Source organism: Allobosea sp. P4_C6 (assembly GCF_056402015.1).
This window is the reverse complement of record NZ_JBFUIF010000024.1, coordinates 1-54,756: the sequence shown is the minus strand read 5'-3', so window position 1 is coordinate 54,756 and position 54,756 is coordinate 1. Positions and strand designations below refer to the sequence as shown.

The following is a 54,756-nucleotide window of genomic DNA, read 5'->3' as shown; positions in this document are numbered from 1 at the left end:
CCGGCGCGAATCCGACGACATGTCGGCCGGCATCCGGGTCAGGTTACGCAACATGAAGGCCCCCACGGCAAAGCAGCGACGGCACCATGCCCGAACCAGCTTGATTTACTCTTAAGGCAACAGGCTCGTTTTCTGGACAGCGGGATGGTGATGCCCCGCCGTCCAGCCCGTGGTGTACGCGCCGGCTCCTGCCAGCCGGTCTTCCAGGTTACGCACCTATAGGTTGCGTATTTCGTGTCAGGAGGTGATCGATCAGGGCCATCGCGATCAGCGACGCTCCGACCAGCGGGAAGACGAGCCCCCCGACCGCGAGCAGGCCGACGACAATGCGCAGCGTCCCCCTCTCGGCCGGCAACGGCGGGACGCCTAGCGAGCCCTGGGGCCGCCGCTTCCACCACATCACCAGAGCCGAGACAGCCAGCAGGATGATCGCGAAGCAGACCGCGAGCATCAGAAGCTGGTTCGCCAGACCGAATTCCTGGCCCATATGGACGTTGACGCCCCATTCCAGCGCCTTGCCAAGCGGTCCGTAGTCGGAAAAGCTCATGTCGATCAGCGGCTTGCCGCTGTACTGATCCAGATGGATCACCCGCTGGAACGCCATGTCCTTCGGATAGACCGAGCCCGTATAGATGCCGGCCGGACCGCTCGGGAGATTGACCGCATAACCCCGCTTCAGGCCGAGGCGATCGAAGGTCGCGATGGCAGCATCGAGATCGATAGGCTTGCCTCCGGCGCCTGCCGATTCAGGCATCCTGGCCTGTTCCAGCGACCAAGAGGTCGGCCCGGCATGGTCGAGGTGCTCGTCGGACATCGGCACGGCGACGCGGACACCGGCCGGATAGCCGAAATTGTGGCCATTGGCCCATTGGTTGACCTTGGCTCCCCAGAGCACCGACCAGGGCATGCCGGTGATAGCGAGGAACAGGATGAAGCCGCCGGCGACGAGCCCTGTCACGGCATGGAGATCGCGCCAGAACACACGCTGGCGCGGCTTGCCGCGCACGGTGACGACACCGCCGCGCTGCTTGCGAGGCCACCACAGGTACAGGCCGGTGAGCACGAGCAATATCGCCCAGCCGCCGACGATCTCGATGATGCCGTTCGCGATCGGCCCGAAATAGGCGAGGCTGTGCAATTGACGGATCACCCACATCACCGTGCCGCGATCGGGGATCTGGCCGAGGACGCGGCCGTCATAGGGGTCGACATAGACCACCATCCGCGTCCCGGCAGCATCGCGCAGGGTGACCTCGGCCGAAGCGGTCGCGGTCTCCGGCGGCACGTATTTCACGGGCTTGCCGGGGAAGGCCTTCACGGCCTGCGCCACGATCTCGCTGGGCGGGAGCTCACCCGTCATGCGGGCCTCGACCTGCTTGACGTCGCGATGGATCAGGCCGTCGATCTCGGCCCGGAACAGGTAAAGCCCGCCCGTCACGGCCAGCAGGATGAGGAAGGGCAGGGTGATCAGCCCGGCATAGAAATGCCAGCGCCAGACGGCGCGATAGAGAGATGCGGCTTGCCGGCCCGCGCGCTCGGGCGCGGCCGTAGCCGTGGAAACGGTTGTCATGGAAAATTCCTGGTCTGAGCTGAAGAGGAAGGGCTTCAGGCCAGGGAAGGGGGAGCGCGGGCGCCGAGCGGATAGCCATGCGCTGCGGGAGCCGGGTCGGCGGCTGCCCGCGGAACGGAAACGATATGCGGCGCTGGCTCTCGCCGGGGGATCGCGAAGGGCACCGCGGGCGGTGGCAGCGCAGTCGCAGCCGACAGACAGAGACTCGCGCAGCAATCGGGCAGCCTGCCGCCGCTGCTATCCGGAGCAGGCTCCGCCGGGGCGGTTTGGCCGGGCGCGCAAAGCGGATGCAGCAGAGTGGGCGAAGGCTGCGCCGATATCCCGGCGGCGAGCGCCGCGAGCGTCGTCTGCAGAACGAGGACATAGACGGCCAGCAGCGCGATGGCACTCCTGTGCCAGTTCGTCCGTCCTGTCGTCCCCTTCATGCAGAAGCGCTTAGCCGATCCGTCGGGCCGGCGGAAGCGCGCAGCGTGACGCTGCCTTCTGTTCAGGCGGCCGGCAGGCAGGCCGGACCGAGCGGCTCGAAGCTCTTATAGGTCAGGATGAATTCCTGATGTCCGAGTTCTTCGGACTTGGTCTTGCCGCCCTGGCCGAGCGAGACGACGAGGTCGCGAATCTCGGTGCCGACTTCGTCGAGGCCGGCACGGCCTTCGAGGATGCGCCCGGCATCGATGTCCATATCCTCCGACATCCGGCGATAGGTCTCGGGATTGGCGCAGATCTTCACCACCGGCGAGATCGCCGATCCCACGACCGAGCCACGGCCGGTGACGAACAGCACGCAATGCGCCCCGCAGGCGATCAGCTCCGCGATCTCGGCATTGTCGTTGATGTTGGGGAAGCCGAAGCGGACCTCGCCATCCGGCACGACGTCGAGCAGGTAGAGCCCGCCATGCGGCGGCACGTCGCCGGGCTTGATCAGGCCGGAGATCGGCGATGCCCCCGATTTGGCGTAGGCGCCCATCGATTTCTCTTCGATGGTCGAGAGCCCGCCCTCGGCATTGCCGGCCGCGAAGGAGCCGTAGCCCAGCGTCGCATAGTAGCGCGCCGCCTTGGCGACCGACTTCTCAAGCTCGATGCCGAGCTCGGGCGTGACCGCGCGCGCCGCCATGATGTGCTCGCAGCCGATCAACTCGCCGGTTTCCTCGAAGATGCAGGCGGCGCCCTCCGAGATGAGCTGGTCGAAGGCGCGCCCGGCAGCAGGGTTGCCGGTGATGCCGGAGGTGCCGTCCGAGCCGCCGCAGACCGTGCCCACGACGAGCTCCGACACCGCCATCGGCACCGTCTCCTGCGTGTCGAGCGCGATGCGCTGCTCCTCGACCCAGGCGCGGCCTTCGCGGATCGAGGCGCGCGTGCCGCCTGTGCCCTGGATGATGATGGTCTTGACCGGCCGGCCGGTGGCGCGCACTGCCCGCTCCAGCGCGTATTTGTTGAAGCTCTCGCACCCCAGCGAGACCAGCAGCACGGCGCCGACATTCGGATGGGTGCAGAGTTGCTCCATCATCCGCTCCGCATAGGGGTTCGGATAGCACCCGGGGAAGCCGATGGCGTGGACGCCTTCCTCGCGCCAGGGCAGTGCGATCTCGCGCGCGACATGATGGGCGCACTCGACGAGATAGGCGACCGCGACGGTATTGCGGATGCCCTTGCGCCCGTCGGACCGGAGATAGCCGCGCATCTCGCTCATGCCGAAGCTCCCTTGCGCTCGTCTTCCAAATGATAGGTCGGCGTGTAGTCGCTTCGCATGTTGTGGACATGGACATGCGCGCCGGCGGCGATCGCCTCGGTCGCCACGCCGATCGGCGCGCCGTATTTCAGGATCTTCTCGCCGGCCGCGATGGCGCGGCGGGCGATCTTGTGAGCGAGCGCGATATCACGGTCGAGCGCTGCCGGGCCCGAGCCGGTCTCGACCGTCTCGCCGGCCTTGAATCGCACCCGCGCGACGAGGACATTGTCGCGCGGATCGAGCAGGATGAGGCGCGGATCGTGGGACATGGCGTCCTTTCCCTCTGGTCGTCATCCCGGACAAGCCGCCTTGGCGGCGCTGATCCGGGATCCAAGCCTGAACCTCTGCCAGCCGCGCTCCGGCATGGATCCCGGGCCTCCCTTCGGTCGCCCGGGATGACGGCGCGGTTGGATTGTCTTTCAGAACTTGCCGTACTGCAGATAGGCCTTTTGCGGATCGGTGCCGGCCAGGATCGCGGTGCGGACCTTGTTCTCGGCCGAGATCGCGGTCTCCGACTTCTCCAGAACCTCTTCGATGATCTCGGCGGGAATGCGGACGACACCGTCGCGGTCGGCCAGGATGTAGTCGCCGGGGCGGATCCAGACATCGCCGATCTTGATCGGCTCCTCGACCGCCTTCGGCAGCCAGGCACCGACGATGTCGCGCGGGGTATAGGCCTTGAAATAGGCCTGGAAGCCCATCTCGACCATGAACTCGGTATCGCGCGACAGGCCGTCGATGACGCAGCCGCGCACGCCCTTGTTCTTCAGCGTTTCCGCCGAAAGTTCGCCCATCAGCGCGATCTCGTTGGTGTTCGGCTGGCAGACCCAGACATGGCCGGCCTTGGCGGCCGACAGCAGGCCGGTCCAGCCCAGCAGCGTCTCATGCGCGTCGAATTCCCCGGTCTTGCCCTCCACCGTGAAGGCGGGGCCGGCAAGCTTCTGGCCCGGCAGGAGCGGGCGCAATTCCGGCGGCAGCACGAAATCCTTCAGCCCCATCGCCCGCATCGTGTCGTGGATGATGCCGGTGTAGCAACGCTCCAGCCGCTGCGTCAGGTCTTCGCTCATGTTTCCTCCGGCGGGCCTTATCGCGGCGGGTTTGCCGCGCTGGCCGTTGGCGGCACAGTGCCGGGAGGGAGGGGGCGTCGCAAGCGCGTTTTCCGCGCGTCGCTGATGCGTTTCAATCGGTTGAATCGGCGCGGTCGACGCGCTCCCAGCCCTGCGGCATCAAACGCTCCTGCGGCAGGAAGCGAGCCTTGTAGGCCATCTTGGGCGAGCCTTCGACCCAGTAGCCGAGATAGACATAGGGCAGGCCGAGCCGCCGGGCGCGGGCGATATGGTCGAGCACCATGAAGGTGCCGAGCGAGCGGGCCTCCAACCCGGGATCGTAGACCGAATAGACCATGGAGAGCCCGTCGCCGAGCGTATCGGTCAATGCCATGGCGAAGAGGTCACCTTCGCCCCGCCCGGTGAAACCGGAATCAGGACCGCGGCGGCGATACTCGATCAGCTGGGTCTCGACATGAGTGTCCTCGACCATCATCGCGAAGTCGAGCGCCGACATCGTCGCCATTCCGCCATCCGGGTGGCGCTCGTCGAGATAGGAGCGGAACAGCGAGTAGTGCTCGGAGCGCGGCTGCGGCGCCCGGGCCTCGCCGATCAGATCGCTGTTATGCGCCAGCGCCCGGCGGAAGCCGCGCGAATAGCGGAAATCGTCGACGCAGATCCGGACGGAGATGCAGGACCGGCAGATCTCGCAGGCCGGTCGATAGGCAATGCTCTGCGAACGGCGGAAGCCGCCCTGGGACAGCACGTCGTTGAGCTCGCGCGCCCGCGAGCCGACCAGATGCGTGAAAACCTTCCGCTCCTCGCGCCCGGGCAGATAAGGGCACGTGGTCGGGGAGGTCAGATAGAATTGCGGAGCATCCCGCAATGGGCGCGTCACGTCGGCTGGCTCCGGAATAGCTGCGCCGTTCAATGTAACATCGGCTGCGGCGGCAACAAGCTATGACGATGGGGTATGCTACGCTCTGGAGTGATCTTGCAGTCGACATCTTCGCGGCGGCGACTGTGCGGCGAACCGGCGACCCAGGAGTGCGAGATGCCCGGCGAGAAGGTGGCGCTCAGTGGCTCGAAGGAAACGCTCCTGATCACGCTCTGTGCGAAGGCGGGCGAAAGCCGGTTGCCTGATTCGCTGCTGGGGGACCACTTCGCCGCTCAGGCGATGGATCGGATCGACTATGATTTCTCCCGCCTGAAGGTCGACCGCGACCTGATGATCGGCGTCGCGCTGCGTGCCCATGTGATCGATGGCTGGACGCGGGACTTCATCGCTCGTCATCCCGAGGCGACCGTGCTGCATCTCGGTTGCGGGCTCGACAGCCGCATCTTCAGGATCGCGCCGCCCGCCGGCATCCGATGGTTCGACGTCGATTTTCCCGATGTCGTCGCCTTGCGGCAGCGCCTTTACCCGACCTGCGAGAACTACGAATTGGTGGGATCCTCGGTGACCGAGCCCAGCTGGATCGAGGCCGTCCCCCGGGATCGGCCGGCCCTGGTCATCGCCGAGGGGCTGCTGCCCTATCTGCAGGCGCAGGACGTGCTGGATCTGCTGGAGCGCGTGATAGGCCATTTTCCGGGCGGCGAGTTGGCTTTCGACGCCTATAGCCGCCTCGGGCTCTCCATGATCGCGTGGCAGCCCTCCGTGCGCTCGACCGGCGCGACACTGCACTGGGCACTCGACGACCCGCAGGAGCTGGTTCGGCAGTTGCCCAAGCTCGAACTCATCGAGGAACTGACGGGCTACGGTCCGGACGGACATGACCCGCGCCAGGTGGCGCGCATGTCGCTGCCGGCGCGGGTCACCGTCCAGTTGTTCGGATGGATTCCCGCGCTGGCGCGGGCCGGCCGTCTGCTGCGCTTTCGCTTCTAGGGTTCGTCACGCCCTGACGACGACGAACCCAGTCAGCAGATCGTGGCCCATGCGCCGGTCGGCGCGGGCGAAGCCGCAGGCGACGTCGAGAAGCCAGAGCACGAAGGTGCCGGCCGCGACGTAGAACAGCAGCGCATGCACGGCTGCCGCAAGGCCATCCGGCCGGCCGCCATCGGCAGTCTCGACCCTCAAGCCCGCGACGCGCATACCCCAGGTCGACTGGCGCCGCCCGCCGATCGTCAGCGCGGCATAGCCGAGCGCGGTCGCGACCGTCGCGATCGGGATGAGGAGCCAGGTCGCGCCGAAGGTGACCACGCCAAGGAGGACCAGCAGAAGGAAGACCAGCCAGCCGAGGAAGAACAGCACGACGATGTCGATGAACCAGGCGAACAGCCGTGAGCCGAGAACGCCGCTGACGTTCTGGTAGGGGCGTTGTTCGAGTGCCGTGACCGGCGGCTGGCCGTAGCGGGTGTCGCTCATCGAGACTTCGATCCTCCATCGGCGCGCGAAATGCGTCGCCCGGCGAATAATGTTTGTTCAGCGTGCCGGTTCCGCAAGGCCGCGCGGCAGGATGCGCCGTGGCGCGAAGCCGTTTTTTGCAAGAACGTCCTCGATCGCGCGCGAATGCGCCTCGCCGCGCGTCTCGACGGTGACGTCGAGCGAGACGCCCTTGGCGGGAACGTCGAGGAAGAGTCGGCCATGGCTGACCTCGAGGATGTTGGCACCTTCGCTGCCCAGCAGGCTCGCGATCTTGCCGAGCAGGCCCGGCCGGTCGTTGCTGGTCAGGCGGAAGGCGACGATGCGGTCCTCGCGCTCCAACTCGCGCACCATGATCGCGGCAAGCAGGCGGGTGTCGATGTTGCCGCCGCAGAGCACGAGCCCGACCTTGCGCCCGGCATAGCGCTGCGGCTCCTTCAGCATCGCGGCGAGCCCGGCCGCGCCGGCGCCTTCCGCCAGGCTGTGTTGAAGGCTCGCATAGGCGTTGACCGCGCGCTCGATCAGATCCTCCCCGACGAGGACGATATCGCTGACGAGGCTCGATATCACCGGCAGGGTGAGCTGGCCGACGGTCTTGACCGCGATGCCCTCGGCCAGCGTCGGGCCGCCGATCGGGCGGTCCTGCGCATGCACGGCGTTGAAGAAGGAGGGATAGAGATCGGCCTCGACGCCGATCAGCTCGATGCCGGGCTTGATCGCCTTTGCCGCGATGGCATTGCCGGCCATCAGCCCGCCGCCGCCGAGCGGGATGATCAGCACTTCGAGATCGTGCGCGTCGGCCAGCATCTCCTGCGCCACCGTGCCTTGTCCGGCCATGACCGCCGGATCGTCATAGGGGTGGACGAAGACGAGTTGCTCCGCGCCGGCGAGCTCGCGTGCCTTGTGGCCGGATTCGTAGAGCGTCTCGCCGTGGAGCACGACGCGGGCGCCATGGGCGCGGGTATTCTCGACCTTCACCAGCGGTGTCGTCTCGGGCATCACGATCGTCGCCGGGATGCCGAAGCGCTTGGCGTGATAGGCCACGGCTTGTGCATGGTTGCCGGCCGACATGGCGATGACGCCGCGCGCCCGCTCGCTCTCGCTCAGCGTCAGCAGCTTGTTGACCGCGCCGCGTTCCTTGAAGGAGGCGGTCGCCTGCATGTTCTCATGCTTCACCAGCACGGTCGCGCCCGTCAGCTCCGAAAGGCGCGGTGCCGGCACCAGCGGCGTGCGCAGCACATGCCCGGCGATGCGGTTCGCGGCCGCGTCGATATCCTCGGGGGTGATCGCGAAAGCTTCGCTCATGATACGCTCCATCCGGATGCGGTGTCGCTAGACCTGCCGCGGTGTCAGATCGCCATCGCCGAAAAACCCGCCTGGGCGCAAGATCAGGACGATGGCGAGCAGCGAATAGACGGCGAGGTCGCGCTGTTCGATCGGCAAGGTCGACGACCAGGCGGTTTCGAAGACGGCGATGAAGAGGCCGCCCAGCGCTGCGCCGCTGACCGAGCCGATCCCGCCGAGAATCGCGGCGACGAGGGCCTTGAGTCCGAGCGAGAAGCCGCCCGCAAAGCCCATGCCGCCATAGATCACGGTGACGATAACCCCGGCCATGCCGCAGACCGCGCAGGCGATGATGATGGCGACGTCGTGAACCGCGCGGGCATCGACGCCAAACAGCGCCGCAGTGTGCGCATCGTCCGACACAGCCCGCCAGGCCCGGCCATAGGCCGTGCGCCGGATCAGCGCGACGAGGCCAACCGCCGTGCCGAGCCCGATGACGGCGAGCGCCAGCGACAGCGGGTTCAAGGTGAGGATGAAATCGCCGGCATGCGCCAGGGGAATCGGCGTGTTGAAGACGGGCGGCAGCCAGCGCATTTCCGGCCCCTGCACCAGCCTGAGATACTCCGACATCGCGATGGCGAGCCCGATCGTGGCGATCAGCATCTGCTGGCCGCTGGCGCGTTCGAGATGGCGCAGCACGAAGCGGCCCATGGCGAAGCCGTGCAGGGCGCAGACGACGATCGCAACGGTGAAGGCGACGGCGAGTCCCGAGAGCGGTGTCGAGATCGCGAGCGAAAGCAGGAGCGCCACGCCGACGACGGAGGACAGCGCGCCCAGTGCCGCGAATTCGCCGAAGCTGAGGATGATCCGCCCGGTCAGCCCATAGACGAGAGCATAGGCCGCGGCGAGCAGGCTGTAGATCGCCGCCGAGGGCAGGGCGCTCAAGCCTTGCTGCAGGCCGTAGGCGAGACCGCCCGGAATCGCCGGCAAGTCTTCGGCCGAGGGCGCGGCTGGGTCCGGAGGCGGTTCGGCCCGATCCTCGAGATAGAAGCGCCGCAGCAGATAGAAGCTGGCATCGGCCATCGGGCGTCCGTCGGAGGCGATGCCGATCATGGCGCCGCGGCCGGGCCCGCTGCCTTCCCCGGCGAAAAGGCAATCGATGCTGCGATGGCGCGATATGCCGTCGCCGAGCTGGACCCGGTAGAGCAGCCTCAGCGCGCGGCTGACCGGCCCCTTGGTCGCACGTTCGATCTCGATGCGGGCATTCGGCGGATTGAGCGGCGGGATCGCCTGCCGGCAGAGCCGCATCTGGTCGGTGTCGAAATCCTCGCCGCACCCCGCGAGGGCGAGCAGGACAACAGCCAGAATCGGCAGGAGGAGCGGGCGCATGTGCCGAGACGGTAGCGCTTGCCCGTGCGCATTGGAACACGAGGCTCAGGCTGCCGGTGCTGTGCATAGGACGGACGATGCCGAAGAGCGTCGGGCTCCGCCTGTCAGCGTCGGAGCGGCAATCTCCGCAACACGCGCACGGGTGGCCAGGAAACGCACTCGACCGTCTCGAATGTCATGCTGAACGGCTCGAACGCTCGTTCGGCGAATTCAAGCGCCAGAGCGCGGCGCTCCGAGGGGATCGACATCGCAAGCGTGAGATGGGGCGTCCATTGCTTTGGTCGATAATATGGATCGCACAATGTCGAACCGGCTGCTTTGTGCAGCCTGTCATGCATGTCGAGTAGATGCCGATCCGGTCGCGGCGACAGCCAGAGAACAATTGGATCGGTATCGAAAATGCCAATGCGATCGAATGTCAGGGCGAGCCGCTGACCCTCGATAGCTGTGGCGGCCGCGAAAAGCAGGTCCGGCGAAATCTGCTGATATCGGGCGAGCGTGATATGCGGTGGGTATGCCAGCGCCCGGATCGAGGAAGTCGGCTCAAGCCGGGAGGCCTCGTCGACCAGCTCCCAAAATGGCAGCGCGTCGGACGTCGCGCTTATCGTGATGCCGAACATCGCCGGAGCGACTCGAAAAAGCCTCGACGATTATGGCGGTGCCACGTGCCTTGACGAGGCATAGCCGGAACGAGACGTGCAGGAAAACGAGACGTGTCCCGCTCAGACCGCCGCTTTCAGCTTCTTCGCCACGCGCGGCGCGAAATAGGTCAGCACACCGTCGGCACCGGCACGCTTGAAGGCCATCAGGCTCTCCAGCATCGCCTTTTCGCCGTCGAGCCAGCCATTATTCGCGGCCGCCATGATCATCGCGTACTCGCCGGAGACCTGATAGGCGAAGGTCGGCACCCGGAAGTGGTCCTTCACCCGCGCCACCACGTCGAGGTAGGGCAGGCCTGGCTTGATCATCACCATGTCGGCGCCTTCTTCGAGGTCGAGCATGACCTCGGCGATCGCCTCGTCGGAATTGGCCGGGTCCATCTGGTAGGTGCGCTTGTCGCCGATGAGCGTGGCATTGGTGCCGATCGCATCGCGGAACGGGCCGTAGAAGGCCGAGGCATATTTCGCCGCATAGGCCATGATCTGCACGTCCTCATGGCCGTCGCCATCGAGCGCGGCGCGGATCGCCGCGACACGCCCGTCCATCATGTCGGAGGGCGCGATGACGTCGGCGCCGGCATCGGCGAGCGCCTGTGACTGCTGGACGAGAATATGGACGCTGGCGTCGTTGAGGACACGCTCGCCATCCATGACGCCGTCATGGCCGTGCGAGGTGTAGGGGTCGAGCGCGGCGTCGCAGATGATGCCGATCTGCGGCACCTCGGCCTTGATGGCGCGCACCGCGCGGCACATCAGGTTGTTGATGTTGAGCGCTTCCGAGCCCGTCGGGTCGCGCAGCGCCTTGTCGACGAAGGGGAAGGGCGCGATGGCCGGGATGCCGAGCGCGGCGGCCTCGGCGGCCTGCCGCACGGCCTCCTGGATGTTGAGCCGGTCGACGCCGGGCATCCATTCCACCGGCGTGCGGGCGTCGGAGGAATCCATCAGGAAGATCGGCCAGATCAGGTCGTCCGTCGTCAGCACCGACTCCCGCACCAGCCGGCGCGACCATTCCGCCTTGCGGTTGCGGCGCATGCGGCGGGTGAGCCCGAGCGACGGCGCCGCGGACGCCTCGTCCTGGCGGGAACGGGGAAGGGGGAAAGGCCGCACGACCCGGGATTCCATGAAATCTGCCTCGAGCGATGAAAGGTAGGTGACCCGGCTTTCGTCATGCGGGCGAAGTCGGCGATGTCCTCCATACCACATCGGAATAATTCCAAAACAGGGCGCATGGTCGCAAGGCTGGGTCCAGCGCGACGCAACTCTTGCGGCATCTGCCGGTGCAGCGAGGCCAAGGCGGGCTGCCGTTCCGTCGCGTTGACAAGCCTGCCCCCGCCTTCCAGAACCGCAGCCATCGGAAGCGGGATCGGGCCATGACGCAGGACCAGGAGATCATTTGCGAGATCCGCGGCGCCGCCGGCGTGGTGGTGCTCAACCGGCCGAAGGCGCTGAACGCGCTGAGCCTTGGCATGGTCCGCGAGCTCGCCCGCGCGCTCGATGCCTGGGAAGATGATCCGAAGGTCACTCGCGTCGTCGTCATCAGCACCAGCGAGAAGGCCTTCTCCGCCGGGGGCGACATCCGCTGGCTGCATGATTGCGGCAAGGCCGGCCGCTACGACGAGATGCTCGCCTTCTGGGGCGAGGAATACATCCTCAACCACCGCATCAAGACTTACCCGAAGTCCTATGTCGCGTTGATCGACGGCATCGTCATGGGTGGCGGCGTCGGCATTTCCCTGCATGGCAGCCACCGTATCGCCGGTGACCGCTACCTCTTCGCGATGCCGGAGGTCGGCATCGGCTTCTTCCCCGATGTCGGCGCCAGCTATGCGCTGCCGCGCCTGGCTGACGGCTTCGGCAGTTTCCTCGCGCTGACGGGTGAGCGGATCGGCGCAGCCGACGCGCTCTCGGTCGGGCTCGCGACCCATGGGGTGCCGAGCGAGCGGATGGCGGAACTGGCCGATGCGCTGACGGGCCGTGGCGCGCTCGACGAGATTCTCGCGGCCTTCGCCATGCAGCGCGGACCGGGCCCCCTGCAAGCGGAGCGGGCCGTGATCGCCGATGCCTTCGGGGCCAAGGCCTTGCCGGCGGTGATGGAGCGCCTCGGCAAGTCGGCCACGGATGGCAGCGCCTTCGCCGGCAAGCTGTCGCAGACGATCGCCGCGAAGTCTCCGACGAGCGTCGCCATCGCCTTCGAGCAGATGCGGCGCGGCGCTGGGCTCGATTTCGCCGAGGCGATGCGCACGGAGTTTCGAATCGTCTCGCGGATCGCGCGCGGCCATGATTTCTACGAGGGCGTGCGCGCCGTGGTGATCGACAAGGACCAGGCGCCGCGCTGGCAGCCGGCGACGCTCGACGCGGTCAGGCAGGCGGATATCGACGCCTATTTCGCGCCGCTCGGCGCCGACGAACTCAAGCTGGAGGGCTGAGCTTGGGGCTAGGCGGTGATGGCGAGGCCCTGCGCGGGGCGCGGGCTGGCGAGGATGGCGCAAAGCGGCAGGGCCGCTGGCGGCTCCTGCTCGTCTGGTTCCTGCGCCTGCTTTCGGCGTTCTGGCTGGCGAAAGGCCTGACCGCCTGGGCGGTGATCTTCGGCCTGCCGGGCAATCCGCAGCCACCCTTCGAAAGCCGCCTGCTGAGCTATCAGGCCATCATCGTGTATTTCGCGGTGATCGATCTCGTCGCGGCCGTCGGGCTCTGGCTGACCTCGACCTGGGGCGGCGTGCTCTGGTTGCTGGCCGCGATCAGCCAGATGCTGCTGAGCTTCTTCTTCCCACGCTTCGTGCCGATGACCGTCTGGCTGATCGCCCTCTATATCGGGCTGATGGCGGTCTACTTCCTGGCGACCTGGGCGGCGGAGAACGAGGCCGAGTAAGTCGGCATGAGCGCGTGAACCGCTCCGTCATTCCGGGCACATCGCTGCGCGATGCCTCGCAATGACGTTCGGAGGCCCCTCGATTGCGCCGAGTCATGGTAAGAATCGCTTTAGCTTAAGCGTTTCTGGCTTCACCTACGATTCACCCAAAGCGGTAAATCCCTGATTCATCCTGATATTTAAACTCGTTTTCATCCGCGCCAGCTTATGGTCTTTTTCAGAAGCGGACCAGGAGACAAATCCTGGCCGACACACAACAGGCGGGATATACCATGAAAGCGAGCGTCAAGACTTCAGACGTTGCCAAGACTAGCGACGCCGAACTCAACGTGAAGCCTCTTTATCTTGAGTCTCTCACGCTGGTGGAGCGGCTGCATCGCCGCCTTCTCGATGTCATCAAGGATGAGTTCGAGCGCCGCGGTCGTGACGACGTCAACAGCGTGCAGGCTCTGCTGCTCTACAACATCGGCGACGCCGAGCTCTCCGCCAGCGAACTCAGGACGCGCGGCTACTATCTCGGCTCGAACGTCTCCTACAACGTCAAGAAGCTGGTCGAGCTGGGCTATCTCCACCATGCCCGCTCGCGCATCGACCGCCGCTCGGTCCGCATCAGCCTCACAGACAAGGGCACGGAAGTGCACGATATCGTGAAGGGCGTCTACGACAAGCACGTCCGCACGGTCGAGCAGATCGGCGGCATCGCGGCCGATGATTTCGAGCGGATGAACAACGCCCTGCTGCGCCTCGAGCGCTTCTGGACCGACCAGATCCGCTACAAGCTCTGAGAAAACCGCGGCTTTCCGCGGTTCTGAAGATCACCTGCCTGTTGCGCGGTCGGGGCACAGCCTCGGCCGCGCCGGCACGATTCCGGCGAGGCGTTCGCCCCAACTGTGGTTTTGTTGCCATGCATCGGGCAAAACCATGCCATGCCCTAAATTCGCCTCTGTCATCACGCCTCGTTAACCGTGCTAGGACACCGTCGTCGGTCATGAGGTTGTTGCGGCAGTCCGCCGCGAACGTCGCCTTTTTGGCGACGTTTTTATGCGGCCTGCCTGCATGCGTGTAGTCTTGAAGAGGCGCCTAGTCTTGAAGAGGGAAGAGATGTCGCAACTGAGCCTGACCCGCCGCGAAACCGTGCTGGCCCTTCTCTCGGGCGCCGCAACGGCCGCTGCAGCCCCGGCGCTCGCCCAGCAGGCCGAGTGGCGCCAGAGCTACGACGCGGGCATGCGCAATGCCGTGTTGCGCTCCTCGACGCCGATGCTGTCGTCCGAGTCGCTGCAGGCGACCGAGGAGGCGATCACGGCCTACCGCGATCTCGCCGCGCGCGGCGGCTGGCCGCAGGTTCAGCTTCCCGATCGCATGAGCGTCGGTGCCAAGGGGCCGGGCGTGGTCGCCCTGCGCCGCCGCCTGATCGTCACCGGCGACCTCGATGCCGCTGCCGGCGACAGCCCGATCTATGATTCCTACGTCGAGGCCGGTGTCCGCCGCTTCCAGTCCCGCGTCGGGCTTTCGACCACCGGTACGATCAACCGCGCGACGGTGGTTGCGCTCAACGTGCCGATCGACCGCCGCATCCGCCAGCTCGAGACCAATGTCGTCCGGCTGCGCAGCTGGTCCGGCAATCTCGGCGGCCGCTATGTCGTCGCCAACATCCCCGCCGCGATGGTGGAGACGGTCGAGAACGGCCATGTCGCGACACGCCACGCCGCCGGCGTCGGCAAGATCGACCGCCAGTCGCCGCTGCTGCAGACCAAGATTCCGGAAATCAATTTCAACCCGACCTGGACGGTTCCCGCCTCGATCATCCGCAAGGATCTGATCCCGAAGATGCGCAAGGAGCCGAGCTACCTCACCGAGAACAAGATCCGCATCATCTCGCCCAATGGCGGCGAGATTTCGCCCGCCAGCGTGAACTGGAATTCGGACGAAGCGACGCGCTACACCTTCCGGCAGGACCCGGGCGGCGACTTCAACTCGCTCGGCTTCGTACGCATCAACATCCCGAGCCCGCACGGCGTCTACATGCATGACACGCCGTCGAAGGGCATCTTCGGCGACGATTACCGCTTCGTCTCCTCGGGCTGCATGCGCGTGCAGAACGTGCGTGACTACGTCGCCTGGCTGCTGAAGAACACGGCCGGCTGGGATCGCGCCAGGATCGACGAGACCATCCAGTCCGGCCAGCGCGTCAATGCGCGTATTTCCGACCCCGTGTCCTGCTACTGGGTCTATGTCACCGCCTGGGCGACCGCCGATGGCGGCGTGCAGTTCCGCGACGACATCTACAACAAGGACGGCCTCGGCCCCGCGCCGGTCGCAGCCCTGCAGGGCGATCAGGATATCTGAGGCTTCGGCTTTCGCTGCTTCTGGAAAAACCCGCCGGTCTCCGGCGGGTTTTTTGTTGGCGCGGGATATCCGATCCTGACGTCGAGAATATCGCGGCAGGAAACGAGATCGCAGCTTGGATTTCTATGGTGATCTCACCAATCACTAGGGCGCTAGCCCTTCTTGCCCATTGATTTCACGCCCGCTGCCAGCCCCGCCGCGATCGCCATCGCAGCCAGAAGCAGAGCGGTGTTCCAGAACAACCCCCGATAGCCATGTGCGGCGATCAGCGGCGTGCTGATCAGCGGAGAGCAGAACTGGCCGATGAAGATCGAGGCGGTCAGGATGCCGCCGGCCAGCCCTCGCGAGGAGGGCGGTGCGAGGTTCAGCGCGATGGCGATAAAGCTCGGCGACACCAGCGCGTAGCCGGCGCCGATCAGCAATGCCGCCGTAAACAACGCCGGAGCCGCCGCTGCGAAGGGCAACAGCGCGAAGCCGATCGCCATCGCGGCATAACCCAGCGTGAAGATGCCGGGATAATCGATCGCCCGCTGGATTCGCCGATAGAGCAGCGCGAAGCAGCCGCCGGAGATCATGAGCATGCCCAGAACCATGCCGGTCATGACCGCACTCTCATAACCCTGCATCTCCAGGAAGAACGAGATCTGGGTGGGCATCAGGAAGAAGATCATGTTCGTCGCAGCCTGGAGCAGCACCAGCAGGGCGCGCCAGGACGGATGTCCATCGTGGCCATTCATCGGTCTGCCGCCAATCACCGGCGCGCTGCGGGGCGGATCGGTGATGACCAGCCACATCAAAGGCAGGAAGATCGCGGCGAGTCCGTAGATGGCGAAGGGCAGGCGAGGGGATATCGACGCCACCCAGCCCGCCAGCGAGATGAAGATGAGCCCGCCGAAGTTCCGGGCGGAGATCTGCAAACCCGTCAGCGCGTTGCGATCATCCCCGCTGAAATAGTCGCCGATGAGCGCGGTCTGTGCGGTCATGATGAAGGCGACCGTGACGCCGAGGACGAGGCGGCTTGCGAAGATCGACGGCAGGTCCGGCAGGACGAGGCCGGCGCATCCGGCGATGACGAACAGGATGACGCCGGCCAGAAGCATCGCGCGCCGTCCGAATCGGTCCGCCACGATCCCGGCGAAGGGCGCGCAGAGCGCGACGCTGAGCGAGGGCGCCGGCACCAGCAGACGCGTCAGCATCGCCGCGTTCGGGTCGCCGGCGAACAGGCGCTCCAGTCCAGGCAGCGCCGGGCTGATCGTCGCATTGGCCGTGGTGGTGAGCGAGGCCGCCATCAGCAAGGCGATGGCGCGCGGGTCTTGCCAGATCGGATTTTCTTTCGCTGTGACAACGCTTTCCATGATTTTTCCTCTTGCCGAAATCAACTGTCCGGCAGAGCCTACGAATTCAAGTCGACTTGAGGTCAAGCATGCTGTTGCTGGATATCGGTGAGGTCGCGGAACGCTCCGGCGTGCCGGCCTCGGCCTTGCGCTATTACGAGGAGATCGGCCTGATCCGCTCGGAGGGGCGGCGCGGGTTGCGGCGGCAGTACGATCCCGATGTGCTGCTCAGGCAGTCGTTGATCGGCCTCGGCAAGACCGCGGCCTTCTCGCTCGAGGAGATCGCCGCGATGTTCGGGGCGGACGGGCAGCCGAACATCCCGCGCGAGCAGCTGCGGGCCCGGGCCGACGAATTGCAACGGCAGATGGTCGGCCTTAGGACGTTGCGCGACGCTCTGCGCCATGTTGCCGACTGCCGCGCGCCGACTCACCTGGAATGCCCGACTTTCCGGGCGCTGTTGAAGACGGCCTCGCGCAGACCGCTCGTCTATCACCCGTCCCGACCGGATACGGAGAAGAAACTGCTGCCGAAGCGGCGAAAGCCGGTAGGTCGATGATGGCGACGGTGGCGTTGCCTGGTCGTGTCCATCTATCGCTTGGACAGCCTCACGGCACATGATAGGGAGCCCGCGACGGAGCCGGGCGCCCACCGGCCGTTGAACTTCAGGAGCCGGACATGACCGAAGCCGCGCTGGACAAGCACCTCTCGAACTCGTTTTTCGGGGCCTCGCTGGCCGATGCCGATCCCGAGATCGCTCGTTCCATCGAGCTGGAGCTCGGTCGTCAGCGCGACGAGATCGAGCTGATCGCCTCGGAGAACATCGTCTCCCGCGCCGTGCTCGAGGCGCAGGGCTCGGTGATGACCAATAAATACGCCGAGGGCTATCCGGGCCGGCGCTATTATGGCGGCTGYCAGTTCGTCGACATCGCCGAGAAGCTCGCCATCGAGCGCGCCTGCCGGCTGTTCGGCTGCAGCTTCGCCAACGTCCAGCCGAATTCGGGCTCCCAGGCCAACCAGGGCGTCTTCATGGCGCTGATGCAGCCGGGCGACACCTTCATGGGCCTCGATCTCGCCGCCGGCGGGCACCTGACCCATGGCGCACCGGTCAACCAGTCCGGCAAGTGGTTCAACGTCGTCTCCTACGGCGTCTGCGTCGTCGACCAGATCATCGACTATGACGCGATGGAGCGGCTCGCGGTCGAGCATAAGCCGAAGGTGATCGTCGCTGGCGGCTCCRCCTATGCCCGGCACTGGGACTTCGCCCGCTTCCGCGAGATCGCCGACAAGGTCGGCGCCTACTTCATGGTCGATATCGCGCATTTCGCCGGGCTCGTCGCGGGCGGCGCGCATCCCTCGCCGTTCCCGCACGCCCATGTCGTCACCACCACGACGCACAAGACCCTGCGCGGCCCGCGCGGCGGCATGATCCTGACCAATGACGAGGCGCTGGCCAAGAAGATCAACTCGGCGATCTTCCCCGGCATCCAGGGCGGCCCGCTGATGCATGTCATCGCCGCCAAGGCGGTCTCGTTCCTCGAGGCGCTGCAGCCCGAGTTCAAGACCTACGCCCATGCCGTCGTCGCCAACGCCAAGGCCCTGGCCGAGACGCTGAAGTCGAAGGGATTCGACCTCGTCACCGGCGGCACCGACAACCACCTGATGCTGGTCGACCTGCGCTCCAAGAAGCTGACCGGCAAGGCGGCGGAAGCGGCGCTCGGCCGCGCGCATATCACCTGCAACAAGAACGGCATCCCCTTCGATCCGGAGAAGCCGATGACGACCTCGGGCATTCGGCTTGGCACCCCGGCTGCGACCTCGCGCGGTTTCGGCATCGCCGAGTTCAAGCAGGTTGGCGAGCTGATCGCCGAGGTGCTGGACGGGCTCAGCCAGAACGGCGAGGAGGGCAATGCCGCCGTCGAGCAGGCCGTCACCGCCAAGGTCAAGGCGCTGACCGCGCGCTTCCCGATCTATTGACGTCGTTTCGAAGGGGCTCTGAGAAAGGTTAGCGGCTGGATGCGCTGTCCCTATTGCGGCTCCCTCGACACGCAGGTGAAGGACTCCCGTCCCACCGACGACCACGCCTCGATCCGCCGCCGCCGGGTCTGCCCCGATTGCGGCGGCCGCTTCACCACCTTCGAGCGCGTGCAGCTGCGCGAGCTCACTGTCGTGAAGCGCTCGGGCCGGCGCGCGCCCTTCGACCGCGACAAGCTGGAGACCTCGATTGCGCACGCGCTGCGCAAGCGCCCGGTCGCGCCGGAACGCATCGAGCGCATGGTCAACGGCATCGTGCGCCAGCTCGAAAGCTCCGGTGAGGCCGAGATCCAGAGCTCGGCCATCGGCGAGCTGGTAATGGAGGGGCTGAAAGGCCTCGACGACGTCGCCTATGTGCGCTTCGCCTCGGTCTACAAGAATTTCCGCGAGGCCAAGGACTTCGAGGAACTGCTCGGCCAGCTCGGCACGATCGAGGAGGAGGGCGTCTCGGCCCCGCCGCCCCGCGCCGATGACTGATCCCAAGGCGTTTTCGAGCGAAGCGGTGCCCGCTTCGCATCGGGAAAATGCGCCAGAACAAAAACAAGCCGTCGACCGCGCTTTCATGCGCCAGGCACTCTCCTATGGCGCCCGCGGCCTCGGCACGACCGCGACGAACCCCTCGGTCGGCGCCATCATCACGCGCGACACGCCGGATGGCCCTGTGGTCGTCGCGCGGGGGCATACCCAGCCCGGAGGTCGCCCCCATGGCGAGGCGCATGCCTTCTCGCGGGCGCGCGCGGCCTCGATGGGCGGCACGCTCTACGTAACGCTCGAACCCTGCTCGCATCGCTCGGTGCGCGGCGGCATCCCTTGTGTCGAGCACACCATCCTCTCCGGTGTGAAGCGCGTGGTCTCGGCGATGGCCGACCCGAACCCCTTCATCGCCGGGCTCGGCCATGCCCTCCTGCGCACGGCCGGCATCGAGGTCACGGTCGGCGTGCTGGTGGAGGAGGCGCGGCAGGCGCATCGCGGCTATCTCACGCGCATCACGCAAGGGCGGCCGATGGTGACCTTCAAGGTCGCCCGGACGGCCGACGGCTATGCCGGCGGGGCAGGGGGCGTTCCGCTCGCCGTATCGAGCCCGGTCGCAGGCGGCTGGGTTCATCTCCAGCGCGCGCATCACGATGTCATCATGCTCGGCATCGGCTCGGTTCTCGCGGACGACCCGCAGCTCACCGTCCGCCTGCCCGGCATGGCGGAGCGATCGCCGATCCGCGTCATCCTCGACACGCATCTGCGCCTGCCGTTGACCTCGAAGCTCGTCCGCACGGCCCATGAGGTCCCCGTCTGGGTGATCGCGGCCGAGACTGCGCCGGTCGAGCCGGAGCAGGCGCTTGTCGCGGCCGGCGTCGAGGTCATGCGGGTTTCGATGGCCCCCGACGGCCATCTCGACCTGGGCGAGGCCCTGACGCTGCTCGGCACGCGCGGCATCAACCGCGTCTTCTCCGAAGGCGGGCCGCGTATCGGCGAGAAGCTCGCGCTCGCAGGGCTGGCGGATGAGGTCATCGTCTCGACGTCCCCGAAAACGCTGGGGCAGCCTGGCATCGTTGCCGTGCGTCCGGGGCTTGCCGCTCAGCTTGCCGACCCCGATCTATACGGCCTTGTCGAGACCGGCATGATCGGTCAGGACCGTTTCAAGCATTTCATGAGGAGAGGCTGATGTTCACCGGCATCGTCACCGCCATCGGCGAGGTCGTGGAGGCCGAGCGCAAGGGGCCGAGCCTCAAGCGCCTCGCCATATCCTGCCCCTATGAGGCGGAAGGCATCGCCATCGGCGCCTCGATCGCCTGCGCCGGCGTTTGCCTCACCGTCACTGCGCTGCGGCCCCGCACGGATGGCCAGCCCGGCTGCATCTTTCAGGTGGAGGCTGCGGCCGAGACGTTGGCGAAGACGCTGGTCGGCGAGTGGGAGCCCGGCACGCTGGTCAATCTCGAGCGCTCGCTCAAGGTGGGTGACGAGCTCGGCGGCCACATGGTCGTCGGCCATGTCGACGGTCCCGGCCGCATCCTGAAGATCGACGCGATCGAGCCCGATCCGGACGAGCCCTGGGGCGCGACCGCCCGCTTCCATATCCGCGCGCCGCAGGGGCTGGAGCGTTTCATCGCGACGAAGGGCTCGATCTGCCTCGACGGCACCTCGCTGACCATCAACACGGTCGAGGACGATGTCTTCACCGTTCTGCTGATTCCGCACTCCTTCGCGGTCACCACCTGGGGGCAGCGCAAGGAGGGTGACTCCGTTCATGTCGAGGTCGATCTGATGGCACGGTATGCCGCGCGGCTTGCGGAGGCGCGCCCGCAAGGGTAACCAGCCCGATCACATTCCAAGAAGGATAGAAGAAATGGCCGGACCCCGGCAGACATCGGCCGACAAGGCCGCAACTCCTGCCGTCGAGATCGACGGCGCGCGCGTCCTCGTGGTCGAGGCGCGCTTCTACGACAAGCTCGCGGACGAGCTCCTTGCCGGCACGACGGCGGTGCTGGAAGAGGCCGGCTGCCGCGTCGACGTCGTCACCGTGCCCGGCGCGCTGGAAATCCCCTCGGCGATCGTCATCGGCCTGCGCGCCGCCGACGAGGCCGTCGATCCCTATGAGGCCGTCGTCGCGCTCGGCACCGTCATCCGCGGCGAGACCGGCCATTACGACATCGTCGCCGGCGAGAGCTCGCGCGCGCTGATGGATCTCTCGGTGGCCTTCGCGCTGCCGCTCGGCAACGGCATCCTCACCGTCGAGAACGAGGCGCAGGCCTGGGCCCGCGCCAACCGCTCCGAGATGGACAAGGGCGGCGGCGCGGCGGAAGCGGCGCTCGCCGTGCTGCGCTACAAGCGCTCCCTGGCGGAGCCGTCGCCGGAGGGCGCTCGATGAGCCGGGCCGAGATGCGGCGCGGGGCGCGGCTCTCGGTCGTGCAGGCGCTTTACGAGATGGAAGTCGGCGGCCGTGGCGTCGTCGAGGCGATGGCCGAGTTCGAGGCCTTCTGGATCGGCAAGGAGGTCGAGGAGATCGAATTGCCGAAGGCCGAGCTCGCCTTCTTCCGGGATATTCTCGGCGGCGTCGTGCGCGAGCAGCGCCTGGTCGACCGCACCGTCGACGATCTCTTGGCCAACAACTGGCCGCTGAAGCGGGTCGAGGCCGTGGTCCGCGCGATCCTGCGTGCCGGGGCCTATGAGCTCGCCTTCCGCAAGGACGTGCCCGGCCGCGCCGTGATCTCCGAATATGTCGCGGTTGCGCGCGCCTTCTATGAGGGCGAGGAGATCGGCATGGTCAACGCGGTGCTCGACAAGATGGCGCGGGACTTCCGTGCCGACGAGTTCGACGCGCCGGCGGCGTAGTTTAATACCTCAACCGTCATCCCGGGCGACCGAAGGGAGTCCCGGGATCCATGCCGGAGCGCTTCCGGATCGGGTTCAGGCATGGATCCCGGATCGACGCGGCTACGCCGCTTGTCCGGGATGACCTTGGAACAGTTGCGGAGCTTAGCTGACCCATGGCCGACAACCAGCGCCCCGGCGAATTCGAGCTGATCGGCCGTTATTTCGCGCCGATCGCCGGGCCAGGCGGGTTGGGTCTTCTCGACGACGCCGGCCTGCTGCGGCCGGGCCGGGGCTACGAGGTCGTCGTCACCGCCGACGCGCTCGTCGCAGGCGTGCATTTCTTCCCGGACGATCCGCCCGATGCGATCGGCTGGAAGGCGCTGGCGGTCAATCTCTCCGATCTGGCCGCCAAGGGCGCGAAGCCCGAAGGCTTCGTCCTGACGCTCGCCTTGCCGCGTGGCTGGACCGAATCCTGGCTCGCCAGCTTCGCGGCGGGCCTCGCCCGTATGGCCGAAAGCGGCGGCTGCCCGCTGATCGGCGGCGACACCGTCTCGACCTCCGGGCCGCTCACCCTGTCGATCACTGCCTTCGGCACAGTGCCGGCCGGGCGCATGGTTCGGCGTGCTGGTGCGAAGCCCGGCGATGTCGTGTTCGTCTCGGGCAGCATCGGCGACGGTGCGCTCGGGCTGAAGGTGCACGGCCCCGACAAGCCGGGCTGGGTCGCGAGCCTCAGTGCCGATGAACGGGTGTTCCTGGCCGATCGTTACCTGCATCCGCAGCCGCGGTTCATTCTCGCCGACGCCCTGCAACGCCATGCCTCGGCGGCGATGGACGTCTCGGACGGCCTCGTCGGAGACCTTGCCAAGCTGCTTGCCGCTTCGGGAACAGGCGCCGAAATCGATCTCGACGCCGTCCCGCTGTCGGGTCCGGCCCGCGCCGCGCTCATGGCCGATCCCGCGCTGGCGGAACTGGCCTGGACCGGTGGAGACGACTACGAAATTCTCTGCACGGCTTCGCAAGGGGAATATTCTGCCCTGATCGCAGCCGCGGCGGAGACGATGGTTCCGCTGGTGCCGATTGGCCGGATCACGGCAGAGGCCGGCGTGGTGACATATCGGGAGAAAGGTCAACCGCGCAGCTTCGCGCAGGGCTCCTTCTCTCACTTCTGACGGCGGCGCATCGCGGGCCGCGAGGCGGCGTTGTGATGAACCAGCATGTTCCGGTCCTCGATGGCGACAGGCTCGCGAAGCGCAACGCGCTGGTGCTGGCCGGCGCGCAGGCGCTCGGCGGCGCCAATCCAGCGATCATCGTCTCGCTCGGCGGCATCGTCGGCGCGCAGCTCGTGGCGGACAAGGCCTTCGCCACGGTGCCGGTCAGCCTGCTGCAGCTCGGCATCGCGACCGGGGTCATTCCGGCCGCGATGGTCATGCGACGACTCGGCCGTCGCAGCGGCTATCTGATCGGCGCGCTCATCGGCGCCACCGGGGCGAGTCTTGCGGCCGGCGGCGTTGCGCTCCAGCTGTTCTGGCTGTTCTGCTTGGGCACCTTCGTCTGCGGCCTCTACGGCTCCTTCGTCCAGAGCTACCGTTTCGCCGCGGCGGACACGGCGAGCGACGGTTTCAAGCCCCGCGCCATTTCCTGGGTGATGATCGGCGGCCTCGCCGCGGGCATCATCGGCCCCCAATCTGTGTACTGGACACGCGATCTCACGCCCTCGGCTCCCTTCGCCGCGAGCTTCCTCGCGCAAGGGCTGCTGGCGCTGCTGGCGATCGGGATCGTTTCCCAGCTACGCGCTCCGCCGGTCGCGACCGCGCGTTCCGGTGGCGGCCGCCCGCTCGGCGAGATCATGCGCCAGCCGAAGTTCATCGCCTCGGTGATTGCTTCCCTGGTCGCCTATGGCCTGATGAGCTTCGTCATGACGGCGGCGCCGATGGCGATGGTGGCCTGCGGCCATTCGGTCGGGGATGCCGCCCTCGGCATCCAGTGGCACGTGCTCGCGATGTTCGGGCCGAGCTTCTTCACCGGCCGCCTGATCGCCCGCTTCGGCAAGGGCACGATCACCTCGATCGGCCTGGTGCTCACGGCGCTTGCTGCCGTCGTCGGCCTCACCGGCCTCAGCGTGGGGCACTTCTGGCTGGCACTGATCCTGCTTGGCCTCGGCTGGAATTTCGGGTTCATCGGCGCGACCGCGCTGGTGACGGATTGCTATCGGCCGGAAGAGCGGGTGAAAGTGCAGGCGGCGAACGACTTCCTCGTCTTCGGCTCGGTTGCCATCGCCTCCTTCTCGGCCGGGGGGCTGCTCAGCCATGGTGGCTGGGACAGCGTCAACTGGCTCGTCTTCCCGCCTGTCGCCATCGCTCTCGCGATGGTTGCCTGGCAGCGCCTCCAGCGCCCGGCGGCCGCCTGAGCGCTGCGGCGCTTCGTCCATCCTTGGAGACATCCGAATGACCAACCGCGCATTCCCGCCCGCGACCGGCCGCGTGCCGCCCGGCGCGATCGGCCATAATCGCGGCGTCGTGCGCTCCAACTACGCCTTCATGCCCCCTGAAGGCGTGCTGATCAGCCGCCTGCCGCAATACCGGGACACGATCGTGCGCGTTCTCGCCGCGCCTGTCCTCGGCGCCTTCTTTGCCCAGTATGTGCTCGAGATCGCGCCGGGTGGCGGCACGCCGGCCGCCTTCAGCGAGGAAGGCGTCCAGCATTTCTTCTACGTTCTGTCCGGTGAAGTGAGCTTCGCAATCGAGGGTGCCGCGCCCCAAGGGATGGCCGCGGGTGGCTTCGCCTATCTCCCGCCGGCGACGCCCTTCACGCTGCGCAACGAATCGGCCGGGCCCGCTCGCGTCCTCGCCCTGCGCAAGCGCTACGAGGCGGCGCCAGGTCTCGCGATCCCCGAGCCGATCCTGTCGCATCAGGACGCGGTGCCGATGACGAATCACACCGGCATGGAAGGGCGCGCCTTCCAGTTCCTGCTGCCCTATGGCGATATGCGGTTCGACTTTGAGATGAACCTGATGTGGTTCAAGCCCGGCGTCTGCTTTCCTGCCGTCGAGACCCATGTGATGGAGCACGGTCTTTATATGCTGGAAGGGCAGGGGCTCTATTTGCTCGGCGAGGACTGGCACGAGATCTGGGCGCAGGATTTCATCTGGATGGGTGGGTATTGCCCGCAACAATTCTATCCGACCGGCCAAGTCGACGCCTGTTATCTGCTCTACAAGAACGTCAATCGCGACTTCGCGCTCTGAGCTTTCGCGGGTCTGCCTGACATTCGACCAAATTTGTAAGCCGAGGCGTTTGCGCTCCTCGCCGAAACTTGCCACAAATTCGCCTGACACTGGCGACGCGGAGCGGGCCTTGAGTCTTTAGGGCCCGTTTTTTCGCTGCCTGACGTCCAACGCTGCAAAGAGGAGCGACAGCGCTCCCGACGGCTCGGAAGCTCAAGGTCAGGAAAACGAATGTCAGCTCTGCTTCTCATCATCATATTGAGTGCGCTTTCCATAGCCTACGGCGTCTGGGCCTATGGCGATGTGATGAAGCGCGATGCCGGCAACCAGCGCATGCAGGAGATTTCCGGCGCGGTCGCCGAAGGCGCGCAGGCCTATCTCAAGCGCCAGTACATGACCATTTCGATGGTCGGCGTCGTGCTCTTCGTCGTACTCGCCTGGCTGCTCGGCAAATGGGTGGCGATCGGCTTCCTGATCGGCGCGGTGCTTTCGGGCATGGCGGGCTTCATCGGCATGAACGTCTCGGTGCGCGCCAACGTTCGTACCGCCCAGGCGGCGATGCAGTCGCTGGGTGAGGGCCTCGACGTCGCCTTCAAGGCCGGCGCCGTCACCGGCATGCTCGTTGCCGGTCTCGCGCTGCTCGGCGTCGCCGTCTACTACGGCATCCTGACCTCCTATCTCGGCTTCGAGGCCTCCAGCCGCACGGTGATCGATTCGCTGGTGGCTCTCGGTTTCGGCGCCTCGCTGATCTCGATCTTCGCCCGTCTCGGCGGCGGCATCTTCACCAAGGGCGCCGACGTTGGCGCCGACCTCGTCGGCAAGGTCGAGGCCGGCATTCCCGAGGACGATCCGCGCAACCCGGCGACCATCGCCGACAATGTCGGCGACAATGTCGGCGACTGCGCCGGCATGGCTGCCGATTTGTTCGAGACCTATGCGGTGACGCTGGTCGCGACCATGGTGCTCGCCGCGATCTTCTTCGCCGGCCAGCCGGTGCTGGGCACGATGATGCTTTATCCGATGGCGATCGGCGCGGCCTGCATCGTCACCTCGATCATCGGCACCTTCTTCGTGAAGCTCGGCGCCAACCAGTCGATCATGGGCGCGCTCTACAAGGGCTTCATCGCCGCCGGCGTACTTTCGGTCGGGGCGATCGCCGCGGTGAACTACGCCATGTTCGGCGGCTTCTCGGCCTCCTTCACCACGGGGCAGGGCATCACCTTCACCTCGGGCGGCCTCTTCGGCTGCGCGCTGGTCGGCCTCGCGGTGACGCTGCTGATCGTCGTCATCACCGAATACTACACGGGCACCGGCAAGCGCCCGGTGGTCTCGATCGCCCAGGCCTCGGTCACCGGCCACGGCACCAACGTCATCCAGGGTCTCGCGGTCTCGCTGGAATCGACTGCGCTGCCGACCATCGTGATCATCGCCGGCATCATCGTGTCCTATGGTCTCGCCGGCCTGTTTGGCATCGCCATCGCGACGACCGCGATGCTGGCGCTGGCGGGCGTGGTCGTGGCGCTCGACGCCTTCGGTCCCGTCACCGACAATGCCGGCGGCATCGCCGAGATGGCGGGCCTTCCCAAGGAAGTCCGCCACTCCACCGATGCGCTCGACGCGGTCGGCAACACCACCAAGGCGATCACCAAGGGCTACGCGATCGGCTCCGCCGGCCTCGGAGCGCTGGTGCTCTTCGCGGCCTATACCTCGGACCTCAACTTCTTCATTGCCGAGGCCAACAAGGCGGGCTCGACGACGTTCCAGTACTTCAAGGGCGTGGTCGTCGATTTCTCGCTGTCCAACCCCTATGTCGTCGTCGGCCTGCTGCTCGGCGGCCTCATCCCCTTCCTCTTCGCCGGCATGGGCATGACCGCGGTCGGCCGCGCCGCCGGTTCGGTGGTGGAGGAGGTCCGGCGCCAGTTCAAGGAGAAGCCCGGCATCATGGCGGGCACGGACCGGCCCGATTACGGCCGTGCCGTCGACATGCTGACCCGCGCCGCGATCAAGGAAATGATCGTGCCATCGCTGCTACCGGTGCTGGCGCCGATCGTGACCTATTTCGTGATCTACGCGATCGCCGGCAAGAACAACGCCTTCGCCTCGGTCGGCGCCATGCTGATGGGCGTCATCGTCACCGGCATCTTCGTCGCGATCTCGATGACCTCGGGCGGCGGCGCCTGGGACAATGCCAAGAAGAGCTTCGAGGACGGCTTCGTCGACAAGGACGGCGTGCGCCACATGAAGGGCTCGGAGGCGCATAAGGCCTCGGTCACCGGCGACACCGTCGGCGACCCCTACAAGGACACGGCGGGACCCGCCGTGAACCCGGTGATCAAGATCACCAACATCATCGCGCTTCTGCTGCTGGCGATCCTCGCACATTCCTGAGCGAAAGCGTCGTCGCAACAATCGAACCCGCGGCGAAAGCCGCGGGTTTTTCTTTTGGGCCAACGGTTTAGATGGAGCAGTTGACTCAGCTTCGCAGGCTGTTGAATCAGGCTTCGAAGCTACGGCCGAAACCATAGCGTTCCCGCATGCATCGACGCGTCGCTGCTGTCATGTTTCGCCAACTCAAGGAGAAACATATGTCGATGCAAGCGCTCGATGCCCCGGCCGCAACGCCGAACCGCGCCACCGAACTCGCCCTGCTGCTGGCGCTCGCCACGCTCTGGGGCGGCTCCTACACCTTCATCAAGATCGGCGTGGAGACCATTCCGCCGCTGACCCTGATCGCGGCCCGCACCCTGATCGCCGGTTTGATCCTGCTCGCCGTCATGCGCTGGCGCGGCCTGCGTTTGCCGCGCGATCCCGTCATCTGGCGGCGCTTCCTGACGCAGGCCTGCCTCAACAGCGTCGTGCCCTTCACGCTGATCGCCTGGGCCGAGCGCAGCGTCGATGCGGGCTTGGCCTCGATCCTCAACGGCACCACGCCGGTCTTCGTCTTCCTGATCTCGCTGATGCTGATGCCGGGGCAGCGCCCGGACTGGCGCAAGGGGCTCGGAGTCGGTGCCGGCATCGCCGGCGTCAGCCTGATCGTCGGCGTCGACGCCTTTTCCGGCCTCGGCCATGCCGTGCTGCCGCAACTCGCCATCATCGCCGCGACGGTCGCCTATGCCTGCGCCGCCCTGTTCGGACGCAACTTCTCCGGCATGGATCCCTTGCTGCCCGCCGCAGGCTCGATGCTGGCCGGCACGGCCTTGCTCATTCCGGCGGCGCTGATCGTGGACCAGCCCTGGACCCTCGCTCCGTCGCAGGAATCGGTCATGGCGCTCATCGCCCTGTCCGTCTTCTCGACGGCGCTCGCCTTCGCCATTTATTTCCGCCTGATCCGCACGCTTGGCTCTGTCGGGACGACGGCCGTGTCCTATGTGCGCGTGCCTATCGGCGTCGTCATCGGCCTCGTCTTCCTGGGCGAGACGCTGAGCTCCACCGCATGGGTCGGCCTCGGCTTCGTGGTTGTCGGCGTCATGGCGATGACGCTGCCGGAGCGGCGCCCGGCCGCGGCGCGTTGAAGCCGAGGCGGGATGGTCGGGGCGGGCCGGGGGAGTCGTGGTACGGGTCCGCCTGGGCCGGCACCTGGACCGAATTTCGCGGCTCCGACCGGTATTGGAGACCCACGTAGACGACTGTGCCGCCTGCCTTTGGTGAACGTTTTGATTAACCGTGGACTAAAACTGCGATTGCGGGAGGCCGGGGGCGAGATCATTCTGAATGCTGCAGCGCGAGCATCTGGAGCGGAAGCGATCATGTCCCTGGCAACCATGGCCCCGGTTCGCGTTGAGGCGACCTCGCAGGCCGTTGGGCCTGCACCCGCCTCCACCGCCGGGTACTTTCGCAGCGTCTCGCCGAACTGGCACTCGGAATGGGCCTGGGACAATTACGAGCCCACCATCCTCGGCATGGCCAGCCAGTTCGGCCTGCGCCGCATCTGCGAGATCGGTGGGGGGCGCGATCCCCTGTTCACGCAGGCGCAGGCGGCCGATGCCGGGATCGAGTTCATCGTGAACGATATCGATGCCGGCGAACTCGCATTGACGCCGCCCGGCCTGAAGACCGCGCACTTCGACATCGCCGGCGACCTCACGGAGCCGGATGCGGTGCGCGGGAGCTACGACATGATGGTGTCCCGCATGGTCTTCGAGCATATCGACGGTGTCGAGCAGGCCTGGCGCAACATCCATGCCCTGCTGGCGCCCGGCGGCGTGGCGCTGGCCTTCTTTCCGACGTTGTGGGCGCCCGTCTTCGCGCTGAACCATATCCTGCCCGAGAACGCCTCGCGGGCGATCGTCCATGCGCTCTTTCCGGCGCGGCGCGACGGCGGCGGCGATCCGAAGTTTCCGGCGCTGTATGACTGGTGCCGTGGCAGCCCGGCACTGCTGACGCCGATGCTGAACCGAGCGGGCTTCAGCGACGTCCATGTTCAGCGCTTCTGGGGTCATGGCTATTTCGATCGCATGCCGGGCCTGAAGCAGCTCGACCATGCCTTCAATGCGCTCGCCGCGCGGATCGGCTGGAACCTGGTGACGACCTACGCCTATGTCGTCGTCCGCAAGGACCGTGCCTGAGGCGCTGCCACGCGCGACCTTATGGGCCGCTGAGCCGGCGCAGTTGTCCACCGCCTCCGCTCGGTCGATACTTGCCAGCTGACCCTACGTCACGCCACCATCAGGCATTGCCGCGTTGATGGGAGTCGTGATGCGTGCTCTGTCGCGTAGTTCGGACGTTCCGCTTTCCAACCATGGCGGCGTGCTGTTGCGCGCCCTCGTCGTGGTTGTCGTCGCCATGGCGATCGTGATTCCGCTGGCTGGCTGAGGCCGCCTGCGTATGGGAAAGCGGCGGGAGAGCCCGCCGCTTTCCTCAGGCCCGCGCCAGCCAGTCGCTCAGCAAGCCGAGATCGGCCTGGCCGAGGCCATGCCCGGCCGGCAGCACGCGATGCTCCACCAGCGCGCCGCTATCCTCGAGCTGGCAGGCGAGCCCTTCGGCATTGGCAGCCGGCACGATCGGATCGAGCGCACCCGAGAGAACCAGCACGGGCTTGCCGTTGAGCTGACTGCGTGGCGCGTCCGAAAAGGGCATCATCGCGCGCAGCAGGGCGGCTCCGGCCAGAACCTCCGGGCGCTGAAGCAGCATTGCCGCGGCGATGTTGGCGCCATTCGAGAAGCCGAGCGCGATCGGGGCGGGAAGGCCGTAGCGCTCGCTTGCCTGAAGGACGAAATCGGCCAGTTCATCCGTGCGGCGGCGCAAATCGGCCTCGTCGAAGACGCCTTCGGCCAATCGGCGGAAGAAGCGCGGCGCAGCGCCTTCCAGAACCTTGCCCCGCGGCGAGAGCAGGCTCGCGCCTGGGGCGACGGTGCGGCCGAGCGACAGCAGGTCGCGCTCGTCGCCTCCGGTGCCGTGCAGCAGCAGGAGCGGCTTGCGGGCCGCATCGCTGCCCTGTTCGAAGACGTGGATGAAGTCCGTGTCGGTCTTCGTGTCGATCATGGTCATCTCCCTTGACGAAAGCGGAGCCGACCTGTCCCCAAGATGGCAGGCAGGTCGGTTTGCCGGCCGGTCTTCACCGGTCCGCATCAGAGTCCTGCCGCCCGTCGGCTCATGGCCGGGCGGCAGGATGTGTTCAGCCGAGTTCCGGCAGCACCGCCTCGATCTGCTTGCGGTGCGCCTCCAGGCCGGGCGGCAGCTTCAGCGCCCGCCCGAGTTCGGCCGCCGGCTCATCGACCGCGAAGCCTGGGATATCGGTCGCAATCTCGAACAGGACATGGCCCGGCTCGCGGAAGTAGACGGAGCGGAAGTAGTTCCGGTCGCGCTGCTCCGTGGTGTGGATGCCATGGTTCTCGGCGAGGCGGCGGACCATCTCCTGCTGCGCGGCGTCGTCGGCCGCCCGGAAGGCGATGTGGTGCACGGAGCCCGCGCCCTGCCGGGCCGGCAGGAAGCCGCCGGCGACGCGCAGATCGATCACCCCGCCGACCGTCGTGCCCTGTGCGGCATAACGGATCAGCGTCTCCTCGCGGCCGACCTCGGCGAAGCCGAAGACGTCGCTCAGGATCGCAGCCGTCGGTGCCGCATCGGCCAGCAGCAGGCTGACGCTATGGAAGCCGCGCAGGGCATGCTCCGCCGGGATGCCGCCTTCGGCCCAGGCCGGCTCGTTCTCGACGCCGGGCAGGCCGACGAGGGCGAGCCTCATGCCGTCCGGATCGCGGAAGCTCAGCACGCTCTCGCCGAAGCGCTTGATCGGCGCCTCATGCGGCACGCCCTGTCCGACGAAGCGATGGGCCCAGTAGCCGATGGAGCCTTCGGGAACCCGGAAGACCGTCTCCTGCGTCTCGCCGACGCCGAGCCGGCCGGGAGCGGCATGCTCCCACGGGAAGAAGGTCAGGATCGAGCCCGGAGCCGCATCGGCATCGCCGAAATAGAGGTGATAGGTGCCGGGATCGTCGAAGTTCACCGTCTTCTTGACGAGGCGCAGGCCGAGCACGCGGCTGTAGAAGTCGAGGTTGCGGCGCGCGGGGCCGGAAATGGCGGTGACGTGGTGAAGGCCGTTGATCTGCATGATGCTTGTCCTCCAAACATGTGGGCGTCTGCCCTGTTGGCCGAAAGATTGGCCCGGAACCGCAAAAGCGCCAGAGGGAGTTTATTGCAATCATGCAATGTATGATGCCTCGATTTACAATTTGATTTGCGAGTGGATCAGACCAAAATCCTGACCCGAGACCAACCGGTCCCTTTTCAGGAGACACCACCATGATCGACAATCGCCTTGCCCCTTATGGCGCCCTCGGCCTGCGCGTCGCGCTCGGCCTGATGTTCATCGCACATGCCTATCTGAAGCTCGTGATCTTCACCCCCGCCGGCTTTGCCGGCTTCCTCGGGCAGGTCGGCCTGCCGGCGTTCCTGGCCTGGCCGATCATGCTGGCCGAGCTTCTCGGCGGCCTCGCCATCCTCCTCGGCTTCTACGGCCGCTATGTCTCGCTGGCGCTGGTGCCGATCCTGCTGGGCGCCCTGGCGGTCCATGCTCCCAATGGCTGGGTCTTCAACGCCCCGAACGGCGGCTGGGAATATCCCGCATTCCTGGCGCTCACCGCCTTCGCTCACGCCCTGATCGGCGATGGCGCGCTGGCGCTGAAGTCCGGCCGCAGCGAATGGCAGGGCAAGCCAGCCATTGCCTGAGCGAGCGGCACTTGCTGGAACGGAAGCCTTGGCCAAGAGTGACCGGATGATTCAATCCGCGAAGCCCTTGGCCTGGGACGATTTCCGCCTGATCAAGGCCATCGCCGACAAGCGAGCGCTGCCGGCAGCCGCGGCAACGCTCGGCGTCAACCACTCCACCGTCTTCCGCCGCCTCGGCCAGATCGAGGAGGCGCTCGGCGTCAGGCTCTTCGAGCGCCACCGCAGCGGCTATGTCGCGACGCCGGCCGGCGAGGAGATGATCCAGCTCGCCGCCCGCGTCGACGACGACATCACTGCTTTCGCCCGCAAGCTCGCCGGCCAGGAGATCAAGCCTGCCGGCGAATTGCGCGTTGCGACCAACGACTCGCTGCTGGTCGACCTGCTGACGCCGCTCTTCGCCCGGTTTCTCGGGCAATGCCCCGACATTCGGCTGGACATGCTGATCGGTAACCAGGCAGCGAACCTTTCCAAGCGCGATGCCGATGTCGCGATCCGCGCCACCGACAACCCGCCGGAAACGCTGATCGGCCGCAAGCCGGCCCGCATCGCCTGGGCGCTCTATGGCCGCGCCGCCGATTTTCCCGATGCCGAGTCGCCGACGACGGAAAGCCTGTGGGAGCGAAGCTGGATCTCGCTGGGCGAGCAGTTCACCATGCTGAGCGCCGTCCGCTACCTCGCCCGCCACGTCGCGCCCGAGCGCGTCGTCTACAAGCTCAACACTGTGCTGGGTCTTGCCGAAGCGGTCGAGGCCGGCATCGGCATCGGCTTCCTGCCCTGCTTCATCGGCGATACCCGCCCAGGGTTGACGCGGTTGGCACCGCCCGATCCGGACCTTTCCGCCGATCTCTGGCTGCTGACCCATCCCGACCTGCGGCATACTCCGCGGGTTCGGCTGTTCCTCGATTTTCTCGCCGTCGAGGTCGCGAAGCTGCGGCCGCTGATCGAGGGCGAACGTCCGATCGGACGCAGCTTACAGCCCGCTATCGCCTTGGCGGAGGAGGGCGCCTGAAGAGCGCCTCTCGACGTCCCCCGAGGCTCGTTATTAGCCTGGCGTCGGCAGGTTGCTTTCAGTCCGATGGTGATTGCCGGGGCGCTGACGCGCGGGCTACGATCGCGCCATGGAGATCGTGGTCCCTCTCATCATCGGCTTGAGCCTGATCTGGTTGATCGGCCGTGGCGTGCCCTGGAACGCGAAAGTGATGACGATCGCTGTCACGCTCGTCATCATCGTGCTGATCGTTCTGCTGGAGCGCGGGGGGTACTGGCCTGAAGCGTGGCGGCGAAGCTGACCCGCTTCGCTACAGCTCGCATTCACCCGTCAGGGCGAGACCAGCTTGAGCCCGACGATACCGGCGACGATCAGGCCGATGCAGGCCAGCCGCAAGGCGTTTGCCGGCTCGCCTAGCAGGGCGATGCCGAGGATCGCCGTTCCGATCGTTCCGATTCCGGTCCAGACCGCATAGGCGGTGCCGACGGGCAGCGATTTCAGCGCGAGACCCAGGAGTCCGAGGCTCACCACCATGCTGACAGCGGTGAACAGCGTCGGCACGAGCCGGGTGAAGCCTTGGGTGTATTTCAGGCCGATGGCCCAGCCGACCTCGAACAGGCCCGCGACAAAGAGATAGAGCCAGGCCATCGCGGCGCTCCTTGATGATGCAGCGCAGTCGTCCACGCGCGATATGGGAAGTTCCGAGGTCGCCCTCGGTTGGAAGCTATGTTGCGCGCCGATAACATCAACCGGCTGAATCTGGCGCGCGTGCAAGTTGTGCACAGTTGGCTCGCATACACATCTTGCCCCCTCACCGAGCCCCAAACTAGCTATGTCGTTGGGTAAGGGGTGGGGCTAACATGCTGAAAATTCGAGTTCTTATCGCGGCCGCCGTTGCGGCCGCACTGGGCGGCTGCGCGACTGTCACGCGCGGGACGACGAGCCAGGTGACGATCACCAGCGAACCGGCGGGAGCGGAGGCGCGATCATCGCTCGGGCACGCCTGCACGGCGACCCCCTGCACCTGGGAGGTGAGCCGCAAATCCGAGTTCGTCGTCAACTTCTCGAAGGAGGGTTATGCCGATCTGCAGGTGCCGGTTTCCACGCGCATCGCCGGGGCGGGCGCAGCCGGCTTCGCCGGCAATGTCATCGTCGGCGGCCTGATCGGCATGGGCGTCGACGCCGCGACCGGCTCGACGCTCGAACATTATCCGAATCCGGTGCTCGCGAGCCTGGTGCAGCACAGGAAGGCCGGTGCCGCGGCGCATCGCCGGCAAAGGCCAGCTGCACGCCGCGAGCCCGTGGATCGTTCCAGGATCGAGGAAGAAGCGCCGCCGCAGAGCTGAGCGACGGCTCAGGCTGCGTCGTCTGCCGGCTCCAGAGCGCGCTCGAGGATGCGCCTGCATTCCCCGAGCTCGTTCATCACGGCGGTCAGCACGGTGATGTCGTCGAGCCCTTCCGGGACAGGCTGGCGAGGTGGCGCAAAACCGGGCGCGGCCTCGTCGACCTGCATGGCCGCCGGGTTTTCGGCGGGCGCCGAGCCGGGTGCCGCCTGGCTCGCGCCGATCGGCCCGCCACGGCCAATCGCCTGGACATGGCGCGGCCCTTGCTCCTTGAGGATGCGCTGAAGGCCCTTGATCGTATAGCCTTCGCCGTAGAGCAGGCGCCGGATGCCCTTGAGGAGGGCGACGTCGTCAGGTCGATAGTAGCGGCGTCCGCCGCCGCGCTTCAGCGGCTTGATCTGGCTGAAGCGGGTTTCCCAGAAGCGGAGCACATGTTGGGGAATGTCGAGGTCTTCTGCGACCTCGCTGATGGTTCGAAAGGCATCTGGGCTCTTGGTGTCCAATTCGGCCTCGGTGTCGCCGGCGTGGAACTCCAGATTCACTCAGTCTCACCCTCACCACTCTGCCCGTTGATGCGGGCCTTCATCACGTTCGAAGGCTTGAACACCATCACCCGACGCGGCTCGATCGGTACTTCAACGCCCGTTTTTGGATTACGCCCGATTCGCTCGCCTTTGTCTCGCACGACGAAGGAACCGAATGAGGATAACTTCACGTTCTCGCCGCGCGCGACCGCATCGCAGATCTCGTCGAGTACCACCTCGACGAGCTTCGACGACTCCGTCCGCGACAAGCCGATCTTTTGATACACAGCCTCGCACAGATCCGCGCGAGTGACCGTTTGCCCCGCCATTCATATCCTCCAAGGCGTATTGCAGGCATCGGCGGTGACCGCCGGCCTTTCGCCATTACGGACGGCGGACGCTAGGCGCCCCCGTCGCGCGGGTCAATCCTCAAGCGTGGATCTTGCGCCGGCTTTGGGGTGAATCAACCTGAAATGGCTGAGAATCGTAACAATTTGCGCGATTTCGCTGCCGCAGCGTCACCAGCGGATCAGGGCCGAGCCCCAGGTGAAGCCGCCGCCCATCGCCTCGACCAGGACGAGCTGGCCCGGCTTGATCCGGCCATCGGCATGGGCCTCCGCCAAAGCGAGCGGGATCGAGGCCGCCGAAGTGTTGCCGTGGCGGTCGACGGTGACGACGACATTGTCGTGGCTGATGCCGAGCTTGGTGGCCGTCGCGTCGATGATGCGCCGGTTGGCCTGGTGCGGCACGAACCAGTCGATATCTGCGCCGGAGAGGCCGGTCTGCTCGAAAGTGTGGCGCACCGTCTCGGCGAGATTGTTCACTGCGTGGCGGAAGACCTCCTTGCCCTCCATGCGCAGGAAGCCGACGGTCTTGGTCGAGCCCGCGCCGCCATCGACGTAAAGCTTGTCCTTGTAGCGCCCGTCCGAGCGGATATGGGTGGTGAGGATGCCGCGATCGGCGAGCGTTCCTTCGCCTGGTGCGGCCTTGAGCACGACGGCGCCGGCGCCGTCGCCGAACAGCACGCAGGTGGCACGGTCCTCCCAGTCGAGGATGCGCGAGAAGGTCTCGGCGCCGATCACCAGGGCGATCCTGGCGCTGCCCGTCGTCAGGAACTTGTCGGCCGTCGCCAGCGCGAAGACGAACCCGGAGCAGACCGCCTGCAGGTCGAAGGCGGCGCCGCCATTGATCCCCAGCGCAGCCTGGATCTGGGTCGCCGTGGCCGGAAAGGTGTGGTCCGGCGTCGCCGTCGCCACGATGATCAGGTCGATCTCGGAGGGATCGATGCCGGCGTCCTCGATCGCCGCCTGCGCGGCCTTGAGGCCGACGATCGAAGTCGGCTCGTCATCGGCGGCGATGTGACGCTGGCGAATGCCGGTGCGCTGGACGATCCACTCGTCGGTGGTCTCGACGTGCTCGGCGAGTTCGGCATTCGTGACGACGCGGGCGGGCAGATAGGAGCCGCAGCCGACGACTTGTGAGCGCAGAATGGACAAGGACACCGTTCCCTATTCGGCGACGGCCGGCTGCGCGGCGGGCAGCTCGGGGCGCGTGCTTGCGGCGACCATCTCGCGGACCTTCGCCATCAGGTCCTCGCGCGCCATCTCGTAGCCGAGCTCGGCTGCGCTGGCGAAGCCAATGGCATCCGTGCCGCCATGGCTCTTGATGACGATGCCTTCCAGCCCCAGGAAGACGCCGCCGTTGGATTTGCGCGGATCAAGCTTTTCCCGCAAGGCGGCGAAAGCCCCGCGCGCAAAGACATAGCCGATTTTGGCCATCAGCGAGCGATTCATCGCCGCGCGCAGATAGGACGCGATCTGGCGGGCCGTGCCCTCGGCCGTCTTCAGCGCGATATTGCCGGTGAAGCCCTCGGTCACCACGACGTCGACAGTACCCTTGCCGAGATCGTCGCCCTCGACGAAGCCGTGATAGCTGAGATGCGGCAGGTTGCTCTCGCGCAGGATGCGTCCGGCCTCCTTGACCGCCTCGACGCCCTTGATCTCCTCGACACCGACATTGAGCAGGCCGACCGTAGGCCGGTCGAGATCGAAGACGACGCGCGCCATCGCCGCGCCCATCACAGCGAGATCGACGAGGTGGCGGGCATCGGCGCCTATGGTCGCGCCGACATCGAGCACGACGCTCTCGCCGCGCATTGTCGGCCACAGCGCCGCGATCGCCGGCCGGTCGACCTGCGCCATCGACTTCAGGCAGAATTTCGACATCGCCATCAGCGCGCCGGTGTTACCGGCTGAGACGGTGACATCGGCTTCGCCGGTCTTGGTTGCGTCGATCGCCCGCCACATCGATGATTTGTAACGGCCGTAGCGCAGCGCCTGGCTCGGCTTGTCGTCCATCTTCACCGAGACCTCGGTGTGGTGGAAGATCGTCACCGCCTTGAGCTTCGGATGCTGGTCGAGCAGCGGCAGAACCTGCTTCTCGTCACCGAATATCACGAAGCGTGCATCCGGGCGGCGCTCCAGCATCAAGGCGGCGCCTGGGATGACGATGGAGGGGCCGTGATCCCCGCCCATCGCATCGAGCGCGATTGTAACCGGTCTTGTCATGGAGTTCTGGCGTGTCCCGGATATGGCCGACCTTCGATCCGGGACGGCTCATGGCCGGCCGGACAATAGCGACTTGGGCGGCTGCCGCAAGCCGCGCAAGAGGCGGCGAAAGCTTCAATCACTGCGTTTCAGCTTGGCAAGAGCGGCGAAAGGCGATTGCGCGCCGGCCTCCTCGGCAGGCACTTCAAAGCTCGCGCCCGGCTTGCGCGGGTAGGGGTCGAGCGCCAGCGCCGCGAATTCAAGCGTGACCCTGCCGAGATCGATGACGCCGTCGACGATCGGCTCGGGCGGGTCGTCCTCGTTGAGCAGGACTTCGATGTCGATCTCGGCCTTGTCGCGCTCCGCGCGACGCGAGGCGGCTTCGTCCTCCGTCTCGGGCGCGAAGTCGAGCTTGACCGGCACGTCGAGCTGGACCGGAAAAGGATCGAGCGTGACGATGCATGTCTGATGCAGCCGTGCTGCGATTCGCCCCTCCAGCTTCACCCGGTCGCCGTTGCGGGACAGCTGATAGCGCGCCTCGAGGAATTCGAGCGAAGTGAGGCCGAGCATCGCCGCGATGGCCGCGAATTGCTGCGGCTCGGCGCTGACCGTGACCTCGGTACCGCGCTGGCGGATCGTCTCGACGCGGATCGGGTGACTCAGTGGCAGAACCGGCATGTGCTCAACTGTCATTGCGAGGCCTCCTCGCGAGAAAAAGCCGGAAACACATTCTCCTGGCTGAGAATGGCGGCAAGATCACGGTCGGCGAGCGCCGCCTGTGCTTGGCGGATATAAGCCGCGAGGCGAGGGGCGCTCTCCGGCGAGCAGGCATTGCGCCGCAGGGCTTCGGAGAGTGCATCGATCCCGGGGGAGGCCAGCGCCGCCTCATAGGCCTGGACGCGGCCATAGAACATCTGTCCGATCTTCTTCATGCGCTTGGGCACCGCGACATCGCTGATGCCACCATTGCGGAAGCCCAGCTCGAGATAGGCGAAGCAGGCGTCGATCAGCTCCTGCGCCAGCTCCGAGGCCGGCGCCGGCAGCTCGCGCAGGCGCCGCAGCACCAGCAGGACATGCAGCGCCAGCGATTCGAAACGGCCCTCGAAGCTGTCGGGAATGCCGCCCTCGATATAGAGGCCGGGCTGGCGCGACGCCTCGGCGACGCGTCCGAAGAGCGCATCCACAGGGGCGCGCCGTGACGCGCGCTTGCCGAACAACCCGAAAATCAACAGTCCGCCTCCGCCCACCGCTCTCGCGGGCGTCCTTGCCTTGCCAAAGCCATCCTCGGGCGTTACGCCAACCCTTACCCTTTTGACAAGCGGCTTGGGGTCCTCCCGAGCCGTGCTGCCCCGGATCGTGCCCGCATGACCCACACTACCCGCCGCACGGCTCTGCTCGGAGCCCTCGCGACCTCTTCCCTGTTGCTGGCCGGTTGTGGACCTGATGCCGGCGGCTTCGTGTTGCCAACCTCGACCGGGATGAACGATACCTTCACGCGCGGCTTCGTCATGGATGAGGGGTTGGTCGCGCAGATCAAGCCCGGCATGGATGTCCAGTCGGTGCTGCAGATCCTCGGCACGCCCTCGACCACCTCGACCGTCGGCAACCGCACCTTCTACTATATCAGCCAGACCGTGCGCCGCCGTTTTCAGTTCCAGGATCCGCAGGTCATCGACCAGCAGGTGCTGGTCATCTACTTCAACAAGAGCTTCAAGGTTGAGCGTATCGCCCATTACGGTCTGCAGGACGGCATCGTCTTCGACTTCATCAGCCGCACCACGCCGACCGGCGGCGAGGAGCAGAGCTTCCTGCGCAACCTCTTCCGCGGCGTCACCAAGTTCAACCCGCTCGGCAGCTAGGCGGCTTTCGCTTCGCGATGCAAAAACCCCGCGGCCCAGGCCGCGGGGTTTTTTGTTGCGGGCGGGACAGCTGATTTCGAAGACGCGCGGTTTTCGGAGTGAAAATCCTGCATCGGCATGCGCGAGAGCGTCAGGAGAACATCTGGCGGGGGTGGCGCTGCCGAAGTTCGTTCGGGACGGCCGTGCGTTTCTCCGGCGACAATTGCGCGCGAGATCGGGCACTGGCCGGATAAGGGAACGAACCCACCGATCCGCTTCTTCAGCTTCGCGAGAACCTCGCCAGGCCCCGACTGCGTTTCGCTGCCTGACCGGCGCGAGAGCCATGGGCGGCGTCTGGAGCTCGCCGGGTTAAGCATCCGAAACCAGATTGCAGACGCTGCGACGCCGGGAGGGTTGCCGGAAAGGGTTCGCCAGCGATGAGAGTGGGCCGATGTCGCCCTGGAAAAGGCGGTCGATCGCGGTTGTTGGGTTAGGCCGGGTACCAGAACTCAAACAGCCCAGCGCGACGCGCTGGGCTGTTTCAGATACAAATCCCTGGTATCAGAATTTGTAATTCACGCCGACGCGAAGAAGGCCACCGCCACCGCTCCCATCGCTGGTTGCGGTATAGGTTCCGGCCGGAAGCACGCCGCCCGGCGCATTGACAAAGGCGCGGCTCTTTCGGCCTTCGCCCGTATCGACATAGAGACCTTCGATTTTGACGGTCCAGTTGTTGGTGAAGGCGTATTCGACACCGCCGCCGACGGTCCAACCGGCGTTGCTTGTTGCGTCACCGGTCAAAGGGTTGGTGTTCAGGCCGCCATAGGCCAAGCCACCCGTGACATAAAACAGCGTTCGGTCGACAGCGTAGCCTAGACGGGCTCGGACGGTCCCGAAGTAGCTACCGTCACCGCCGCCTCTGCCAGCCCACCACGAATAGCCTCCCCAGGAGACGTTGCTGTTCGTCCCAACGTATTGGATGTCGGTCTCGAGGCCGTAAACGATCGAACCGGATTGCCAGTTATAGCCGATCTGGCCACCGCCTACGAAGGCACCGTCGCCACCGCCCCCGCCCAAGATGCCGGACGAACCGGGCGTTGGTCCGGTGACGATGACGTCGCCGGAATCGGCCCAGCCCACGCCGGCATTGAGGCCGACGTAGAAGCCGGTCCATGTGAAAATGGGCGCATATATAACCGGGGCCGGGGCCGCGCGAGGCGGAAGATCGGCCGCGAAAGCCGAGGAGGCCAGGCATGTCGCGAGAAAGGTAGCGGATACAAGGCTTAAACGCATGATATCCTCCCACGGTGGTCATTCACCGCCTAAATCGTTGCATATGAAGCTAGAGTGGTAAACCTGAACGACTGGCCATCTTCCAGAGCAGCCCAAGAAATTTCTGTTAAGTGATATTTCGACAACTTGCCAATGCCGCGAATCGCGCCAGGCGCCGAGCGTTCTGGAACGGAGAAGGGCAGCAAAGTTGACCTATGATAAAATATTCGCTGTGGCGGAATGAGGGTAATCGCGCCGACTTATACAGATGCGGCTGCTCTTGGTGACTGGGTGCGAACGCTGATTCCTGGCCAGGGAGGGGGGCGATTCCATGAGCATCGGCAGTCCGTCTGCTTCGATATTGATGGTTCGGACCGCGCCAGAATCCAGTGAGGCAGGTCCGCGCTGACACGAGCGGAATAGTCCCGCTTCTCGTCCCGCCGCTCCCAGCTCGCATGACGACTGGCGCAGGCCCAGTTGGCCGTCTCAGAACGGCCGCTGATCACGGTGCGGCACGACATCGTCGGCCGCCGTTGCGCGAACGATCAGGTCTTCGTTAGCGCATTTGGCGCACAGGGATAGAAGGCGGAGGAGCCGGATCGCGCTTTGTCCCAAGCGCTGAAATATCCGCGTGCACGGGTGCTCTGACAAGAATCGCGGATTGCTGCGGGAGAAAATCCGAGGTCACAACAGGAACCCCGGGTGAACCCAAGAGACAAAAAAACAGCGCCGGCCCTTCGTTTCGAAGGGCTCCTAAGGGCTGATTTTCTTGGGCTTTATGGTCGGAGCGAGAGGATTCGAACCTCCGACCCCTTGTCCCCCAGACAAGTGCGCTAACCGGGCTGCGCTACGCTCCGACGGGTCGGCTTATAGTGGCGGGTCGCCGCAGATGCAATGCTTCGCAACGATCTTGAGCGCTCCTGCCTCCGAATGTCCGCGGGAGATCGCGGTAACGTTATTTTGCACTGCAGCAAAATCGGGTGTCTCCCCAAATGGGGGGTGCGGATCGCGCTTCTTTGCCGCAATCATGCCGGCGCGGTGTGGGAAATAGCAGTTATGAAACGCAGGCATCAGATGTCGCTCATCGTGCGACGCGCCCAGATTCGCCGTGCCGCAGCCGGCAGGAAAGATGCATTTCCGCCGCAGGAAGCCGCGCACCCCAGGCTCCGGCTGGTCTTTTCGAACAGCAGTCTCGAATATCTCAAGGCGAAGCCGGGGGACGAAGCCCGATCGCGGCCCCTCGAATAGAGCCGCCAGCGGCTCGCATCCCGGCGATGCGGCCGTTCAGCAATCAGTCATCCGCAGTTTTCTTTCATGCGGCCGCGGCGGACGCTATGGTCGTTGCGCGAAGGGCGTATGCAGGCGGGGTCGTGTTGAGGCAGGACTGGTTCCATTGCGAAGATTGCGGCTCTCCCGGGGTATCGATTCCTCGGTTGCTGACCGCTTGCAGCATCGTCTCTTGCGCCAATTGCGGCCGCACGATCGGTTCCTGGGCGGAGTATCGCCGCCATATCGATCAGGCTCTGCGTGCGGAGCAGGCGCGCAGGGCAAGCCCGCTCGTCGTGGCGGATCCGATCGGCGTCGCGTAGCCGGGATGGAAGCAACCGAGCCGCCGCACAGCGCAGGCCGCTGAAAGGCCCTTAGTAGCTATCTTTGATTGCCACAGGTTCGGACAGGGCAGGGCGTGCTGCCTGGGCAGCCGGGTTGGGCAAGGCCGCCAGACCCCAGATCAGGCCGAGCATCAGGTAGAAATGGCGCCAGTGGTCGGTATCGATCTGCAGGCCTTGCAGGATCGTGACGAACAGGACCGGCCATAGCACGACGGCATGCTGCTGCCAGGGCCGGCGCTGCAGGACGAGGCGCCAGCCGACATAGCAGGTCGCGGCCATCAGCCCCAGCCACGCCATTCCGCCCAGCCATCCATAGGAAGCGAAGGCGTTGATGTAGACGTTGTGGGGATCGTCGGTGAAGTACCAGCGAAAGCGCAGCGGCCCGAGGCCGTTCGGCGTATCGAGGAGAAGCGGGATCGAGCGAAGCTGGTTGCCGAAACGCCCGGTCACACCCTGGTCGTAGCTTTGGTCGAGGCTTGCCCGGGTCTCGAAGACGTCGCGGATGTTCTCGAAGGAGAGGGCGACGGCAAGCGCGGCCGCGGCCGCCATGAATGCGACGAGCGTCAGCAGGACGACACGGCCGCGTTTGGCGGAGCTGGGAGCCGTCAGGAACGTCAACCCGACCATGAGGATGGCCGACGCCACCAGATTGCCCCAGGCCCCGCGGGAAAAGCTCAGGAAAAGCGCGAGGAGCGGGAGGCTGACCAGGACAAGCCCGCGAAAAAGCCCGGACTGCCCGGTCAGGACGCGGTGAAGCACATAGAGGATCGGCAGAACGAGGAAGGGCCCCAGGACGTTCGCGTCCTTGAAGGTGCCGGAAGCTCGCCCGTAGAGCGTGAAGACGCTGCCGAGACCGGCAATGTCGAAATAGCCGAGCACTGCGGCTAAACCCGCGCACCAGGCAGCGAAGAGATACCCCTTCCACAAGGTTTCCAGCCGGCCCAGCGCATCATCCGCCATGATCGCGGCAAAGAAGATGCAGGTGATCATCAGATAGACCGAGACGGCCGTGAACCGGACGGAATCGGCCTCCTCCAACCATGGAATCAGCGAGAAGATGCCGCCGATGTTGTAGAGCAGCAGCAATACCGCCAAGGGCAGCAGCTTCTGCGAGAAGCGGATGCCGGTGACCGCGAAGACGAAGAGCGTCAGCAGGAACACGAACTCGTAGGGCGAGGGCTCGATCAGCGCGAAGCCGCTCGATGCACCGAGGAGCCACAGCGTCGCGCGCTTGATCGCGGCATGTGAGATTGCGAGCCGGCGGGCCGGCGCCTGCTGCGACGGATGCTCGGCGAACGCGCTCAATATGCGTTCTCGTTCTTGGTCAGCAGCGAGAACGGCGTCTTGAACAGGATGTAGAGGTCGAGCAGCACCGACCAGTTCTCGATGTAGTAGAGATCGTGCTCGACGCGCCGCTGGATCTTCTCGTCCGTATCGGTCTCGCCGCGCCAGCCGTGAATCTGGGCCCAGCCGGTGATGCCGGGCTTGACCTTGTGGCGGGCGAAGTAGCCGTCGACGACCTGCTCGTAGGCGCGGTTTGCCGTCGAGGCGTGAATGGCGTGCGGGCGCGGGCCGACCAGCGACAGGTCGCCCTTGAAGACCACGTTCAGCAACTGCGGCAGCTCGTCGATCGAGGTCTTGCGGATGAAGCGGCCGACACGCGTGACGCGCGGGTCGTTCTTCGTCACCTGCGTGGCTGCCGCATAGTCGCTCTTGTCATGATAGAGCGAGCGGAACTTGAGGACGTCGACCGTCTCGTTGTTGAAGCCGTAGCGCTTCTGGCGGAAGAACACCGGCCCCTTGGAGTCGAGCTTAATCGCAATGGCGGTCGCCAGCATCACCGGCGAAAGCGCGATCAGCGCCAGCACGCCGACCACCTTGTCGAACATCCATTTGACGACAATGTCCCAGTCCGCGATCGGCCGGTCGAAGACGTCCAGCACGGGGACGGTGCCGAAATAGGAATAGGAGCGCGGCCGCAGCCTGAGTTTGGACAGATGTGCCGACAGGCGGATGTCGATCGGCAGCACCCAGAGCTTGCGCAGCATGGTCAGCAGCCGCGCCTCGGCCGAGATCGGCAAGGTGAAGATGACGAGGTCGAGCTTGGTCCGGCGGGCGAACTCGACGAGATCGTCGATCGTGCCGAGCTTGGGATAGCCGGCGACGAGATCGGGCGAGCGCTCGTCGTTGCGATCGTCGAAGACGCCGCAGATGCGCAGACCCGTATCCCTCTGGCTCTCCAGGGCCCGGATCAGCGCCTCGCCGGCCTCGCCGCCGCCGACGATGGCGGTGCGCCGCTCCAGGCGGCCGTTGCGGGTCAGATGACGCACGCCGAGCATCAGGGCGATCCGGCCGCTGAGCAGTGCTGCGGCGCCGGCGAAATAGAAGCCGATCAGCCAGCCGCGCGAAACCTGGTCGCTGACCTTGAGGAAAAAGAAGACGGCTAATGTGATGAGGAACAGCATCGTCCAGCCGGTCAGCAGCCGGACCGCGCTGGGAAGGATGCTGCGCAGCGCGCCGATCGGATAGAGCTGCAGGGCCTGGAAGACAGCGAGCGCGCCGATCGCCAGCGCCGGGATGGCGATCTGGTAGGGCAGGGCATAGTCGACCCTGCCGGCGACATAGAGCCAATAGATCAGGGCGCCCGTACCCGCCACGGCAAGCGCATCGACGAGCCGGGCGACCCCTTCGATCATTACCGGCGAGAGCGTCGGCTTGACCGGGATGGCGGCGATGCGCTCGGCGAGGGGATGAAAACGCCGCGTCTGGCCTGCATCCGGCCCGCCGAGCATCGTCGGCGTGGCCGAGGCGGCCGCGTCCGCCTTCATCATGTCGCGGACATCGAAAGTCCCCATGGCGTCCATCCTCAACCCGGATCGCAGCGCCGGGGCGCGGGCGATCCCGGTCGCGGTCTATCCGAAATTGCTCACGGAACGCTTAATCCGACAGCTCGTTGTTTTGCGGGATCGGTAGGAGATCCGCCGAAATCGAGGCGTTCCGGACCCGAAAAAGCGATCGTGGCCGACGTTGAAAACCATTAACGCAAAATCCTGATTTTGTCTCGGCGTGCCAATGGCTTGGCAGCAGGCAAAGTCACGTATAAATCAGGCGGATTCCCGTAAGTTATTGTTATTGCAAGTTATCGCGTGTTGACATTCGGCTTCGTCAAAGCCATATTCGCTTTCGATGAGTGTCTGAGAAGCATATATCGCCCGTTCAGGGCCTTGCGTCGGGAGCGTTATTTCGCTCATGGCRCCGATTGTCGAGGCTGGCCCTCAGCAACCGCTTCTTTTCGGACCTATCGATTTAAAACTCTAACGATTGCTTGGCTGTCCCTGCGTTGCATCCGCAACGTCCAGCGCCCGCTTCGCCTGTGTGCAACATGTCTTTTCATTGGTTGGTTCTGCTCGCGGCCATCGCCGTCGAGATCGTCGCGACGGCTGCGCTGAAGTCGGTCGTCTCGGCACCATGGCTCGTCGGCACGCTGCCGCTGATCCTCATCGGCTTTTCCTTCGTTCTGCTCAGCATCGCGCTGCGCGTCATTCCGATGGCGGTGGCTTATGCCGTCTGGGAGGGGCTCGGCATCGTCGGCATTGCCGTCATCGGCCATCTCCTGTTCGGGGAGCATCTGACGGTTGGCCGCGCCCTCGGCCTTGCCGCGATCCTGGCCGGCATCCTTCTCATCGAGGCCGGTGTCGGCCATGGCCGCAAGCAGGACGAACGGCTCGCTGACGGGAGGCTTGTGTGAATGCCTCGTTCATTCAAGCCGCTCCCTTCCTCTGGCTGCTGCTGGCAGTCGCCTTCGAGATCGCCGGCACCTACCTGCTGAAGCTGTCGGACGGCATGAGCCGCCGCCTGATCGGCACGGGCGGTATCGTCTTCGTCATGGGCGCCTTCGCGGCCCTGGCGCAGGCGATCAAGGGCATGGACCTCGCCGTCGCCTACGCGGTCTGGGGTGGTGCGGGGCTCGTGATCACCGCGATTATCGGCGCGCTGGTCTTCGGCCAGCGCATACGGCCGATCGGCTGGCTCGGCATTGTCCTGGTCGTTGCCGGAGTGGCCGCGTTGAAGCTGGTCTGACGTCGCCTCAGATCGTGCCGCGCGCGGCCATCGCGTCGCGATAGGCATGGATGACGCCGTCGACCATCGAGTCGAGGCGGAAATTCTGCCGGACATGCGCGGCCAGGTCGATGGCCTGGGCCAGTCGCTCCGCCTCGGGTGTCGCGAGCATGCTGCGGATCGCCTCGGCGAGGATTGCCGGGTCATTGGCCTTGATCAGCCGGCTGCTGTGCCGCGATCCGTAGATCTCGCCGATTCCGCCGACATCGGTGGAGATCAGCGGCTGCGCGGCGGCTGCAGCTTCCAGAATGACGTAGGGCAGCGACTCCGCGCGCGACGGGAGCACCATCACATGCGCCCGCGCGAGCGCCTTGCGGATGGGGCCCGGCGGTTCGAAGACGCATTGATCGGCGATGCCGCGCTCAAGCGTCATCTGCCGCAGTTCGGCCTCGTCCGGCCCGGAGCCGACGATCAGGATCCGCGGTGTCAACCCGTTGCGCCGGCGCAGCAGCGCAAGGGCGTCGATCAGCGTGTCCACCCCTTTGGCCGAGCGCAACTCGCCGAGATAGAGCAGGTCGAACCGAGAATCCCCATGGTCGATCGGCTCGAACTCGGCATCGGAGACGCCATTCAGGACGATGCGGTGGTCGGTCCGCGGCGGGTGGCCGATATAGGCTTCGAACCGGCCGGCGATGAAACGGCTCTCGAACAGGAAGAGGTCGGTCGCGCGTTCGAGCAAGCGCTCGACCGACATATAGACCTTATGCTCCGTGCTGCCGGGCTTGTAGTTGAAGCTGCCGCCATGAGGCGTATAGGCGGTGATGTAGCGCCGCCGGGGCGAGAGCAGGGCCGGAAGCCGGCCATAGACGCCGCCTTTCGAGCCGTGGCAGTGCACCACATCGGGAGCCAGCCGGCGCTGCAGCGATATCGCCGACAACTGCGCCTTGGCGTCGGCCAGGCTTGGATAGCGCGACATCGGCACGCGGGTCACGCCGAGCGCCAATTGATCCGACAGCTCCCGGAAAACGTCGGGGGCCCGCTGCCCCCCGGTGTTCGCGTCGCAGAAGATGCCGACGGCATGCCCGCGTTCGCATTGGCCCCGCGCCACGTCGAGCACGTGACGAAAGAGGCCGCCGAGAGGGGCCCGGAAGACATGCAGGATTCGGAGAGGGCGCGGTTCGGCGGCATCCGTCATGGCAGGATTCCGCGCGACCTCAGAACCAGCGTTCCTTGATGACGATAGTGTCCCCGGGTTGGACCGGATAGGTGATCGGCACGATCGCCGTGACGGTCTGGCCTTCGATCTGGCGCGTGATTTCCGCCGAGGAGCGTTGGCCCCGCGGGGTAAAGCCGCCCGCGATGGCAACCGCGGTCTGCACGGTCATGCCGTTCACGAAGGGGAACTGGCCGGAATTGGTGACCTCGCCCAGCACGAAGAAGGGGCGATAGGTGTCGACCTCGACCGAGACCTTGGGCTCGCGCAGATAGCCGCCGCGCAGCTTGGCCTCGATCGCCTGGGCGAGCTGCTGGGTCGTGCGCCCTTGTGCCTCGACAGTGTTGATCAAGGGCATGGAAATCCGGCCTGAGCCGTCGACGGCATAGATGTTCGACAGATTGTCCTGGCCGAAGACGATGATGCGCAGCCTGTCGCCGCTGGCGAGCCTGTAGGGGCCTGCCGGCTCGGCAAGCGTATAGTCCGACGCCGTGTACTGGGGCGCGCAGGCGCCCGTCAGCATGGCGGCGGCCAAGGCGAGAGAGGCGAGGCGTCGACTCATCACAGGCTACCCATGCACGATATGCCCGAGCTTTAGGCGTGATATGGTTAACAAAGGCTTCCCGCGGTCGGCGGCAGCCGGAAGCGCGCCATCTTAACTGGGCAATAACCTTACTGAGGCTTCAGTGACGCTGCGTCCTGCGAAGGGCGCGGGAGTTCTGCGTCCAGAGGTGTGTCATGACCGCTCAAGCTGGGATTGAGGCGCGCGGCGTCGGCGAAAGCCGGGGCGACATGCTCGACCTCTCCGCTCTGTGGGTCGCGATCAAGCGCCGCAAGCTCTGGATCATCGGGCCGACGGTTGTCGCGCTGGGTCTGTCCTTCCTTGCGGTCAATGTCGTGACGCCGCGCTATACGGGCGAGGCGCGGCTGCTTCTCGAAAACCGCGGCGGCTTCTATGCGCTGCCGGGCCAGTCCTTGCCGGACAGCTCCGGGCAATTCGATTCCGAAGCCGTGCAAAGCCAGGTCCAGGTCATCATGTCGCGTGATCTGGCGCGCGAGGCGATCAAGCGCATCGGCCTAGTCGGCAACCCGGAGTTCGACTCCGGCGTCGGCGCTCTCAGCGCCGCGCGCAAGCTCGCCGTGATGATCGGGCTTGGCGGACATCCCGCCGACCGTTCGCCGGAAGAGCGTGTCATCGAGAAATACTTCGAGCGGCTGCTGGTCTTCCCGGTCGGCCGTTCGCGCATCGTCGCGATCGAGTTCACCTCGCGCGATCCCGCGCTCGCGGCGAAAGCGGCGAACACCATCGCCGAGACTTACCTGGAATTCCAGGAGGCGGCGAAGCAGGACAATGCCCGCAGCGCCTCCAACTGGCTGTCGACCACCATCGAGCCGCTTCGCAAGCGCGTCGCCGAGGCCGAGGCCAAGGTCGAGGATTTCCGCTCCAAGAACGGTCTGCTGGTCGGTTCCAACAACACCACCATAACCTCCCAGCAGCTCACCGATCTGTCGAGCCAGCTGTCGGCGGCCCGCAGCCAGCAGACCGAGGCGCAGGCCAAGGCCGGCCTGATCCGCGACGCGATCAAGCAGGGCCGGACCTTCGAGATCCCGGATGTCGCCAACAACGACCTCGTCCGCAGGCTGATCGAGCAGCGCGTCAACCTGCGCACGCAGATTGCGGCGGAGTCGCGCAGCCTCCTGCCCGAGCATCCCCGGATCAAGGAACTCAACGCCCAGCTCCTCGATCTCGAAGGACAGTTGCGCGCCGCGTCCGAGCGCGCCGTTCGCACGTTGGAGAACGAAGCCAAGATCGCCGGTCAGCGCGTCGAGAGCTTCCAGGCGGCGCTCGAAGGACAGAAGAAGAGTGCCTCGTCCGCCAATGACAGCGAGGTGCAGCTGCGAGCGCTCGAGCGCGAGGCGCGCACCCTGCGCGACCAGCTCGAGCAGTACATGCAGCGTTATCGCGAGGCGGTGGCGCGGGACACGATGAATGCCACCCCGGCGGACGCCCGTATCATCTCGCGGGCCGTCGAGCCGACCGAGCCGTCCTTCCCCAAGAAGGTCCCGGTCATGCTCGTCGTCACGCTCGCGACCTTCCTGATCGCGCTGGCGACGATCGTCACGCGTGAGCTGCTCGACGGTCAGGGGCGGCCCTTGCCGGGTGCCCCGCGCGGGCCGCGCTGGGTTGCCGCGGGCGCGAACGAGGACGAAACCGAACAAGCAGGGCCCGCACCGCAGGAGCCTCGCCGCGAGCGCGTCGCCGGCCTGCTGACCCATGCCGGGCGCCTAGGCCAGGTGCGGCTCGATCTCGACCGTCCCGAGCGGACGCTTGCCGAGATCGCGGAGCGGACGCAGGAGCCGCCGCGCGGCATGGCGCCGATGGCGCTCGTGCTCGATGGCGGCGGGGAGGGTGCCGCCAACGCGCGTGACCTCGCCAAGCTGCTGGCGCAGCGCTGCCGTTGCATCCTCGTCGACCTGACGGCGGATGACGAACATGGCGAGCCCGGCTTCTCCGAACTCCTCGCGGGCGAAGCGCTGTTCTCGGACGTCATCATGCGGGCGCCGGGATCGCGTCTGCACAGCATCGGCCCCGGCAGGGCAGGTCGCGCCGCGGTGCTGGCGGCGCCCGATCTCGTCGATGTCGCGCTCGATGCGCTTTGCGAAACCTATGACTGGGTGCTGGTCGCGGCCGCGTCCAGCGACGACGGTGCCGTGCTCGGTCCGATCGCCCGGCGCGCACAGGGCGGGCTGGTGATGAGCGGGCAGGTCGGGAACGGCCACGCCCTCGAAGCCGCCTACCGCTTGAGCGAACTGACCGAAGCGCCGGTCACGATAGTGCTCGATGCGGAGAGCGGTGTTTCCATGGCATCTTCGCCGCGCGTCGAGGCGCCGGCCGAGGCCTGAGCGCTACGGCTGCTCTCTACTCCGGCTCCGGTTCCTTGCGGTGCAGCCAGCCGGCGGCGCGTTGCGCCAGCTTCAGCGCTACGGGCGAAGACTTGATCCGCCGTTTCAGCTCACGCTTCGCCCGAGCCATCGCGGCGAAGAGCCGGCCCTTGAAGGTGAGTGGCAGGAAGGTGTCGACCAGATCGTCGTGGTCGTCGCAGAAGGTGGTCTTGTAGCGCGCTTCGCCCACGCCGAGATCGAAGACGGCTAGTCCGTCGTCGCATTTCTGGCGGATCAGCTCGGCGAGCAGCAATTCGCCGGGGCTGGTCCGTACGGTCGCGCTGCTCATGTCGAACGAGGTTGCCATTCCGGAAAATCGCTCGCCCTGCGTGGCGCCGACATAGGTGGCGACGCATTCTCCTGCCAGATCGAGAGAGTAGAGCTCGATCACCGGGGAGCCGTTCCGGTCGTCGATGGCCGCGCTTGTCAGGAAGCTACGGACCGCCGGCTCGGCGAAGGGGTCTGGCACGCCCATCGCGCGGAAGCGTTCCGCCTTCTGTGCGAGGAAAGCCGAGGCGACGCGTTCGATCTCTGCCGGCGTTGTCGCTCGGGTCATCGCCGAAGGGCCGAAATCCTTGAAGCGGCTGTGCTTGTTCTTGAGCTTCTTGCGTGCGTGGCTGCTCATCGAGCGTCTCAGCGTCGCCTCGCCATCGCCGGCGATCAGCGCGAGCTTATAGGAGCGGCTCGGGCTCGGCCCGGCTGCAAGGCGGGCAGGCGGATTGGCATGGCCCTGCCATTGCGCCGGCTGATTGACGAAGACGAACGCATCGAGCCCGCCGATCGCCACGCCGATCTCGGCCAGCATCTGCTTCGCGCGGGCCGTATCGAGCGCGGCGGCGAAAGCCGGAGCATAGAGCCCCATATGGTAATTGGCGTGCTTGCCGCCGATGAATTCGGCAAAGCGAATGCCGCTGCGCCGGGTGATGACCAGCGGCAGCAGCGCGCAGAGCGCTCCCTGCGCATCGCGCAGCAGGGCATAGCGGAACGACATCCCATGAGCGGCGCCGATCGTCTCCGCGAAAGGGCGGACCCAGCCATAGGCCTGATAGGGCGTCACCAGCGCAATCGCTTCGAACGCACGCCACTCGCCTTCCAGCAAGCGAATGTCGCTCTCGATCCCGATCGAAGCCCATGGACATTCGTCCGGGTGGCCGGCAACAGCTGCGCCTTGCGGATGCGGTGTCTCGGCGGCGATGGCGGACATGGTTCCTCGGCGCCTCCGTAGCTGAGGGCGCATCGTCCTTAACCCGTCATTGTGAACGGATCGGTCATGATCCTCCCGCCCGGCAGCGCCATTGCGCAACAGCGTTAGCGGGCGGTTGCACGGACTGGCGATGAACGGACGTCACAAGGCCATCGCGGCCGCATTCAAGCTGATGGCGGCGACAGGCGCGGATCGCTGGAGTCGCGGCTTCGCGCAAGGCGCGGGCGTGATCCTGACGTTGCACCATGTCCGGCCGCAGGCACCGCAAGGTTTCTCGCCCAACGCCCTGCTGGAGATCACGCCCGAGTTCCTCGACACCACGCTTGGGCTGATCCGGGCCGAGGGCTACGACATCGTCTCGCTCGACGAAGCTCTGCTGCGCCTGCAGCAGCCGAAGCGCGGGCGCTTCTTCGTCGCGCTGACCTTCGACGACGGCTATCGCGACAATGTCGAGCATGCCTGGCCGATCCTGGCGAAGCACGGCGCGCCGTGGACGCTCTTCGTCACGCCCGGCTTCGCCGATCGCACCGCGAGGCTCTGGTGGCTGGAGCTGGAGGAGGCGATCCGCGTCTTGCCGCGGCTCGACGTCGTCTTGCCGGATGGCCGCTTCAGCGCCCGGACCGAGACGGATTCGGAGAAGAGCCGCGCCTTCGACAAGCTCTATTGGCGTCTGCGCAGAGGCCCCGAAGAAATCCTGCTGTCGGCGATTTCCGAATTGACGACCGAGGCCGGTATCGATCCCGCCGCATTGGTCGAGCGCGAGTGTTTGCAGTGGGAAACGCTGCGCGCGCTCTCCGGGGCACCGGGCGTCACCATCGGCGCCCACACCCTGACGCATCCGATGCTGGCCAAGCACGATGCGGAGACCGCGCGCCGCGAGATCGTAGGAAGCAAGGCGCGGCTTGAGGCCGAGTTGGGGATGCCCATCCACCATTTCGCCTATCCGGTCGGCGATCCCGGTTCGGCCGGGCCGCGCGAATTCGCGTTGGCGCAAGAGGCCGGTTTCGTCAGTGCCGTGACGACGCGCCCGGGCCATCTCTTCGCGGAGCACGCCGAGCATCTTCAGGCCCTGCCGCGCGTCTCGCTCAACGGCCTGCACCAGAACGAGGCGGCGCTGCGGGCGCTTTTGTCCGGGCTGCCGTTCTGGCTGCGAAACCGGGGCCGGAGACTGGATTTTGCCTAGCGCGGGTTAGGCTTCGTCCTTGCGCTCCATCCATTTGATCAGCGGCAGCAGGGGCAGCACCCAGGCCAAGCCGAGCACGACATAGGCGATGGTCTGGACCAGCTTCGGCGCTTCCGTGATCCGGCCCTGTGCGAGCGCCATCGCAACCAGCGCATAGACGCAGACGAAGACGAGGATCAGCACCGTCCCGAGCAGCTTGCGGTTGCGTTGTCTCATCGAATTCTCCGCCGCCCGCTCGGGCCTTGCATCGCTCCTGCGGCATTGCAGGCGTTGTCGCGCTGTCGCGACGGGTCTATGTCACCGCCATCGGCGCTTGTGAAGCGCCAGCCAGCTTCCGCGACCGAAAGCACGCATCCTTGACCCTCGCCCTGAACCAGACCGCCGGTGCTCTCGCCAAGGCCGATCATGCCGGCATCCGCCGCTGGCTCTGGGCGGTGGCGGGGCTCGTCTTCCTGATGGTGGTGGTCGGCGGCGCGACGCGGCTGACGGGCTCGGGCCTCTCGATCACCGAGTGGAAGCCGATCACCGGCGCGCTGCCGCCGCTATCGGCCGAAGCCTGGGCCGAGGAGTTCGGCAAGTACCGGGCGAGCCCGCAATACCAGATCCTCAACGACGGCATGAGCCTGGGCGAGTTCCAGTTCATCTATTGGTGGGAATGGGGTCATCGCCAGCTCGGCCGCTTCATCGGGCTGATCTATCTCGCTGGTTTCCTCGTCGTGGCGTTGCGCCGCCTGTTGCCGGTGCGGCAGGTCGTCACGCTGTTCGGCATGGGGCTGCTGCTAGGCCTCCAGGGCGCGATCGGCTGGATCATGGTGGCCTCCGGTCTCCAGCCCGGCATGGTCGCCGTGGCGCCGGTGAAGCTGACGCTGCATCTCACCTTCGCCGGGCTGTTCTTCGCCTCGGTCGTCGCCTTTGCCACCGCGCTGACGCCGCTGCGCCGGGTCGAGCCGGCGCGCGCCCGCTCGACCGCCTGGCTGCTGCTGGTGTTGCTCTTCATGCAGGTCGCCCTCGGCGGGCTCGTCGCCGGCTCCAAGGCCGGCTTCACCTTCAACACCTGGCCGTTGATGGACGGCACGCTTGTCCCGCCCGGCTCGCTGCTCTTTGCCCAGACGCCGTTCTGGGAGAACTTCGTCGACAATGTCGCGCTGGTGCAGTTCAACCACCGCATCGGCGCCTACGTTCTTTTTGCCGTCGCGCTCTGGAACGTCGTCAGACTGCGCCGTGCCGCGCCGGGTTCGGGCAGCGCCAAGCGCGCGAGCGCCATCGCCGGGATGGTCTTGGCGCAGTCGGCGCTGGGTGTGGCGACGTTGCTGCTGGTCGTGCCGCTCTGGGCCGGGCTCGCCCATCAGGCACTCGGCTTCGCCGTGCTGGCCATGGGCGTGGTCCATGTCACGCGCACCGAGCAGGCGGCGCGCGGCTGAGCGGCGGGAAGGCGCTCCGCGCTCTGGTTGTTATATACGGAACCACGCCGTCATTCCGGGGCATCGCGTCAGCGATGAGCCCGGAACCCAGAACCGATGCCGTCCGTCATGAAGCGGTCTCTTCCCCGCAGTTTTCACGATCGAGGGTATCGGTTCTGGGTTCCGGGCTCATCGCTGACGCGATGCCCCGGAATGACGGCGTGGTTCCGTATATAACAACCAGAGCGCGGAGCGCCTTCCCGCCGCTCAGCCGCGCGCCGCCTGCTCGGTGCGCGTGACATGGACCACGCCCCACGCC

Annotated in this window: 58 protein-coding genes and 1 tRNA gene (1 of these 59 only partly in view); 28 read left to right on the top strand and 31 right to left on the bottom strand. The window is 66.1% G+C overall.

The annotated features are described in order from the left end of the window. From AC1DVA_RS17685 to AC1DVA_RS17655, 7 genes are all read right to left on the bottom strand, one after another. Positions 1–54, bottom strand: partial view of a DUF2336 domain-containing protein gene (locus AC1DVA_RS17685; RefSeq protein WP_265052799.1) — the beginning only. Its footprint begins 972 nt before the window's first position; only the first 54 of its 1,026 coding nucleotides appear in the window; it begins with the start codon at positions 52–54; its stop codon lies beyond the left edge, outside the window. A gap of 154 nt (positions 55–208) precedes the next feature. Beyond that, positions 209–1,570, bottom strand: a complete 1,362-nt coding sequence (locus AC1DVA_RS17680) for a PepSY-associated TM helix domain-containing protein (protein WP_476806747.1) — start codon at positions 1,568–1,570, stop codon at positions 209–211. 35 nt (positions 1,571–1,605) lie between these two features. Continuing rightward, positions 1,606–1,995, bottom strand: coding sequence for a hypothetical protein (locus AC1DVA_RS17675; RefSeq protein ID WP_476806746.1), 390 nt, complete (start codon positions 1,993–1,995; stop codon positions 1,606–1,608). A gap of 62 nt (positions 1,996–2,057) precedes the next feature. Beyond that, on the bottom strand, positions 2,058–3,257 hold the full coding sequence (locus tag AC1DVA_RS17670; protein ID WP_476806745.1) for a UxaA family hydrolase: 1,200 nt from the start codon (positions 3,255–3,257) through the stop codon (positions 2,058–2,060). Then, positions 3,254–3,565, bottom strand: coding sequence for a UxaA family hydrolase (locus AC1DVA_RS17665; RefSeq protein ID WP_265052803.1), 312 nt, complete (start codon positions 3,563–3,565; stop codon positions 3,254–3,256). Before AC1DVA_RS17665 ends, AC1DVA_RS17670 begins: the two co-directional genes overlap by 4 nt. A gap of 150 nt (positions 3,566–3,715) precedes the next feature. Further along, on the bottom strand, positions 3,716–4,363 hold the full coding sequence (locus AC1DVA_RS17660; RefSeq protein WP_476806744.1) for an RraA family protein: 648 nt from the start codon (positions 4,361–4,363) through the stop codon (positions 3,716–3,718). Positions 4,364–4,475: 112 nt separating this feature from the next. Beyond that, positions 4,476–5,240: an arginyltransferase gene (locus AC1DVA_RS17655; protein ID WP_265052805.1), complete on the bottom strand. Its 765-nt coding sequence runs from the start codon at positions 5,238–5,240 to the stop codon at positions 4,476–4,478. Between the two features lie 156 nt (positions 5,241–5,396). Between AC1DVA_RS17655 and AC1DVA_RS17650 the strand changes: the two genes are divergently transcribed. After that, complete coding sequence (locus AC1DVA_RS17650) at positions 5,397–6,227, top strand: class I SAM-dependent methyltransferase (RefSeq protein ID WP_476806743.1); 831 nt, start codon at positions 5,397–5,399, stop codon at positions 6,225–6,227. Positions 6,228–6,233: 6 nt separating this feature from the next. Here the strand turns inward: AC1DVA_RS17650 and AC1DVA_RS17645 are convergent, their stop codons facing one another. The 5 genes from AC1DVA_RS17645 to hemB all read right to left on the bottom strand — a co-directional run bounded on the left by AC1DVA_RS17645 (position 6,234) and on the right by hemB (position 11,158). After that, positions 6,234–6,707, bottom strand: coding sequence for an RDD family protein (locus tag AC1DVA_RS17645; RefSeq protein ID WP_265052807.1), 474 nt, complete (start codon positions 6,705–6,707; stop codon positions 6,234–6,236). 57 nt (positions 6,708–6,764) lie between these two features. Next, positions 6,765–8,009, bottom strand: coding sequence for a threonine ammonia-lyase (locus tag AC1DVA_RS17640; RefSeq protein WP_476806742.1), 1,245 nt, complete (start codon positions 8,007–8,009; stop codon positions 6,765–6,767). 27 nt (positions 8,010–8,036) lie between these two features. Beyond that, on the bottom strand, positions 8,037–9,377 hold the full coding sequence (locus AC1DVA_RS17635) for a branched-chain amino acid ABC transporter permease (protein WP_476806741.1): 1,341 nt from the start codon (positions 9,375–9,377) through the stop codon (positions 8,037–8,039). 104 nt (positions 9,378–9,481) lie between these two features. Continuing rightward, a complete protein-coding gene (locus tag AC1DVA_RS17630; RefSeq protein ID WP_476806740.1) occupies positions 9,482–9,997 on the bottom strand; it encodes a 2'-5' RNA ligase family protein in 516 nt (171 codons plus the stop codon). A 102-nt stretch (positions 9,998–10,099) separates the two neighbouring features. Beyond that, positions 10,100–11,158, bottom strand: a complete 1,059-nt coding sequence (hemB, locus tag AC1DVA_RS17625) for a porphobilinogen synthase (protein WP_476806739.1) — start codon at positions 11,156–11,158, stop codon at positions 10,100–10,102. A gap of 248 nt (positions 11,159–11,406) precedes the next feature. Here hemB and AC1DVA_RS17620 point away from each other — a divergent pair, with 248 nt between their 5' ends. The 4 genes from AC1DVA_RS17620 (at position 11,407) to AC1DVA_RS17605 (ending at position 15,251) form a co-directional block, all read left to right on the top strand. Further along, complete coding sequence (locus tag AC1DVA_RS17620) at positions 11,407–12,462, top strand: enoyl-CoA hydratase/isomerase family protein (RefSeq protein WP_476806738.1); 1,056 nt, start codon at positions 11,407–11,409, stop codon at positions 12,460–12,462. 2 nt (positions 12,463–12,464) lie between these two features. After that, positions 12,465–12,905 carry a DUF6163 family protein gene (locus AC1DVA_RS17615; RefSeq protein ID WP_265052813.1) on the top strand — a complete coding sequence of 147 codons (441 nt, stop codon included), beginning with the start codon at positions 12,465–12,467 and terminating at the stop codon, positions 12,903–12,905. Positions 12,906–13,177: 272 nt separating this feature from the next. Then, positions 13,178–13,690 carry a transcriptional regulator LdtR gene (gene ldtR / locus AC1DVA_RS17610; protein ID WP_265052814.1) on the top strand — a complete coding sequence of 171 codons (513 nt, stop codon included), beginning with the start codon at positions 13,178–13,180 and terminating at the stop codon, positions 13,688–13,690. Positions 13,691–14,006: 316 nt separating this feature from the next. After that, positions 14,007–15,251 carry a L,D-transpeptidase family protein gene (locus tag AC1DVA_RS17605; RefSeq protein ID WP_265052815.1) on the top strand — a complete coding sequence of 415 codons (1,245 nt, stop codon included), beginning with the start codon at positions 14,007–14,009 and terminating at the stop codon, positions 15,249–15,251. Between the two features lie 152 nt (positions 15,252–15,403). Here the strand turns inward: AC1DVA_RS17605 and AC1DVA_RS17600 are convergent, their stop codons facing one another. After that, the gene (locus tag AC1DVA_RS17600) at positions 15,404–16,606 is read right to left on the bottom strand and encodes an MFS transporter (protein ID WP_476806737.1); all 1,203 of its coding nucleotides are present in this window, start codon (positions 16,604–16,606) and stop codon (positions 15,404–15,406) included. Between the two features lie 68 nt (positions 16,607–16,674). On the opposite strand from AC1DVA_RS17600, the gene AC1DVA_RS17595 reads away from it, so the two are divergent. From AC1DVA_RS17595 to AC1DVA_RS17535, 13 genes are all read left to right on the top strand, one after another. Next, the gene (locus AC1DVA_RS17595; protein WP_476806767.1) at positions 16,675–17,142 is read left to right on the top strand and encodes a helix-turn-helix domain-containing protein; all 468 of its coding nucleotides are present in this window, start codon (positions 16,675–16,677) and stop codon (positions 17,140–17,142) included. 119 nt (positions 17,143–17,261) lie between these two features. Next, a complete protein-coding gene (glyA, locus tag AC1DVA_RS17590) occupies positions 17,262–18,560 on the top strand; it encodes a serine hydroxymethyltransferase (RefSeq protein WP_476806736.1) in 1,299 nt (432 codons plus the stop codon). A gap of 39 nt (positions 18,561–18,599) precedes the next feature. After that, positions 18,600–19,094, top strand: coding sequence for a transcriptional regulator NrdR (gene nrdR / locus AC1DVA_RS17585; protein WP_265052819.1), 495 nt, complete (start codon positions 18,600–18,602; stop codon positions 19,092–19,094). 85 nt (positions 19,095–19,179) lie between these two features. Then, positions 19,180–20,277 carry a bifunctional diaminohydroxyphosphoribosylaminopyrimidine deaminase/5-amino-6-(5-phosphoribosylamino)uracil reductase RibD gene (gene ribD, locus AC1DVA_RS17580; protein ID WP_476806735.1) on the top strand — a complete coding sequence of 366 codons (1,098 nt, stop codon included), beginning with the start codon at positions 19,180–19,182 and terminating at the stop codon, positions 20,275–20,277. After that, the gene (locus AC1DVA_RS17575) at positions 20,277–20,924 is read left to right on the top strand and encodes a riboflavin synthase (protein ID WP_476806734.1); all 648 of its coding nucleotides are present in this window, start codon (positions 20,277–20,279) and stop codon (positions 20,922–20,924) included. The genes ribD and AC1DVA_RS17575 overlap by 1 nt, the downstream gene beginning before the upstream one ends. A gap of 34 nt (positions 20,925–20,958) precedes the next feature. Further along, on the top strand, positions 20,959–21,480 hold the full coding sequence (gene ribH / locus AC1DVA_RS17570; RefSeq protein WP_476806733.1) for a 6,7-dimethyl-8-ribityllumazine synthase: 522 nt from the start codon (positions 20,959–20,961) through the stop codon (positions 21,478–21,480). Beyond that, positions 21,477–21,944 (top strand): transcription antitermination factor NusB, encoded by a 468-nt coding sequence (gene nusB, locus AC1DVA_RS17565; protein WP_265052823.1) that lies wholly within the window; start codon positions 21,477–21,479, stop codon positions 21,942–21,944. The genes ribH and nusB overlap by 4 nt, the downstream gene beginning before the upstream one ends. Before the next feature lie 155 nt (positions 21,945–22,099). Further along, entirely contained in the window at positions 22,100–23,095 is a 996-nt protein-coding gene (thiL, locus tag AC1DVA_RS17560; RefSeq protein WP_476806732.1) for a thiamine-phosphate kinase, read from the top strand. A gap of 35 nt (positions 23,096–23,130) precedes the next feature. Beyond that, the gene (locus tag AC1DVA_RS17555; RefSeq protein ID WP_476806731.1) at positions 23,131–24,333 is read left to right on the top strand and encodes an MFS transporter; all 1,203 of its coding nucleotides are present in this window, start codon (positions 23,131–23,133) and stop codon (positions 24,331–24,333) included. A 37-nt stretch (positions 24,334–24,370) separates the two neighbouring features. After that, the gene (allE, locus tag AC1DVA_RS17550; RefSeq protein WP_265052826.1) at positions 24,371–25,171 is read left to right on the top strand and encodes a (S)-ureidoglycine aminohydrolase; all 801 of its coding nucleotides are present in this window, start codon (positions 24,371–24,373) and stop codon (positions 25,169–25,171) included. 210 nt (positions 25,172–25,381) lie between these two features. Next, positions 25,382–27,538, top strand: a complete 2,157-nt coding sequence (locus AC1DVA_RS17545; protein WP_476806730.1) for a sodium-translocating pyrophosphatase — start codon at positions 25,382–25,384, stop codon at positions 27,536–27,538. 197 nt (positions 27,539–27,735) lie between these two features. Further along, complete coding sequence (locus tag AC1DVA_RS17540) at positions 27,736–28,662, top strand: DMT family transporter (protein WP_476806729.1); 927 nt, start codon at positions 27,736–27,738, stop codon at positions 28,660–28,662. A gap of 234 nt (positions 28,663–28,896) precedes the next feature. Then, complete coding sequence (locus AC1DVA_RS17535) at positions 28,897–29,715, top strand: class I SAM-dependent methyltransferase (protein WP_476806728.1); 819 nt, start codon at positions 28,897–28,899, stop codon at positions 29,713–29,715. A 292-nt stretch (positions 29,716–30,007) separates the two neighbouring features. Here the strand turns inward: AC1DVA_RS17535 and AC1DVA_RS17530 are convergent, their stop codons facing one another. Beyond that, the gene (locus AC1DVA_RS17530) at positions 30,008–30,631 is read right to left on the bottom strand and encodes an alpha/beta hydrolase (protein WP_476806727.1); all 624 of its coding nucleotides are present in this window, start codon (positions 30,629–30,631) and stop codon (positions 30,008–30,010) included. Between the two features lie 133 nt (positions 30,632–30,764). Further along, positions 30,765–31,697 (bottom strand): ring-cleaving dioxygenase, encoded by a 933-nt coding sequence (locus tag AC1DVA_RS17525; RefSeq protein ID WP_476806726.1) that lies wholly within the window; start codon positions 31,695–31,697, stop codon positions 30,765–30,767. A 191-nt stretch (positions 31,698–31,888) separates the two neighbouring features. Between AC1DVA_RS17525 and AC1DVA_RS17520 the strand changes: the two genes are divergently transcribed. The 3 genes from AC1DVA_RS17520 to AC1DVA_RS17510 all read left to right on the top strand — a co-directional run bounded on the left by AC1DVA_RS17520 (position 31,889) and on the right by AC1DVA_RS17510 (position 33,603). Then, on the top strand, positions 31,889–32,314 hold the full coding sequence (locus tag AC1DVA_RS17520) for a DoxX family protein (RefSeq protein ID WP_476806725.1): 426 nt from the start codon (positions 31,889–31,891) through the stop codon (positions 32,312–32,314). Between the two features lie 46 nt (positions 32,315–32,360). Next, positions 32,361–33,323, top strand: a complete 963-nt coding sequence (locus tag AC1DVA_RS17515; RefSeq protein WP_476806724.1) for a LysR family transcriptional regulator — start codon at positions 32,361–32,363, stop codon at positions 33,321–33,323. A gap of 109 nt (positions 33,324–33,432) precedes the next feature. Continuing rightward, positions 33,433–33,603 (top strand): hypothetical protein, encoded by a 171-nt coding sequence (locus AC1DVA_RS17510; RefSeq protein ID WP_265052834.1) that lies wholly within the window; start codon positions 33,433–33,435, stop codon positions 33,601–33,603. A 29-nt stretch (positions 33,604–33,632) separates the two neighbouring features. On the opposite strand, the gene sugE is transcribed toward AC1DVA_RS17510, so the two are convergent. After that, on the bottom strand, positions 33,633–33,950 hold the full coding sequence (sugE, locus tag AC1DVA_RS17505) for a quaternary ammonium compound efflux SMR transporter SugE (protein WP_476806723.1): 318 nt from the start codon (positions 33,948–33,950) through the stop codon (positions 33,633–33,635). A 212-nt stretch (positions 33,951–34,162) separates the two neighbouring features. Between sugE and AC1DVA_RS17500 the strand changes: the two genes are divergently transcribed. Beyond that, entirely contained in the window at positions 34,163–34,648 is a 486-nt protein-coding gene (locus AC1DVA_RS17500) for a translation initiation factor 2 (RefSeq protein WP_476806722.1), read from the top strand. Positions 34,649–34,656: 8 nt separating this feature from the next. Here AC1DVA_RS17500 and AC1DVA_RS17495 read toward each other — a convergent pair whose 3' ends face one another. The 6 genes from AC1DVA_RS17495 to AC1DVA_RS17470 form a co-directional block, all read right to left on the bottom strand. Then, on the bottom strand, positions 34,657–35,187 hold the full coding sequence (locus AC1DVA_RS17495) for a MerR family transcriptional regulator (RefSeq protein ID WP_442864938.1): 531 nt from the start codon (positions 35,185–35,187) through the stop codon (positions 34,657–34,659). Next, positions 35,184–35,498 carry an integration host factor subunit alpha gene (locus AC1DVA_RS17490; RefSeq protein WP_265052837.1) on the bottom strand — a complete coding sequence of 105 codons (315 nt, stop codon included), beginning with the start codon at positions 35,496–35,498 and terminating at the stop codon, positions 35,184–35,186. Before AC1DVA_RS17490 ends, AC1DVA_RS17495 begins: the two co-directional genes overlap by 4 nt. 189 nt (positions 35,499–35,687) lie before the next feature. Then, positions 35,688–36,665, bottom strand: a complete 978-nt coding sequence (locus tag AC1DVA_RS17485; RefSeq protein ID WP_320109575.1) for a beta-ketoacyl-ACP synthase III — start codon at positions 36,663–36,665, stop codon at positions 35,688–35,690. Between the two features lie 12 nt (positions 36,666–36,677). Next, positions 36,678–37,736, bottom strand: a complete 1,059-nt coding sequence (gene plsX, locus AC1DVA_RS17480; protein WP_265052838.1) for a phosphate acyltransferase PlsX — start codon at positions 37,734–37,736, stop codon at positions 36,678–36,680. A gap of 114 nt (positions 37,737–37,850) precedes the next feature. After that, positions 37,851–38,408 (bottom strand): YceD family protein, encoded by a 558-nt coding sequence (locus AC1DVA_RS17475; protein ID WP_265052839.1) that lies wholly within the window; start codon positions 38,406–38,408, stop codon positions 37,851–37,853. Continuing rightward, complete coding sequence (locus tag AC1DVA_RS17470; protein ID WP_476806721.1) at positions 38,405–38,944, bottom strand: ubiquinol-cytochrome C chaperone family protein; 540 nt, start codon at positions 38,942–38,944, stop codon at positions 38,405–38,407. The genes AC1DVA_RS17475 and AC1DVA_RS17470 overlap by 4 nt, the downstream gene beginning before the upstream one ends. Before the next feature lie 135 nt (positions 38,945–39,079). Between AC1DVA_RS17470 and AC1DVA_RS17465 the strand changes: the two genes are divergently transcribed. After that, positions 39,080–39,574 (top strand): outer membrane protein assembly factor BamE, encoded by a 495-nt coding sequence (locus AC1DVA_RS17465; RefSeq protein ID WP_265052841.1) that lies wholly within the window; start codon positions 39,080–39,082, stop codon positions 39,572–39,574. Positions 39,575–40,114: 540 nt separating this feature from the next. Here AC1DVA_RS17465 and AC1DVA_RS17460 read toward each other — a convergent pair. The 5 genes from AC1DVA_RS17460 to AC1DVA_RS17440 form a co-directional block, all read right to left on the bottom strand. Continuing rightward, on the bottom strand, positions 40,115–40,846 hold the full coding sequence (locus AC1DVA_RS17460; protein ID WP_265052842.1) for an outer membrane protein: 732 nt from the start codon (positions 40,844–40,846) through the stop codon (positions 40,115–40,117). Between the two features lie 758 nt (positions 40,847–41,604). Further along, positions 41,605–41,682, bottom strand: a tRNA-Pro gene (locus tag AC1DVA_RS17455). Positions 41,683–41,692: 10 nt separating this feature from the next. Then, a complete protein-coding gene (locus tag AC1DVA_RS17450; RefSeq protein WP_476806720.1) occupies positions 41,693–41,983 on the bottom strand; it encodes a hypothetical protein in 291 nt (96 codons plus the stop codon). Between the two features lie 482 nt (positions 41,984–42,465). Then, positions 42,466–43,740: an O-antigen ligase family protein gene (locus AC1DVA_RS17445; protein WP_476806719.1), complete on the bottom strand. Its 1,275-nt coding sequence runs from the start codon at positions 43,738–43,740 to the stop codon at positions 42,466–42,468. Then, positions 43,737–45,290 (bottom strand): undecaprenyl-phosphate glucose phosphotransferase, encoded by a 1,554-nt coding sequence (locus tag AC1DVA_RS17440; protein WP_476806718.1) that lies wholly within the window; start codon positions 45,288–45,290, stop codon positions 43,737–43,739. Before AC1DVA_RS17440 ends, AC1DVA_RS17445 begins: the two co-directional genes overlap by 4 nt. A gap of 527 nt (positions 45,291–45,817) precedes the next feature. On the opposite strand from AC1DVA_RS17440, the gene AC1DVA_RS17435 reads away from it, so the two are divergent. Next, a complete protein-coding gene (locus AC1DVA_RS17435) occupies positions 45,818–46,183 on the top strand; it encodes a DMT family transporter (protein WP_476806717.1) in 366 nt (121 codons plus the stop codon). Further along, positions 46,180–46,515: an SMR family transporter gene (locus AC1DVA_RS17430; RefSeq protein ID WP_476806716.1), complete on the top strand. Its 336-nt coding sequence runs from the start codon at positions 46,180–46,182 to the stop codon at positions 46,513–46,515. Before AC1DVA_RS17435 ends, AC1DVA_RS17430 begins: the two co-directional genes overlap by 4 nt. 7 nt (positions 46,516–46,522) lie before the next feature. Here AC1DVA_RS17430 and AC1DVA_RS17425 read toward each other — a convergent pair whose 3' ends face one another. Together AC1DVA_RS17425 and AC1DVA_RS17420 are read right to left on the bottom strand one after the other, a co-directional pair. Next, complete coding sequence (locus tag AC1DVA_RS17425; protein ID WP_476806715.1) at positions 46,523–47,689, bottom strand: glycosyltransferase; 1,167 nt, start codon at positions 47,687–47,689, stop codon at positions 46,523–46,525. Between the two features lie 19 nt (positions 47,690–47,708). After that, positions 47,709–48,269: a polysaccharide biosynthesis/export family protein gene (locus tag AC1DVA_RS17420; RefSeq protein WP_476806714.1), complete on the bottom strand. Its 561-nt coding sequence runs from the start codon at positions 48,267–48,269 to the stop codon at positions 47,709–47,711. A gap of 176 nt (positions 48,270–48,445) precedes the next feature. On the opposite strand from AC1DVA_RS17420, the gene AC1DVA_RS17415 reads away from it, so the two are divergent. Further along, complete coding sequence (locus AC1DVA_RS17415) at positions 48,446–50,611, top strand: GumC family protein (protein WP_476806713.1); 2,166 nt, start codon at positions 48,446–48,448, stop codon at positions 50,609–50,611. A gap of 16 nt (positions 50,612–50,627) precedes the next feature. Here the strand turns inward: AC1DVA_RS17415 and AC1DVA_RS17410 are convergent, their stop codons facing one another. Continuing rightward, positions 50,628–51,854, bottom strand: coding sequence for a GNAT family N-acetyltransferase (locus AC1DVA_RS17410; protein WP_476806712.1), 1,227 nt, complete (start codon positions 51,852–51,854; stop codon positions 50,628–50,630). A 130-nt stretch (positions 51,855–51,984) separates the two neighbouring features. On the opposite strand from AC1DVA_RS17410, the gene AC1DVA_RS17405 reads away from it, so the two are divergent. Then, positions 51,985–53,037 (top strand): polysaccharide deacetylase family protein, encoded by a 1,053-nt coding sequence (locus AC1DVA_RS17405; protein WP_476806711.1) that lies wholly within the window; start codon positions 51,985–51,987, stop codon positions 53,035–53,037. A gap of 6 nt (positions 53,038–53,043) precedes the next feature. Here the strand turns inward: AC1DVA_RS17405 and AC1DVA_RS17400 are convergent, their stop codons facing one another. Next, complete coding sequence (locus AC1DVA_RS17400) at positions 53,044–53,253, bottom strand: DUF2842 domain-containing protein (protein WP_476794472.1); 210 nt, start codon at positions 53,251–53,253, stop codon at positions 53,044–53,046. 140 nt (positions 53,254–53,393) lie between these two features. Here AC1DVA_RS17400 and AC1DVA_RS17395 point away from each other — a divergent pair, with 140 nt between their 5' ends. Continuing rightward, complete coding sequence (locus AC1DVA_RS17395; protein WP_476806710.1) at positions 53,394–54,458, top strand: COX15/CtaA family protein; 1,065 nt, start codon at positions 53,394–53,396, stop codon at positions 54,456–54,458. Positions 54,459–54,756: the final 298 nt, after the last annotated feature.

What these genes read in the sequence shown, in the direction of transcription:
- AC1DVA_RS17420 (WP_476806714.1), bottom strand. Translation starts at nt 48,269, where the DNA reads ATGAGTCGACGCCTCGCCTCTCTCGCCTTGGCCGCCGCCATGCTGACG.
- AC1DVA_RS17530 (WP_476806727.1), bottom strand. Translation starts at nt 30,631, where the DNA reads ATGATCGACACGAAGACCGACACGGACTTCATCCACGTCTTCGAACAG.
- AC1DVA_RS17545 (WP_476806730.1), top strand. Translation starts at nt 25,382, where the DNA reads ATGTCAGCTCTGCTTCTCATCATCATATTGAGTGCGCTTTCCATAGCC.
- ribD (WP_476806735.1), top strand. Translation starts at nt 19,180, where the DNA reads ATGCGCCAGGCACTCTCCTATGGCGCCCGCGGCCTCGGCACGACCGCG.
- AC1DVA_RS17465 (WP_265052841.1), top strand. Translation starts at nt 39,080, where the DNA reads ATGACCCACACTACCCGCCGCACGGCTCTGCTCGGAGCCCTCGCGACC.
- AC1DVA_RS17675 (WP_476806746.1), bottom strand. Translation starts at nt 1,995, where the DNA reads ATGAAGGGGACGACAGGACGGACGAACTGGCACAGGAGTGCCATCGCG.
- sugE (WP_476806723.1), bottom strand. Translation starts at nt 33,950, where the DNA reads ATGGCCTGGCTCTATCTCTTTGTCGCGGGCCTGTTCGAGGTCGGCTGG.
- hemB (WP_476806739.1), bottom strand. Translation starts at nt 11,158, where the DNA reads ATGGAATCCCGGGTCGTGCGGCCTTTCCCCCTTCCCCGTTCCCGCCAG.
- AC1DVA_RS17425 (WP_476806715.1), bottom strand. Translation starts at nt 47,689, where the DNA reads ATGACGGATGCCGCCGAACCGCGCCCTCTCCGAATCCTGCATGTCTTC.
- ldtR (WP_265052814.1), top strand. Translation starts at nt 13,178, where the DNA reads ATGAAAGCGAGCGTCAAGACTTCAGACGTTGCCAAGACTAGCGACGCC.
- nrdR (WP_265052819.1), top strand. Translation starts at nt 18,600, where the DNA reads ATGCGCTGTCCCTATTGCGGCTCCCTCGACACGCAGGTGAAGGACTCC.
- AC1DVA_RS17510 (WP_265052834.1), top strand. Translation starts at nt 33,433, where the DNA reads ATGGAGATCGTGGTCCCTCTCATCATCGGCTTGAGCCTGATCTGGTTG.
- AC1DVA_RS17500 (WP_476806722.1), top strand. Translation starts at nt 34,163, where the DNA reads ATGCTGAAAATTCGAGTTCTTATCGCGGCCGCCGTTGCGGCCGCACTG.
- AC1DVA_RS17435 (WP_476806717.1), top strand. Translation starts at nt 45,818, where the DNA reads ATGTCTTTTCATTGGTTGGTTCTGCTCGCGGCCATCGCCGTCGAGATC.
- AC1DVA_RS17415 (WP_476806713.1), top strand. Translation starts at nt 48,446, where the DNA reads ATGACCGCTCAAGCTGGGATTGAGGCGCGCGGCGTCGGCGAAAGCCGG.
- AC1DVA_RS17650 (WP_476806743.1), top strand. Translation starts at nt 5,397, where the DNA reads ATGCCCGGCGAGAAGGTGGCGCTCAGTGGCTCGAAGGAAACGCTCCTG.
- AC1DVA_RS17630 (WP_476806740.1), bottom strand. Translation starts at nt 9,997, where the DNA reads ATGTTCGGCATCACGATAAGCGCGACGTCCGACGCGCTGCCATTTTGG.
- AC1DVA_RS17475 (WP_265052839.1), bottom strand. Translation starts at nt 38,408, where the DNA reads ATGACAGTTGAGCACATGCCGGTTCTGCCACTGAGTCACCCGATCCGC.
- allE (WP_265052826.1), top strand. Translation starts at nt 24,371, where the DNA reads ATGACCAACCGCGCATTCCCGCCCGCGACCGGCCGCGTGCCGCCCGGC.
- thiL (WP_476806732.1), top strand. Translation starts at nt 22,100, where the DNA reads ATGGCCGACAACCAGCGCCCCGGCGAATTCGAGCTGATCGGCCGTTAT.
- AC1DVA_RS17520 (WP_476806725.1), top strand. Translation starts at nt 31,889, where the DNA reads ATGATCGACAATCGCCTTGCCCCTTATGGCGCCCTCGGCCTGCGCGTC.
- AC1DVA_RS17645 (WP_265052807.1), bottom strand. Translation starts at nt 6,707, where the DNA reads ATGAGCGACACCCGCTACGGCCAGCCGCCGGTCACGGCACTCGAACAA.
- AC1DVA_RS17460 (WP_265052842.1), bottom strand. Translation starts at nt 40,846, where the DNA reads ATGCGTTTAAGCCTTGTATCCGCTACCTTTCTCGCGACATGCCTGGCC.
- AC1DVA_RS17595 (WP_476806767.1), top strand. Translation starts at nt 16,675, where the DNA reads ATGCTGTTGCTGGATATCGGTGAGGTCGCGGAACGCTCCGGCGTGCCG.
- plsX (WP_265052838.1), bottom strand. Translation starts at nt 37,736, where the DNA reads ATGACAAGACCGGTTACAATCGCGCTCGATGCGATGGGCGGGGATCAC.
- AC1DVA_RS17665 (WP_265052803.1), bottom strand. Translation starts at nt 3,565, where the DNA reads ATGTCCCACGATCCGCGCCTCATCCTGCTCGATCCGCGCGACAATGTC.
- AC1DVA_RS17515 (WP_476806724.1), top strand. Translation starts at nt 32,361, where the DNA reads ATGATTCAATCCGCGAAGCCCTTGGCCTGGGACGATTTCCGCCTGATC.
- ribH (WP_476806733.1), top strand. Translation starts at nt 20,959, where the DNA reads ATGGCCGGACCCCGGCAGACATCGGCCGACAAGGCCGCAACTCCTGCC.
- AC1DVA_RS17540 (WP_476806729.1), top strand. Translation starts at nt 27,736, where the DNA reads ATGTCGATGCAAGCGCTCGATGCCCCGGCCGCAACGCCGAACCGCGCC.
- AC1DVA_RS17670 (WP_476806745.1), bottom strand. Translation starts at nt 3,257, where the DNA reads ATGAGCGAGATGCGCGGCTATCTCCGGTCCGACGGGCGCAAGGGCATC.
- AC1DVA_RS17405 (WP_476806711.1), top strand. Translation starts at nt 51,985, where the DNA reads ATGAACGGACGTCACAAGGCCATCGCGGCCGCATTCAAGCTGATGGCG.
- AC1DVA_RS17600 (WP_476806737.1), bottom strand. Translation starts at nt 16,606, where the DNA reads ATGGAAAGCGTTGTCACAGCGAAAGAAAATCCGATCTGGCAAGACCCG.
- AC1DVA_RS17635 (WP_476806741.1), bottom strand. Translation starts at nt 9,377, where the DNA reads ATGCGCCCGCTCCTCCTGCCGATTCTGGCTGTTGTCCTGCTCGCCCTC.
- AC1DVA_RS17605 (WP_265052815.1), top strand. Translation starts at nt 14,007, where the DNA reads ATGTCGCAACTGAGCCTGACCCGCCGCGAAACCGTGCTGGCCCTTCTC.
- AC1DVA_RS17680 (WP_476806747.1), bottom strand. Translation starts at nt 1,570, where the DNA reads ATGACAACCGTTTCCACGGCTACGGCCGCGCCCGAGCGCGCGGGCCGG.
- AC1DVA_RS17660 (WP_476806744.1), bottom strand. Translation starts at nt 4,363, where the DNA reads ATGAGCGAAGACCTGACGCAGCGGCTGGAGCGTTGCTACACCGGCATC.
- AC1DVA_RS17535 (WP_476806728.1), top strand. Translation starts at nt 28,897, where the DNA reads ATGTCCCTGGCAACCATGGCCCCGGTTCGCGTTGAGGCGACCTCGCAG.
- AC1DVA_RS17575 (WP_476806734.1), top strand. Translation starts at nt 20,277, where the DNA reads ATGTTCACCGGCATCGTCACCGCCATCGGCGAGGTCGTGGAGGCCGAG.
- AC1DVA_RS17640 (WP_476806742.1), bottom strand. Translation starts at nt 8,009, where the DNA reads ATGAGCGAAGCTTTCGCGATCACCCCCGAGGATATCGACGCGGCCGCG.
- AC1DVA_RS17410 (WP_476806712.1), bottom strand. Translation starts at nt 51,854, where the DNA reads ATGTCCGCCATCGCCGCCGAGACACCGCATCCGCAAGGCGCAGCTGTT.
- AC1DVA_RS17400 (WP_476794472.1), bottom strand. Translation starts at nt 53,253, where the DNA reads ATGAGACAACGCAACCGCAAGCTGCTCGGGACGGTGCTGATCCTCGTC.
- nusB (WP_265052823.1), top strand. Translation starts at nt 21,477, where the DNA reads ATGAGCCGGGCCGAGATGCGGCGCGGGGCGCGGCTCTCGGTCGTGCAG.
- AC1DVA_RS17440 (WP_476806718.1), bottom strand. Translation starts at nt 45,290, where the DNA reads ATGGGGACTTTCGATGTCCGCGACATGATGAAGGCGGACGCGGCCGCC.
- AC1DVA_RS17490 (WP_265052837.1), bottom strand. Translation starts at nt 35,498, where the DNA reads ATGGCGGGGCAAACGGTCACTCGCGCGGATCTGTGCGAGGCTGTGTAT.
- AC1DVA_RS17525 (WP_476806726.1), bottom strand. Translation starts at nt 31,697, where the DNA reads ATGCAGATCAACGGCCTTCACCACGTCACCGCCATTTCCGGCCCCGCG.
- AC1DVA_RS17620 (WP_476806738.1), top strand. Translation starts at nt 11,407, where the DNA reads ATGACGCAGGACCAGGAGATCATTTGCGAGATCCGCGGCGCCGCCGGC.
- AC1DVA_RS17555 (WP_476806731.1), top strand. Translation starts at nt 23,131, where the DNA reads ATGAACCAGCATGTTCCGGTCCTCGATGGCGACAGGCTCGCGAAGCGC.